This window comes from Streptomyces monticola, from assembly GCF_042665355.1.
Classification (GTDB): domain Bacteria; phylum Actinomycetota; class Actinomycetes; order Streptomycetales; family Streptomycetaceae; genus Streptomyces; species Streptomyces monticola.
Map to the genome: position 1 here is coordinate 227,725 of NZ_JBHTCF010000012.1, position 47,916 is coordinate 275,640.

The 47,916-nt window shown below is 71.5% G+C and carries 48 protein-coding genes and 1 pseudogene (1 of these 49 only partly in view); 20 read left to right on the top strand and 29 right to left on the bottom strand.

The features are described 5' to 3' along the window. The 4 genes from ACFQVC_RS26490 to ACFQVC_RS26505 form a co-directional block, all read right to left on the bottom strand. Positions 1 to 1,294: the 5' portion of an MFS transporter gene (locus ACFQVC_RS26490; RefSeq protein ID WP_381835108.1), read on the bottom strand. It extends 248 nt beyond the left edge of the window; the window shows 1,294 of its 1,542 coding nt (coding positions 1-1,294); the start codon lies at positions 1,292 to 1,294; its stop codon lies off the left edge, out of view. Then, positions 1,291 to 1,842, bottom strand: coding sequence for a TetR/AcrR family transcriptional regulator (locus ACFQVC_RS26495; protein ID WP_381835110.1), 552 nt, complete (start codon positions 1,840 to 1,842; stop codon positions 1,291 to 1,293). Before ACFQVC_RS26495 ends, ACFQVC_RS26490 begins: the two co-directional genes overlap by 4 nt. 85 nt (positions 1,843 to 1,927) lie before the next feature. After that, a complete protein-coding gene (argH, locus tag ACFQVC_RS26500) occupies positions 1,928 to 3,361 on the bottom strand; it encodes an argininosuccinate lyase (RefSeq protein ID WP_381835112.1) in 1,434 nt (477 codons plus the stop codon). 33 nt (positions 3,362 to 3,394) lie between these two features. After that, a complete protein-coding gene (locus tag ACFQVC_RS26505) occupies positions 3,395 to 4,591 on the bottom strand; it encodes an argininosuccinate synthase (protein WP_381835114.1) in 1,197 nt (398 codons plus the stop codon). 164 nt (positions 4,592 to 4,755) lie between these two features. On the opposite strand from ACFQVC_RS26505, the gene ACFQVC_RS26510 reads away from it, so the two are divergent. The 3 genes from ACFQVC_RS26510 (at position 4,756) to ACFQVC_RS26520 (ending at position 7,189) form a co-directional block, all read left to right on the top strand. Next, a complete protein-coding gene (locus ACFQVC_RS26510; protein ID WP_381835116.1) occupies positions 4,756 to 5,343 on the top strand; it encodes a pyridoxamine 5'-phosphate oxidase family protein in 588 nt (195 codons plus the stop codon). A gap of 30 nt (positions 5,344 to 5,373) precedes the next feature. After that, positions 5,374 to 6,069 (top strand): L,D-transpeptidase family protein, encoded by a 696-nt coding sequence (locus tag ACFQVC_RS26515; RefSeq protein WP_381835118.1) that lies wholly within the window; start codon positions 5,374 to 5,376, stop codon positions 6,067 to 6,069. A 70-nt stretch (positions 6,070 to 6,139) separates the two neighbouring features. After that, complete coding sequence (locus ACFQVC_RS26520; RefSeq protein WP_381835120.1) at positions 6,140 to 7,189, top strand: bile acid:sodium symporter family protein; 1,050 nt, start codon at positions 6,140 to 6,142, stop codon at positions 7,187 to 7,189. On the opposite strand, the gene ACFQVC_RS26525 is transcribed toward ACFQVC_RS26520, so the two are convergent. Genes ACFQVC_RS26525 through argC form a run of 5 tightly spaced genes read right to left on the bottom strand, consistent with a single transcriptional unit; the run spans position 7,186 to position 12,060 of the window. Next, positions 7,186 to 7,731 (bottom strand): arginine repressor, encoded by a 546-nt coding sequence (locus ACFQVC_RS26525; RefSeq protein ID WP_381835122.1) that lies wholly within the window; start codon positions 7,729 to 7,731, stop codon positions 7,186 to 7,188. The genes ACFQVC_RS26520 and ACFQVC_RS26525 overlap by 4 nt on opposite strands. Before the next feature lie 7 nt (positions 7,732 to 7,738). Beyond that, positions 7,739 to 8,947, bottom strand: a complete 1,209-nt coding sequence (locus ACFQVC_RS26530; RefSeq protein ID WP_381835124.1) for an acetylornithine transaminase — start codon at positions 8,945 to 8,947, stop codon at positions 7,739 to 7,741. Continuing rightward, positions 8,944 to 9,852 carry an acetylglutamate kinase gene (gene argB, locus ACFQVC_RS26535; protein ID WP_381835212.1) on the bottom strand — a complete coding sequence of 303 codons (909 nt, stop codon included), beginning with the start codon at positions 9,850 to 9,852 and terminating at the stop codon, positions 8,944 to 8,946. The genes ACFQVC_RS26530 and argB overlap by 4 nt, the downstream gene beginning before the upstream one ends. A gap of 19 nt (positions 9,853 to 9,871) precedes the next feature. After that, positions 9,872 to 11,026: a bifunctional glutamate N-acetyltransferase/amino-acid acetyltransferase ArgJ gene (gene argJ, locus ACFQVC_RS26540; RefSeq protein WP_381835126.1), complete on the bottom strand. Its 1,155-nt coding sequence runs from the start codon at positions 11,024 to 11,026 to the stop codon at positions 9,872 to 9,874. Next, a complete protein-coding gene (argC, locus tag ACFQVC_RS26545; RefSeq protein ID WP_381835128.1) occupies positions 11,023 to 12,060 on the bottom strand; it encodes an N-acetyl-gamma-glutamyl-phosphate reductase in 1,038 nt (345 codons plus the stop codon). The genes argJ and argC overlap by 4 nt, the downstream gene beginning before the upstream one ends. Positions 12,061 to 12,312: 252 nt before the next feature. Here argC and ACFQVC_RS26550 point away from each other — a divergent pair, with 252 nt between their 5' ends. The 3 genes from ACFQVC_RS26550 to ACFQVC_RS26560 all read left to right on the top strand — a co-directional run bounded on the left by ACFQVC_RS26550 (position 12,313) and on the right by ACFQVC_RS26560 (position 15,048). Next, positions 12,313 to 13,035, top strand: coding sequence for a dienelactone hydrolase family protein (locus tag ACFQVC_RS26550; RefSeq protein WP_381835130.1), 723 nt, complete (start codon positions 12,313 to 12,315; stop codon positions 13,033 to 13,035). A gap of 327 nt (positions 13,036 to 13,362) precedes the next feature. Then, positions 13,363 to 14,040: a HEAT repeat domain-containing protein gene (locus tag ACFQVC_RS26555; RefSeq protein ID WP_381835214.1), complete on the top strand. Its 678-nt coding sequence runs from the start codon at positions 13,363 to 13,365 to the stop codon at positions 14,038 to 14,040. Positions 14,041 to 14,043: 3 nt separating this feature from the next. Further along, on the top strand, positions 14,044 to 15,048 hold the full coding sequence (locus ACFQVC_RS26560) for a MerR family transcriptional regulator (protein ID WP_381835132.1): 1,005 nt from the start codon (positions 14,044 to 14,046) through the stop codon (positions 15,046 to 15,048). A 24-nt stretch (positions 15,049 to 15,072) separates the two neighbouring features. Here ACFQVC_RS26560 and ACFQVC_RS26565 read toward each other — a convergent pair. Beyond that, positions 15,073 to 15,456, bottom strand: a pseudogene (locus ACFQVC_RS26565) (TetR/AcrR family transcriptional regulator C-terminal domain-containing protein); the annotation flags it as partial. On the opposite strand from ACFQVC_RS26565, the gene ACFQVC_RS26570 reads away from it, so the two are divergent. The 3 genes from ACFQVC_RS26570 (at position 15,448) to ACFQVC_RS26580 (ending at position 18,494) form a co-directional block, all read left to right on the top strand. Further along, on the top strand, positions 15,448 to 16,173 hold the full coding sequence (locus ACFQVC_RS26570) for an NAD(P)-dependent oxidoreductase (RefSeq protein WP_381835216.1): 726 nt from the start codon (positions 15,448 to 15,450) through the stop codon (positions 16,171 to 16,173). The pseudogene ACFQVC_RS26565 and the gene ACFQVC_RS26570 sit on opposite strands and share 9 nt — an antisense overlap. A 124-nt stretch (positions 16,174 to 16,297) precedes the next feature. Next, complete coding sequence (locus ACFQVC_RS26575) at positions 16,298 to 16,750, top strand: hypothetical protein (RefSeq protein ID WP_381835134.1); 453 nt, start codon at positions 16,298 to 16,300, stop codon at positions 16,748 to 16,750. A 136-nt stretch (positions 16,751 to 16,886) separates the two neighbouring features. Beyond that, positions 16,887 to 18,494, top strand: coding sequence for a TIGR03086 family metal-binding protein (locus tag ACFQVC_RS26580; protein WP_381835136.1), 1,608 nt, complete (start codon positions 16,887 to 16,889; stop codon positions 18,492 to 18,494). Here ACFQVC_RS26580 and ACFQVC_RS26585 read toward each other — a convergent pair. Next, on the bottom strand, positions 18,470 to 18,916 hold the full coding sequence (locus ACFQVC_RS26585) for a winged helix-turn-helix transcriptional regulator (protein WP_381835138.1): 447 nt from the start codon (positions 18,914 to 18,916) through the stop codon (positions 18,470 to 18,472). The two genes, ACFQVC_RS26580 and ACFQVC_RS26585, sit on opposite strands and share 25 nt — an antisense overlap. Positions 18,917 to 18,940: 24 nt before the next feature. Here ACFQVC_RS26585 and ACFQVC_RS26590 point away from each other — a divergent pair, with 24 nt between their 5' ends. Together ACFQVC_RS26590 and ACFQVC_RS26595 are read left to right on the top strand one after the other, a co-directional pair. After that, positions 18,941 to 19,384 (top strand): YybH family protein, encoded by a 444-nt coding sequence (locus ACFQVC_RS26590; protein WP_381835140.1) that lies wholly within the window; start codon positions 18,941 to 18,943, stop codon positions 19,382 to 19,384. Positions 19,385 to 19,447: 63 nt separating this feature from the next. Next, positions 19,448 to 20,224: a class I SAM-dependent methyltransferase gene (locus ACFQVC_RS26595; RefSeq protein WP_381835142.1), complete on the top strand. Its 777-nt coding sequence runs from the start codon at positions 19,448 to 19,450 to the stop codon at positions 20,222 to 20,224. A gap of 85 nt (positions 20,225 to 20,309) precedes the next feature. Here ACFQVC_RS26595 and ACFQVC_RS26600 read toward each other — a convergent pair whose 3' ends face one another. Continuing rightward, positions 20,310 to 22,529, bottom strand: a complete 2,220-nt coding sequence (locus tag ACFQVC_RS26600; RefSeq protein WP_381835144.1) for an NADP-dependent isocitrate dehydrogenase — start codon at positions 22,527 to 22,529, stop codon at positions 20,310 to 20,312. Between the two features lie 234 nt (positions 22,530 to 22,763). Here ACFQVC_RS26600 and ACFQVC_RS26605 point away from each other — a divergent pair, with 234 nt between their 5' ends. Beyond that, the gene (locus ACFQVC_RS26605; protein WP_381835146.1) at positions 22,764 to 23,117 is read left to right on the top strand and encodes a YciI family protein; all 354 of its coding nucleotides are present in this window, start codon (positions 22,764 to 22,766) and stop codon (positions 23,115 to 23,117) included. After that, a complete protein-coding gene (locus tag ACFQVC_RS26610; protein WP_381835148.1) occupies positions 23,114 to 24,367 on the top strand; it encodes an RNA polymerase sigma factor in 1,254 nt (417 codons plus the stop codon). Before ACFQVC_RS26605 ends, ACFQVC_RS26610 begins: the two co-directional genes overlap by 4 nt. 87 nt (positions 24,368 to 24,454) lie before the next feature. Here ACFQVC_RS26610 and ACFQVC_RS26615 read toward each other — a convergent pair whose 3' ends face one another. Beyond that, positions 24,455 to 25,033: a histidine phosphatase family protein gene (locus ACFQVC_RS26615; RefSeq protein WP_381835150.1), complete on the bottom strand. Its 579-nt coding sequence runs from the start codon at positions 25,031 to 25,033 to the stop codon at positions 24,455 to 24,457. Positions 25,034 to 25,114: 81 nt separating this feature from the next. Further along, positions 25,115 to 25,531: a GNAT family N-acetyltransferase gene (locus tag ACFQVC_RS26620; protein ID WP_381835152.1), complete on the bottom strand. Its 417-nt coding sequence runs from the start codon at positions 25,529 to 25,531 to the stop codon at positions 25,115 to 25,117. Positions 25,532 to 25,621: 90 nt separating this feature from the next. On the opposite strand from ACFQVC_RS26620, the gene ACFQVC_RS26625 reads away from it, so the two are divergent. Continuing rightward, a complete protein-coding gene (locus ACFQVC_RS26625) occupies positions 25,622 to 26,263 on the top strand; it encodes a DUF6461 domain-containing protein (RefSeq protein ID WP_381835154.1) in 642 nt (213 codons plus the stop codon). 36 nt (positions 26,264 to 26,299) lie between these two features. On the opposite strand, the gene ACFQVC_RS26630 is transcribed toward ACFQVC_RS26625, so the two are convergent. Next, on the bottom strand, positions 26,300 to 27,736 hold the full coding sequence (locus tag ACFQVC_RS26630; RefSeq protein WP_381835156.1) for an aminotransferase-like domain-containing protein: 1,437 nt from the start codon (positions 27,734 to 27,736) through the stop codon (positions 26,300 to 26,302). Here ACFQVC_RS26630 and ACFQVC_RS26635 point away from each other — a divergent pair. Both ACFQVC_RS26635 and ACFQVC_RS26640 read left to right on the top strand, forming a co-directional pair. Next, positions 27,735 to 28,745, top strand: coding sequence for a DMT family transporter (locus ACFQVC_RS26635; RefSeq protein WP_381835158.1), 1,011 nt, complete (start codon positions 27,735 to 27,737; stop codon positions 28,743 to 28,745). The two genes, ACFQVC_RS26630 and ACFQVC_RS26635, sit on opposite strands and share 2 nt — an antisense overlap. Before the next feature lie 94 nt (positions 28,746 to 28,839). Next, positions 28,840 to 29,037 (top strand): DUF1918 domain-containing protein, encoded by a 198-nt coding sequence (locus ACFQVC_RS26640; protein WP_381835160.1) that lies wholly within the window; start codon positions 28,840 to 28,842, stop codon positions 29,035 to 29,037. 30 nt (positions 29,038 to 29,067) lie between these two features. On the opposite strand, the gene ACFQVC_RS26645 is transcribed toward ACFQVC_RS26640, so the two are convergent. Then, positions 29,068 to 30,306 carry a glycoside hydrolase family 10-like protein gene (locus tag ACFQVC_RS26645; RefSeq protein WP_381835162.1) on the bottom strand — a complete coding sequence of 413 codons (1,239 nt, stop codon included), beginning with the start codon at positions 30,304 to 30,306 and terminating at the stop codon, positions 29,068 to 29,070. A 167-nt stretch (positions 30,307 to 30,473) separates the two neighbouring features. Here ACFQVC_RS26645 and ACFQVC_RS26650 point away from each other — a divergent pair, with 167 nt between their 5' ends. Next, positions 30,474 to 31,331: a 3-hydroxybutyryl-CoA dehydrogenase gene (locus tag ACFQVC_RS26650; protein WP_381835164.1), complete on the top strand. Its 858-nt coding sequence runs from the start codon at positions 30,474 to 30,476 to the stop codon at positions 31,329 to 31,331. Positions 31,332 to 31,693: 362 nt separating this feature from the next. Further along, the gene (locus ACFQVC_RS26655; protein ID WP_381835166.1) at positions 31,694 to 31,951 is read left to right on the top strand and encodes a hypothetical protein; all 258 of its coding nucleotides are present in this window, start codon (positions 31,694 to 31,696) and stop codon (positions 31,949 to 31,951) included. 28 nt (positions 31,952 to 31,979) lie between these two features. Here ACFQVC_RS26655 and ACFQVC_RS26660 read toward each other — a convergent pair whose 3' ends face one another. The 10 genes from ACFQVC_RS26660 to infC form a co-directional block, all read right to left on the bottom strand. Further along, positions 31,980 to 32,510, bottom strand: a complete 531-nt coding sequence (locus ACFQVC_RS26660; RefSeq protein ID WP_381835168.1) for an NUDIX hydrolase — start codon at positions 32,508 to 32,510, stop codon at positions 31,980 to 31,982. Between the two features lie 54 nt (positions 32,511 to 32,564). Then, the gene (locus ACFQVC_RS26665; protein WP_381835170.1) at positions 32,565 to 33,920 is read right to left on the bottom strand and encodes a transcriptional regulator; all 1,356 of its coding nucleotides are present in this window, start codon (positions 33,918 to 33,920) and stop codon (positions 32,565 to 32,567) included. Between the two features lie 504 nt (positions 33,921 to 34,424). Then, entirely contained in the window at positions 34,425 to 35,525 is a 1,101-nt protein-coding gene (locus ACFQVC_RS26670) for a PP2C family protein-serine/threonine phosphatase (RefSeq protein WP_381835172.1), read from the bottom strand. A 193-nt stretch (positions 35,526 to 35,718) separates the two neighbouring features. After that, positions 35,719 to 38,244: a phenylalanine--tRNA ligase subunit beta gene (gene pheT / locus ACFQVC_RS26675; RefSeq protein ID WP_381835174.1), complete on the bottom strand. Its 2,526-nt coding sequence runs from the start codon at positions 38,242 to 38,244 to the stop codon at positions 35,719 to 35,721. After that, positions 38,244 to 39,371 carry a phenylalanine--tRNA ligase subunit alpha gene (gene pheS, locus ACFQVC_RS26680; RefSeq protein WP_381835175.1) on the bottom strand — a complete coding sequence of 376 codons (1,128 nt, stop codon included), beginning with the start codon at positions 39,369 to 39,371 and terminating at the stop codon, positions 38,244 to 38,246. Before pheS ends, pheT begins: the two co-directional genes overlap by 1 nt. Before the next feature lie 149 nt (positions 39,372 to 39,520). Further along, positions 39,521 to 40,693 (bottom strand): sensor histidine kinase, encoded by a 1,173-nt coding sequence (locus ACFQVC_RS26685; RefSeq protein WP_381835177.1) that lies wholly within the window; start codon positions 40,691 to 40,693, stop codon positions 39,521 to 39,523. Positions 40,694 to 40,753: 60 nt separating this feature from the next. Next, positions 40,754 to 41,593 carry a TrmH family RNA methyltransferase gene (locus tag ACFQVC_RS26690; RefSeq protein WP_381835179.1) on the bottom strand — a complete coding sequence of 280 codons (840 nt, stop codon included), beginning with the start codon at positions 41,591 to 41,593 and terminating at the stop codon, positions 40,754 to 40,756. Between the two features lie 173 nt (positions 41,594 to 41,766). Beyond that, on the bottom strand, positions 41,767 to 42,150 hold the full coding sequence (gene rplT, locus ACFQVC_RS26695; protein ID WP_030879305.1) for a 50S ribosomal protein L20: 384 nt from the start codon (positions 42,148 to 42,150) through the stop codon (positions 41,767 to 41,769). Between the two features lie 102 nt (positions 42,151 to 42,252). Next, positions 42,253 to 42,447 (bottom strand): 50S ribosomal protein L35, encoded by a 195-nt coding sequence (rpmI, locus tag ACFQVC_RS26700; RefSeq protein ID WP_381835181.1) that lies wholly within the window; start codon positions 42,445 to 42,447, stop codon positions 42,253 to 42,255. 114 nt (positions 42,448 to 42,561) lie between these two features. Further along, positions 42,562 to 43,236 (bottom strand): translation initiation factor IF-3, encoded by a 675-nt coding sequence (infC, locus tag ACFQVC_RS26705; protein WP_381835218.1) that lies wholly within the window; start codon positions 43,234 to 43,236, stop codon positions 42,562 to 42,564. Positions 43,237 to 43,658: 422 nt separating this feature from the next. Here infC and ACFQVC_RS26710 point away from each other — a divergent pair, with 422 nt between their 5' ends. Then, positions 43,659 to 44,030 carry a DUF1844 domain-containing protein gene (locus ACFQVC_RS26710; RefSeq protein ID WP_381835183.1) on the top strand — a complete coding sequence of 124 codons (372 nt, stop codon included), beginning with the start codon at positions 43,659 to 43,661 and terminating at the stop codon, positions 44,028 to 44,030. A gap of 40 nt (positions 44,031 to 44,070) precedes the next feature. Here ACFQVC_RS26710 and ACFQVC_RS26715 read toward each other — a convergent pair whose 3' ends face one another. Beyond that, the gene (locus ACFQVC_RS26715; RefSeq protein WP_381835185.1) at positions 44,071 to 44,808 is read right to left on the bottom strand and encodes an SseB family protein; all 738 of its coding nucleotides are present in this window, start codon (positions 44,806 to 44,808) and stop codon (positions 44,071 to 44,073) included. 51 nt (positions 44,809 to 44,859) lie between these two features. On the opposite strand from ACFQVC_RS26715, the gene ACFQVC_RS26720 reads away from it, so the two are divergent. Further along, the gene (locus ACFQVC_RS26720) at positions 44,860 to 45,528 is read left to right on the top strand and encodes a serine hydrolase (protein ID WP_381835187.1); all 669 of its coding nucleotides are present in this window, start codon (positions 44,860 to 44,862) and stop codon (positions 45,526 to 45,528) included. Positions 45,529 to 45,577: 49 nt separating this feature from the next. Here ACFQVC_RS26720 and mycP read toward each other — a convergent pair whose 3' ends face one another. Next, on the bottom strand, positions 45,578 to 46,801 hold the full coding sequence (gene mycP / locus ACFQVC_RS26725; protein WP_381835189.1) for a type VII secretion-associated serine protease mycosin: 1,224 nt from the start codon (positions 46,799 to 46,801) through the stop codon (positions 45,578 to 45,580). Beyond that, a partial coding sequence (locus ACFQVC_RS26730) for a hypothetical protein (protein WP_381835191.1) occupies positions 46,798 to 47,916 on the bottom strand: 1,119 nt, incomplete at its 5' end. The genes mycP and ACFQVC_RS26730, both read right to left, overlap by 4 nt.

Sequence of the window (47,916 nt, forward strand, 5' to 3'; positions counted from 1 at the left end):
AGCCGCGGTAGATGCCGGTGACGACCGAGCCGAGCAGCGCGATGCCGAGGGCCGAGCCCAGTTCGTAGGCGGTCTCCGAGACCGCGGAGGCCGCGCCCGCCTGCTCCTTGGGGACGCTGGAGAGAATCACGTCCGCGGTCACCGTGAAGGCCAGGCCCGCGCCCGCGCCGCCGACGAACAGCGCCAGGCACAGGGGCAGCGCCGGAGTGCTCGCGTCCAGGGCCGTGCACGCGGCGAGGGCGACCGCGACCGCCGCGAGGCCGCCGGACACCGCGATCCGCACCGAGGCCTTGCGGGCGATGACGCCGGCCACGAGTCCGGTGCCCACGGCGCCCACGGCGGCGGGCAGTTCGATGAGTCCGGCGCCCAGCGGCGTACGCATCTGCACCAGTTGCAGGAACTGGGAGAGGAAGAAGACCAGGCCTGCCAGGCCGAGGATGGTCAGCAGGTCGGCGAGGACCGCGCCCGAGAAGCCCCGGTGGTGGAAGAGCCGCATGTCGAGCAGCGGCGACTCCAGGGTCAACTGGCGTCTGGCGAACCAGAAGAGGGCCGCGACACCGACGACCGCGGCCGCGGCGATGTCCCAGCGGAAGCCGTGCACCGCGGCCTCCTTGACCGCGTAGACCACCGCGACCATGCCCACCAGGGACAGGGCGACGCTGAGCAGGTCCCACGGTCCCGGGTTGGGGTCGCGGGACTCCGGCAGCAGTTTGATGCCGACGAGCACCAGGACCGCCATCACCGGCAGGTTGATCAGGAAGACCGTGCCCCACCAGAAGTGGTTCAGGAGGATGCCGCCGACCAGGGGGCCGACCGCAGCGCCCGCCGAGGCCGCGGCGCCCCAGATGCCGACGGCGACACTGCGCTCCTTGGGGTCGTGGAAGATGTTCCGGATCAGGGCCAGCGTGGAGGGCATCAGGGTCGCGCCCGCGACACCGAGCAGGGCCCGGGCCAGGATCATCATCTCGGGACTCGTCGCGTACGCGTTGAGCACCGAGACCGCGCCGAACGCGACCGCGCCCGACAGGAGCAGCTTCTTGCGGCCGATCCGGTCGCCGAGGCTGCCCATGGAGACGAGCAGGCCCGCGATCACGAACGAGTAGACGTCGCCGATCCACAGGAGTTGGGTGCCGGACGGCTTGAGGTCCTCGCTGAGGAAGGGCGTCGCGAGGCCGAGTACGGTCGCGTCGACCGCCACGAGCAGCACCGCGAGCACGAGGACGCCCAAGGCCAGCCAGCGTCCCGGACTGCGTTCCCCGTGCTCCATCGCCGCCTGCCGTGCAGTGCTCGTCATTTCTCCACGCTCCGCCGGGCGCCGCCGAGCAGCAACTCGACGATCATGTACTGGAAGTCCTTGGCGGCCACCCGGCCGTCCTGCACGGACCAGGCACCGGCCCCGATCAGGCCGTACAGGGCCTCGGTGAGCCAGGCAGGGGTCAGGTCGATACGGAATTCACCGGACTCCTGGCCGCGCTTGAAGAGGTCCGAGATCCGCTCGTCGATCCGGGTCCAGCCCTCGTGCACCCGGTCGGCCTCGAAGAGCTGGTTCTCGGTGACCAGGAAGGCCAGGAACCCGGAGACGGGCTCGGCCTCGGCGATCAGCCGCCGGATGGCGTCGGCCGCCGGCCCCTCGTCAAGGCGGGCGGCGTCGAGTGCCGCCTCCAGCTGCTCGATGCCCAGCTCTTCGAGGGCCTTGACGAGGGCGTCGCGCCCGGCGAACTGCCGGTGCAGGGTGGCCCTGCTGATACCGGCCGCCTTGGCCACCTCGTCCATGGTGGCGGTGGCCCTGCGGGTGAGCAGGGCGGCTGCGGAGCGCAGTACGTGTTCTCTGTCGACGGCCATGAGACAAGCCTAGCCCCCGTGAGACGAGAATGTCTCACGGGGGCCAGGCCTTGAGCCGTACGGGCGCCGCCTTGAGCCGTAGCGGTTACTTCTTGGCGTCGGCCCAGGCCCGCTGGACCGTCAAGTCCGCCTTGACCTCGGCCAGTTGGGCGGCGACGGCCGAGGGAGCCGTACCGCCGCGGCCGCTGCGGGAGGCGAGGGCGCCCGGCACGTTGAGAACGGTGCGCACCTCGGGCGTCAGATGCTCGGAGATCTTGGCGAACTGCTCGTCGGTGAGCTGGTCGAGCTCGATGCCGTGCTGCTCGCACTCCTTCACGCACTCGCCGGCGACCTCGTGCGCGACCCGGAACGGCACGCCCTGCTTGACGAGCCACTCGGCGATGTCGGTGGCGAGCGAGAACCCGGCCGGGGCCAGCTCCTCCATGCGCTCACGGTTGACCGTGAGGGTGGCCATCATGCCGGTGAACGCCGGGAGCAGGATCTCCAGTTGATCGCAGGAGTCGAAGACCGGCTCCTTGTCCTCCTGCAGATCACGGTTGTACGCGAGCGGCAGCGCCTTGAGCGTCGCCATCAGACCGGTCAGATTGCCGATGAGGCGGCCCGACTTGCCGCGCGCCAGCTCGGCGATGTCCGGGTTCTTCTTCTGCGGCATGATCGACGAGCCGGTGGAGAAGGCGTCGTGGAGCGTGACGAAGGAGAACTCCTTCGTGTTCCAGATGATGATCTCCTCGGCGATCCGGGAGAGGTTCACCCCGATCATCGCGGTGATGAAGGCGAACTCGGCGACGAAGTCACGCGAGGCGGTGCCGTCGATGGAGTTGCCCGCGCTGCCGTGCTCGAAGCCGAGGTCCCGCGCCACCGCCTCCGGGTCTAGGCCGAGCGAGGAGCCCGCGAGTGCGCCGGATCCGTAGGGCGACACGGCGGTGCGCTCGTCCCACTGCCGAAGCCGCTCGGCGTCCCGCGAAAGGGCCTGGACGTGGGCGAGGACGTGGTGGGCGAAGAGCACGGGCTGGGCGTGCTGCAGATGCGTACGGCCCGGCATCGCGACGTCCGGGTGCGCCTCGGCGAGCCCGACCAGGGCCTCCTGCAGATCGGCGACGAGCCCGCCGATGATCCGCGCGTGGTCCCGCAGATACATCCGGAAGAGCGTCGCCACCTGGTCGTTCCTGGACCGTCCGGCGCGCAGCTTGCCGCCCAGGTCCGGGCCGAGCCGCTCCAGGAGGCCCCGCTCCAGGGCGGTGTGCACATCCTCGTCGGCGATGGTGCCGATGAACTCACCCGCGGCGACGTCCTGTTCGAGCTGGTCGAGTCCGGCCAGCATGCGCTGCAGCTCGTCGGCCGTGAGCAGGCCCGCCTTGTGCAGCACGCGCGCGTGGGCGCGGGAGCCGGCGATGTCGTAGGGGGCGAGGCGCCAGTCGAAGTGGACGGACGCCGACAGCTTGGCCAGGGCCTCGGCGGGGCCGTCGGCGAAACGGCCGCCCCAGAGGCGGACGTCGCCTGCGCCGGTGTTGCTGCTCACGGTTGCTCCTTGTCGTGCGTGCGGGAAGGGGGCTTAATTTGCCAGATCCCGCTTCGCGGCGATCTTCTGCGACAGGCCGAAGATGTCGATGAAACCCTGCGCCTTGGACTGGTCGAAGGTGTCGCCCGAGTCGTAGGTGGCGAGGTTGAAGTCGTAGAGAGAGGTGTCCGACTTGCGGCCGGTGACGACGGCGCGGCCGCCGTGCAGGGTCATCCGGATGTCGCCGGTGACATGCTGGTTGGCCTCGTTGATGAAGCCGTCCAGGGCCCGCTTGAGCGGCGAGAACCACAGACCGTCGTAGACGAGCTCGCCCCAGCGCTGCTCCACCTGCCGCTTGTACCGGGCGAGTTCACGCTCGACCGTGACGTTCTCCAGCTCCTGGTGGGCGGTGATCAGGGCGATGGCGCCGGGAGCCTCGTACACCTCACGGGACTTGATGCCCACGAGCCGGTCCTCGACCATGTCGATCCGGCCGATGCCCTGCGCGCCGGCCCGCTCGTTCAGCTGCTGAACGGCCTGCAGGACGGTGACGGGCGTGCCGTCGATCGCGACCGGGACGCCCTCCTTGAAGGAGATGACGACCTCGTCGGGCTCGCGCTGCGCGGCCGGGTTCTGGGTGTACTCGTAGATGTCCTCGACCGGCGCGTTCCAGATGTCCTCGAGGAAGCCGGTCTCGACGGCCCGTCCGAAGACGTTCTGGTCGATGGAGTACGGGGACTTCTTGCTGGTCGCGATCGGGAGGTTCTTCTCCTCGCAGAACGCGATGGCCTTGTCCCGGGTCATGGCGTAGTCACGGACCGGCGCGATGCACTTCAAGCCGGGGGCGAGGGCGACGATGCCCGCCTCGAACCGCACCTGGTCGTTGCCCTTGCCCGTGCAGCCGTGGGCGACCGTGGTGGCGCCGTGCTTCTGGGCCGCGGCCACCAGGTGCTTGACGATGGCCGGCCGGGAAAGGGCGGAGACCAGCGGATAGCGGTCCATGTACAGGGCGTTGGACTTGATCGCCGGGAGGCAGTACTCCTCGGCGAACTCGTCCTTGGCGTCGGCCACTTCGGCCTCCACCGCACCGCAGGCGAGCGCACGCTTGCGGATGACGTCCAGGTCCTCGCCGCCCTGGCCGACATCCACGGCGACGGCGATGACCTCGGCACCCGTCTCCTCGGCGATCCAGCCGATGGCGACGGAGGTGTCAAGACCGCCGGAGTAGGCGAGTACGACGCGCTCGGTCACGGGTTTCTCCTTACGGTCCTCACGGTGCATGCGCTGTTATGCATGAGTATGCATTGCTCCGTATGAATCGTCAATGCAGGCCCCTCGACAGGGTCGTCGGCACAAGGAATCAGGTGTGGGGATTCATTAGACAAGCGAAAGGTCGCCGACCATAATCGTTAGGCATGGGAAAGACTCACGAATGCATAGACGGCCGCCTGCGTACCTTCATCGAGCAACAGCCCGTGTTCTTCACCGCCACCGCACCGCTGTCGGGTGACGGTACGGTCAACCTCTCCCCCAAGGGCCTGACGGGTTCCTTCGCCGTCCTCGACGAGCACCGCGTGGCCTATCTGGACTTCGCCGGAAGCAATGCGGAGACCATCGCCCACCTGCGGGAGAACGGCCGGATCACCCTGATGTGGTGTGCCTTCCAGGGGCCGCCCAACATCGTCCGGGTGCACGGCAGGGGCGAGCCCGTCTTCCGCGACGACCCGCGCTTCGACGAACTCCTCGGCCACTTCCCCGACATCGACCCGAATCTGCACGGACTGCGCGCGATCATCGTCGTGACGGCCGAACTCGTCCGTGACACCTGCGGGTACGGAGTGCCCTTCATGTCGTACGACGAGGACCGCGATCTGCACAGCAGGCGCTTCGCGCGCGAGGACGACGACTCGCTGAGCGCGTACTTCGCCAAGAAGGAGTACATCGCCGAGAGCATCGACGGCCTTCCCGGGCTGCCGCTTCCGCTGCCGCCCCGTACCTTCTGAGCAACCGTCCCTCTCCGCTCGGGGGTTGCCATGGCCGTCCTGCGTGCCGGTGTCGCGCTCTGCTCCGTCCTGCTGATCGCCGGCGCCGGCCAGGGCGCGCCCCCGCTGCCCGCCCGGATGGCCGACACCGGCGGCGGCAGCCAGCTGATCACGGCGGTCGCGCCCCGGTCCGGGGCCACGTCCGGGACCGTGACGTGGTGGGAGCGGCGCGAGGGGCGCTGGCACGAGGCCGGTTCCGCTCCGGCGCGGTTCGGCGCCAAGGGGCTCGTGGAGGGGACACGGCGCGAGCAGGGCACGGACACCACTCCGGCCGGCCTCTACGACCTGCCGTACGCCTTCGGCACCAAGGCGGCGCCGGCCGGCACCTCCACGCCGTACCGCCCGGTGCGGCGCGACTCCTGGTGGTGCCAGGACAACCGGTCGCGCTCCTACAACCGCTGGACCGAGCCCCTGGCCGCCGACTGCCGGGCCCGTGAGTCCGAGCACCTCGTGGACCACGCCCGGCAGTACGCACACGCCCTCGTCGTCGGCTTCAACTACGAGCGGCCGGTGCGCGGCCGCGGCGCCGGGATCTTCCTGCATGTCAACGGGCGGGGCGCGACGGCCGGTTGTGTGTCGGTGCCGGCCGCCGCGATGCGCCGGATCCTGGCCTGGGCGGAGCCGGGGCGCGCCCCGCACATCGCCATCGGGACCCGTTCGGGGCGCACCGCGATCACCCGTTACTGACAGGTCGCTGTAGCGACCACATACCGAGACGGGCTTGCGGGCCGCACCGGGCGCGGCGTTGCATCCTGGCGTGGAAGCCGAACAGACGAACCCCAGCACCTCGGCGTCGGGCGACCGTACGGCGCGCCGTGCCGTCACCGTCTTCCCCGTACTCGTGCTCGCCGCCGGCGCTCTCGGCCTGCTGTCGCCCGGGACCTTCGCGGACTGGAAGACCTCCGTGCCGTATCTGCTCGGCATCGTCATGTTCTGCATGGGTCTCACGATGACCCCGCTCGACTTCAAGGGCGTGGCGAAGCGGCCCTGGGTGGTGCTGCTCGGTCTGGCGGCGCAGTACATCGTGATGCCGGGGCTCGGCTGGCTGATCGCCCACGCGCTGTCGCTCTCGCCCCAACTGGCCGCGGGACTCATCCTCGTGGGCTGTGCGCCGGGCGGCACCGCGTCCAACGTGGTGACCTATCTGGCGCGCGGCGACGTCGCCCTCTCGGTCTCCGTCACCAGTGTGTCGACCCTGCTCGCACCGCTGCTGACCCCGGCCCTGGCGCTGTTTCTCGCCGGTGAGTTCCTGCCCATCGACGCGGGCACGATGACCGTCGACATCCTCAAGACCGTGCTGCTCCCGGTGCTCGCGGGGCTCGGGGTACGCCTCCTCGCGGGCCGTTTCGTGGACCGGGTGCTCGGCGTCCTGCCCTGGCTCTCCGCGCTCACGATCGCGGTGATCGTCGCCGTGGTGGTGGCGGGCAGCGCGGCCGCCATCAAGTCGGCGGCCGCCGTGGTGTTCCTCGCCGTGGTGCTCCACAACGGCCTCGGCCTGGCCCTCGGTTACACGGTCGGCAAGGCCGCCCGGCTCGGGCAGCCCGCGAGCCGGGCCCTCGCCTTCGAGGTGGGTCTGCAGAACTCCGGCCTCGCCGCGTCCCTCGCCACGGCCCACTTCAGCCCGCTCGCGGCGCTGCCCGCGGCCGTGTTCTCCGTGTGGCACAACGTGTCGGGGGCGCTGGTGGCGGCATGGATGTCACACCGCTCCGACCGGACCGCCGCCCCCGCGGGCGCCGCCGGTGCCGCCGGTGCCGCGGGCGCCGCCGGTCCCGGCGCCGGGCAGGGCGCCCCCGAGCGGGAGGGCTAACGCGCCGCCTGCGCCAGCTGGAGCAGATGGTCCGCCAGGGCCTGGCCGCCCGCGGGCTCGCGGCTGATCAGGAGCAGCGTGTCGTCGCCCGCGATCGTGCCGAGGATGTCGTGCAGTTCGGCCTGGTCGATGGCGGAAGCCAGGAACTGCGCGGCGCCCGGCGGGGTGCGCAGGACGACGAGATTGGCCGAGGCCTCGGCGGAGATGAGCAGTTCGCCGGAGAGACGGCGCATGCGCTGCTCCTTGGCGGACTCCCCGAGCGGGGCGCGCGGGGTGCGGAAGCCGCCCTCGCTCGGCACCGCGTAGATCAGATCCCCGTCGTTGTTGCGGATCTTGACCGCGTTCAGCTCGTCCAGGTCACGCGAGAGCGTCGCCTGCGTGACGGACAGGCCGTCGTCCGCGAGCAGCTTCGCCAACTGGCTCTGGGAGCGCACCGGTTGCCGGTTGAGGATGTCCACGATCCGGCGGTGCCGGGCGGTGCGGGTCTGCGGCACGGCAGGCCCGCCATGCTCTGCGCCGTGCTCGTTGTCCTGCAGACTCATCGTCGCCTCATTCTCCGGATCGTCCTTCCCCGTGGGCCTGAAGGGCCTGGTCCAGGATGCCGGGCAGGGCCTGGAGGAACGCATCCACTTCCGCGTCGGAGATGGTCAGCGCGGGCATGAGGCGGACCACGTCGGGGGCGGGCGCGTTCACCAGGAGGCCGGCGTCCTGAGCCGCCTGCTGCACCTGCGGTGCCAGCGGCTCGGTGAGCACGATACCCAGGAGCAGCCCCGCACCACGGACATGGCCGACCAGGGAGTGGCCGGATCCCTCGATTCCGTCGATGAGCCGCTCGCTCTGGCGCTTGACGTTGTCCAGGAGCCCGTCGGCCGCGATGGTCTCCATGACCGCGACACCCGCGGCGCAGGCCACCGGGTTGCCGCCGAAGGTGGTGCCGTGCTGACCCGGCTGCAGCAGGTCGGCGGCCGCGCCGAAGGCCACGGTCGCGCCGATCGGAAGGCCGCCACCCAGGCCCTTGGCGAGCGTCACGACATCCGGCTCGACACCGTCGTGCGCCTGGTGCTCGAACCAGTGCCCGGTCCGCCCGATGCCGGTCTGCACCTCGTCGAGGACGAGCAGCGTGCCGGTGGCGGAGGTGATCTCCCGCGCGGCCCTGAGGTAGCCGGCCGGCGGTACGACCACACCGTTCTCACCCTGGATCGGCTCGATCAGGACGAGTGCGGTGTCGGTGGTGACGGCGGCGCGCAGGGCCTCCACATCGCCGTACGGAACATGGGTGACGTCGCCGGGCAGAGGCGCGAACGGCTCCTGCTTCTTGGGCTGGCCGGTGAGCGCGAGGGCGCCCATGGTGCGGCCGTGGAAGCCGCCCTGGGTCGCCACCATGTGCCGGCGTCCCGTCAGCCGCCCGATCTTGAAGGCCGCCTCGACCGCCTCCGCGCCGGAGTTGCAGAAGAGCACCCGGCCCTCACGGCCGAACCGCTGGAGCAGCTGCTCGGCGAGGGTGACCGTCGGCTCGGCGATGAAGAAGTTGGAGATCTGGCCGAGGGTGGCGACCTGGTCGCTGACGGCGCGGACCACCGCCGGGTGCGCGTGGCCGAGGGCGTTGACCGCGATACCGCCGACGAAGTCGAGGTACTCGGTGCCGTCCGCGTCCCAGACCTTGAGGCCCTCGCCGCGCACCAGCGGCATCCGCGGGGCGCCGTAGTTGTTCATCAGCGCGCCCTGCCACCGCTGTGCGTACTCCTGGTTGGCGGTCACTGCGCTCCCCCTTCGAGGTCGTCGGGCACGACCATCGTGCCGATTCCTTCATCCGTGAAAATCTCCAGCAGGATCGAGTGCTGGACCCTGCCGTCGATGACGCGGGCGGTGTGCACGCCGTTGCGCACGGCGTGCAGGCAGCCCTCCATCTTCGGCACCATGCCGCTGGCCAGGTCGGGCAGGAGCTTCTCGAGCTGGGTGGCCGTCAGGCGGCTGATCACCTCGTCACTGCTCGGCCAGTCCTCGTAGAGGCCCTCGACATCCGTGAGGACCATCAGGGTCTCGGCGTCGAGCGCCGCAGCGAGCGCCGCGGCCGCCGTATCGGCATTGACGTTGTAGACATGTCCGTCGTCCTGGGAGCGGGCGATGGAGGAGACGACCGGAATCCGGCCGTCGGCGAGCAGCGCCTCGATCGCGCCGGTGTCGATCTCGGTGATCTCGCCGACCCGGCCGATGTCGACCAACTCGCCCTCGATACGGGGCTGGTGCTTGGTGGCGGTGATGGTGTGTGCGTCCTCGCCGGTGAGGCCGACGGCCAGCGGCCCGTGCTCGTTGAGCAGGCCGACCAGCTCGCGCTGCACCTGACCCGCGAGCACCATGCGTACGACGTCCATGGCGTCCTCGGTGGTGACGCGCAGCCCCGCCTTGAACTCGCTGACGATGCCGTGCCGGTCGAGGGCCTTGCTGATCTGCGGGCCGCCGCCGTGCACGACGACGGGCTTGAGTCCCGCGTGGTGCAGGAAGACGACGTCCTGCGCGAAGGCGGCCTTCAGCTCCTCGTCGACCATGGCGTTGCCGCCGAACTTGATGACGACGGTCTTGCCCTGGTGCCGGGTCAGCCAGGGCAGCGCCTCGACGAGGATCTGCGCCTTGGGCAGTGCGGTGTGCTTACGAGTGCTCATCAGGCTTCGAAGTCCCTGGAGATCAGGAGGAGTACGCGCTGTTCTCGTGCACGTAGTCGGCGGTCAGGTCGTTGGCCCAGATCACCACGGGTTCGGTGGTGCCCGCGGCCAGATCGGCGGTGATCCGCACCTCGCGGTACCGCATGTCGACCAGGTCGCGGTCCTCGCTGACCGAGCCGTTCTTGCAGACCCAGACGCCGTTGATGGCGACGTTGAGCTGATTCGGGTCGAACGCCGCCGCGGTGGTGCCGATGGCGGAGAGCACCCGGCCCCAGTTGGGGTCCTCGCCGTGGATGGCGCACTTGAGGAGGTTGTTGCGGGCGATGGAGCGGCCCACCTCGACGGCGTCGTCCTCGCTCGCCGCGTTGATCACCTCGATCCGGATGTCCTTGCTCGCCCCCTCCGCGTCACCGATCAGCTGCCGTGCGAGGTCGTCGCAGACCGCGCGCACCGCTTCGGCGAACTCGTCGTGGGCGGGCGCGACTTGGGACGCTCCAGAGGCGAGCAGGAGCACGGTGTCGTTCGTCGACATACAGCCGTCGGAGTCGACCCGGTCGAAGGTGGTGCGGGTGGCGGCGCGCAGCGCGCCGTCCAGGGCGGCCGAGTCGAGGTCGGCGTCCGTGGTGAGCACGACCAGCATGGTGGCGAGGCCGGGGGCGAGCATGCCCGCGCCCTTGGCCATGCCGCCGACCGCCCAGCCGTCCTTCTGGACGACCGCGGTCTTGTGCACGGAGTCGGTGGTCTTGATGGCGATGGCGGCCTTCTCGCCGCCGTGCTCGGACAGCGCGGCCGCGGCCTGGTCCACGCCGGGCAGCAGCTTGTCCATGGGCAGGGTCACGCCGATGAGCCCGGTCGAGGCGACGGCGATCTCCCCCGCGTTCAGGCCCAGGGTGGCGGCCACCTTCTCGGCGGTGGCGTGGGTGTCCTGGAAGCCCTGGGGGCCCGTACAGGCGTTGGCGCCACCGGAGTTGAGGACCACGGCGGAGACCAGGCCGCCCTTGAGCACCTGCTCGGACCACAGGACGGGGGCGGCCTTGACGCGGTTGGAGGTGAAGACGCCCGCGGCGGCCAGTCGGGGCCCGTTGTTCACCACGAGGGCGAGGTCGGGGTTCCCGTTCTCCTTGATCCCGGCGGCGATACCGGCCGCCGTGAATCCCTTTGCTGCCGTCACGCTCACGGTGCGACTCCGATCGTGGAAAGGCCGGTGGCCTCGTCGAGGCCGAGGGCGATGTTCATGCTCTGCACCGCGCCGCCGGCGGTGCCCTTGGTGAGGTTGTCGATGGCGCTGATCACGATGACGCGGGCCGCGTTCTCGTCGTACGCGAGCTGCAGCTGCACGGCGTTGGAGCCGTACACGGAGGCGGTGGCGGGCCACTGCCCCTGGGGGAGCAGCCGCACGAACGGCTCGTCCGCGTACGCCTTCTCGTACGCCGCGCGCACCGACTCGGCCGTGACTCCCGGCGCGGCCTTGGCGCTGCAGGTGGCGAGGATGCCGCGGGCCATCGGGGCGAGGGTCGGCGTGAAGGACACGGAGACCGGCTCACCGGCGGCCGCGCTGAGGTTCTGGATCATCTCGGGGGTGTGCCGGTGGCCGCCGCCGACGCCGTACGGCGACATCGAGCCCATGACCTCCGAGCCGAGCAGATGCGGCTTGAGCGCCTTGCCCGCGCCGGAGGTACCGGTCGCCGCGACGATCACCGCGTCGGCCTGACTCCGGTCGACGAGCCCTGCGGCGTACGCGGGGGCCAGGGCGAGCGAGACGGCGGTCGGGTAGCAGCCGGGCACCGCGATCCGCTTGCTGCCGGCGAGCGCGGTACGGGCGCCCGGGAGCTCCGGCAGGCCGTAGGGCCAGGTGCCGGCGTGCGGGGTGCCGTAGAACTTCTCCCAGTCCCCCGCGTCCTTGAGCCGGAAGTCGGCGCCCATGTCGACGACCAGGACGTCGGGGCCGAGCTGCTCGGCGACGGCGGCGGACTGTCCGTGCGGCAGGGCGAGGAAGACGACCTCGTGCCCGGCGAGCACCTCGGCGGTGGTCGGCTCGAGAATCCGGTCGGCGAGCGGCAGCAGATGAGGCTGCAGGGCACCGAGGCGCTGCCCCGCGTTGGAGTTCCCGGTCAGCGCACCGATCTCCACCCCCGGGTGCCCGAGCAGCAGACGCAGCAGCTCCCCACCCGCGTATCCACTCGCCCCTGCGACTGCCGCACGTACCGCCATCGGATCCTCCTAGTTGATGGCATGACTATACGTAGCTTCGAAGTTTTATGCAAAAGGATACGGGGCCTCGGGGAGGACCGAAAACCCGTTGGCGGCGCACAACGGCCGCTGCTACCTTCCCGGAGGCCGTGCGAGAGAACGAGGAGGTGGTACCCGTGAACGTATCGACGTGGGTGCTCTCCTCCGGGGTCACGGTCGGGCGACAGGTCGTCCGGGAGCGCCGTTTGCAGCGCACTCCCGAAGGGCACGACCATGCAATTCACCTCTGAACAGCGTCTCGACGACGGCGTCGTCGCACGCGAATTCACCCTCGGCGAGATCCCCGGCACCCTGTGGACGCCCGGATCCGCCGCACCGGTCCCGCTGATCCTGATGGCTCACAACAACGGCCTGCCCAAGAGCCAGCCCCGTCTCGTGGCCCGGGCCCGGCAGACCGCGGCGTCCGGCTACGCGGTGGCCACCATCGATGCCGCCGGGTGCGGTGACCGGCCCCGTTCCGCCGCAGAGGAGCAGGCCCGCGCCGACCTCCGCCGGGCGTTCCAGACCGGCGAACCGGTCGACGAGATCTTCGAGTCCCTCGTCGGCCCGCTGGTCGAAAAGGCGGTCCCGGAGTGGCGGACCACCCTGGACGCCCTCCTTGCCCTGCCCGGGATCGGCGGCCCGGTCGGATACTCGGGCTGGACCGCCCTAGGCATCCGCCTCGCGGTGACCGATCCGCGTATCGCGGCCGCCGGTTTCTTCGCCGGGGGTTTCGTGCCGCGCGCCCAGCGCGACGAGGCCCGGAAGGTCACCGTTCCGCTGCTGTTCCTGCTGCAGTGGGACGACGAAGGCAACCCCCGGCAGCGGGCCCTGGACCTGTTCGACGCCTTCGGCAGCAAGGAGAAGACGCTGCACGCCAACCTGGGCGGACACACCGGCACCCCGTGGTTCGAGGCGGAGGACGCGGGCCGGTTCTACGACCGGCACCTGAAGTGAGGCCGGGCCGGCGGGCCCACGGCTGCCGGCGGGCAGCAGGCGATAGGCGGTAGGCAGCAGGTGATGCACAGCCGCCCCGATCGCGGCGGTACCGGCCATCGGCGGTACCGGCCGGTCGGGGCGGCGCGAACCGGATCTCGGCCCTGAGGCAGCGGTTGTCGTTCTTGGTGTCGTCCACGGTTCCGGACACCCGGCGCAGGTTGCCCTTCTTGCACGCCTTGTACCGCACGACCCGCAAGGCCCTCGCCGACCGGTGATCGTGCACTGGCTCCGCTTGACCTTGACACGGTGACAAGGCCTTCACTGCTCGCCGAGGAGGTGGTCTCGATGACGGTCACGGGACAGGACACGGATACAGATGGGGTACGAGCGCTTCAGGGGCTGGAGGACGGCCGTGCGTCGGTGCGGCTGCGGGCCGCCCTCGCGGTCGGCACGACACCTGACCCGCGCTTCGTCGACAAGCTCATCGAGCGCTGCGCGACCGAGCCCGAGTTCTTCGTCCGCGACATGCTGACCTGGGCGCTCACCCGCCACCCGGTGTCCATGACGCTCCCCCGGCTGTTCCGTGAACTCGGCTCCGGGCGTACGCAGGCACGGAGCCAGGCGCTGCACACGTTGTCCAAGATCGGGGACCGGCAGGCATGGCCGGTGATCACGCGCGCGCTGCTGACCGACACCGACGACGAGGTGGCGCGGAGCGCCTGGCGGGCCGCGGTCGTGCTCGTACCGGAAGGCGAGGAGCCCGCCCTGGCCGCCGTCCTTGCCACGCAGCTCGGGCGCGGTGAGCGGGAGACACAGCTCAGTCTCAGCCGGGCACTGGTCGCCCTGGGTGCGGTGACGGTGCCGGCTCTGCAGGCCGCGACGACGGCCCCTGACCCGCAGGTGCGCGCCCACGCGCTCGCCACAGAACGGCTGTTGCGCGACCCTGACACCGGGTTCGAGTTCGCGATCGAGGAGGCGAAGCGCGTCGTGGCCCTCGGCGGGTCGGGACAGGAGGGACGATAGGGCGTGCTGATCGGTGAGGTGGCGAGACGGTCCGGGGTCAGTGCCCGCATGCTCCGGCATTACGAGTCGCTCGGCCTGGTGCGCCCTTCGGGCCGTACCGGCTCCGGGTACCGGGAGTACTCCGACGACGACATCCGGCGGATCTTCCATATCGAGAGCCTGCGATCCCTGGGCCTTTCGCTGCGTGAGATCGGGCGCGCGCTGGACGATCCCGGATTCACGCCCTCGGCGCTCGTCGGCGATCTCATCCGGCAGACGCGCGAACGCATCGCGGCGGAGACCGAGTTGCTCACGCGGCTGCGCCGGATCGATGCCGCGGACCCCGTCGGCTGGCAGGACGTCCTCCAGGTCGTCGCGCTCCTCCAGGCACTGGGTTCGAAAAGCGCCGACGCGCGCCAGCGCGCAGCCCTCTCCGAGGCCGACGGGGTTCCGGTGCCGGTGGAGGCCCTGGTCGAGGCGGCGCTGAGCGAGTCGGAGCCGAATGTCGCCGGGGCACTGCGGTGGGCCCTCGCGCGATCGGGCGACGGCGGCGCGGCCCTGCTGGCGGACGGCCTCGGCTCACCCGTGGCCGCAGTACGGGAACGTGCCGTTCAGTCCCTCGCCGAGCTGCCCGGCGCCGAGGCCACCGCGCAGCTGCGGCACGCTCTCGCGCACCCCGACGACGTGGTCCGCGGGTATGCGGCTCTGGCGCTCGGGACACGGGGTGAGGCCGATGCGGTCCCGACGCTCGTCGACATGATCGTGAGGGGCAGGAACGACACGGACGCGGCCGATGCCCTGAGCGTCCTTGCGAGCGACCCCGCGGCGGCGGACCGGATCGCGACCCGGCTCGTCGGCCGCGTCGCCCACGACACCACGGAAGCTCCCGCACGCGGACGGCTGACCCAGGCCCTTGCGGGCATCCCGGGGACGACGGCGTCACGTGCGCTCGTGGACCTTTCACATGACGACGACCGTGCCGTCGCGCTGACCGCGACGTATCTCCTGCGGCTGCGGGACGCACGGTGACGCACGCTCCTGGATACGGAAACCTCAGGACCCGGGCGTCTCGTCCGGGTGCAAGGCGTCGAGGATGAGCGTGAGGCCGAAGGTGAACTCGTCGGCGTAGTCGTAGCCGGGCTTCAGGGCGTGCTCGGTGGCGAGTTCGGTGAGGTGGGGGTAGGCGCCGGCGGGCAGCTCACGCAGCAGGGCGCCCGCGACTTCGTCCAGCTCGGCCGGGCCGCTGAACGGCAGGCTCAACTCCTGGATCACGAAGCCGTACAGATAGCTGTCGATCAGCGAGAAGGCGTGCGCGGCCATCGGGACGGAGAACCCTCCGGCGCGCAACGCGCCGATGACGGCGTCGTGGTGGCCCAGGGTCGCAGGCCCCGGCCTGGCGCGGGAGTCCATCAGGGCGACGGCCCACGGATGGCTCCGGTGAACACGGAACGTGTAAGAAAGGTCTGCGTCGTCGGGGCTTCGGGGAAGCTCGGGCGGTACATGGTCCGGCAGGCACTGGAGCGCGGCTACGAGGTGGTCGGCGTGTGCCGGGAGCGCAGCGTGCCGAAACTGGCCGAGTTCGAGGGCCGGATGACCGTGGTCCCCGGACCCACGAACGACCCCGAGGTGATACGGCGGGCGGTCGCCGGGTGCGACGGGGTGCTGACCGTCCTCGTGCCCTGGGGCGTACGGCAGTACGCGTCGGGCACGGCGCAGTCGGTGCTCGACCACGCGCGGCCGGGCGCACGCCTGGTCTTCTCCTGCGGCTGGCACATCACGCGCGACGGCAAGGACTCGTACTCACGGATGTTCCTGGCGCTCGTCTGGCTCGCCGCACGTCTGGCCAAGCTGGTCCGCGCCGTCGAGATCGACGACCAAGTGGAGGCCTGCCGCCGGGTGTTCGCCAGCGACACCCGGTGGACCGTGGTGCGCGGCAGCAACCTGGAGGAGGGCGAGAGCCAGGGCCTGCCGGTGTGGAGCCGGCATGTGGGCGACCCCGTGCTGGCCAGCAACCTGACGCGCCGCGTGGACTTCGCGCTGTTCATGGTGGAGGCGCTCACCGATGACACGCTCGTCCGGGAGGCACCGGCGATCGTCGGCCGCCTCACGCCGAGCGCCCTCGCCCACAGCGGCGGCCTGCACGACCACGCGTAGCGCCGGCCGGACACGGTTACGGGCCCGGTCACGCCACAGCCGTGCCGCAGCTGTTGCCGGTTCTGCTGCCGGAACTATGGGTTCCGTCACGGCCGTTGCGCTCTCTTCCTGATGAACTCGGCGGATGGCACCGCTTCTCGTGTTGTTCCTTCCCGCCGGGCTGATCTCCTCGCTCGGTCTCCTCGGCTACGGCCTCGGCACCCTCGGCCGGACCGGGCTCCGTCGCGCCGACCGCCGCAGGCGGCTCCGGAGCGGCGCCGCCCTCCTGGGGGCCACCGCAGCAGCCGTATACACGTGGGGCCTGCTGCATGTGGCCGGAGCGGTCCTGGAGGCGGAGGACGGCGGCGCCGGCTCGTCGCCGCTGCTGCCCTGCCGGACCCCGGGGCAGTGGGAGCGGGCCCTGACCGTCGTCGACTACACCGTGGACTACCTGCCCCTGCGGTTCGTCTGCGAGACGACGGACGGCGGGGCCTACGCGGCCGAGTCCGTTCCGGACTACGTCAATCCGGCCGCCCTGGGCCTCACGCTGGCCGCCGCCGTATGCCTCACGGTCGCCGCGACCCGCGAATCACCCTGACCCGGTGACGAACGCCCTCACCGCCACACCACGGCACGGCACGGCACGGCACGGCACCGCACGGCTCGGCTCGGCTCGGCTCGGCTCGGCTCGGCGGAGTTGACTCTCCCACTGTGGGAGACCGGAGAGTGAGCTCATGCAAGTCGATGACACGGAGCTGTGGGGTATCGGTGAGGTCGCACGGAAGACGGGTACGCCGGTGAAGCTCATCCGGCACTGGTCGGATGTCGGGATCGTCCCGCCGGCCGGGCGCACCGGCGCCGGCTACCGCCTCTACGACGCGGGGGCCCTGGCCCGCCTGGAGCTGGCCAGGACCCTGCGGGAGCTCGGGCTCGGCCTCCCTGAGATCCGTGACGTCCTCGACCGCGAGCACACCCTGGCCGAGGTGGCCGGGGCCCACGTCGACGCGCTGGAGTCACAGATCCGGGCCCTGCGGACGCAGCAGGCGGTGCTGCGCTCCGTCACCCGCCGCGCCACCACCGCACAAGGACTGGCCCATATGAACCGCACCGCCCGTATGACCGCCGCCGAGCGGCGCACGCTCATCCACACCTTCGTGACCGGGACCCTCGGCGACCTGGACGTGCCGACGTACCGCCGCGGTCTGCTGGCCGCGACCCCGGAGCTGCCCGACGACCCCACCGACCAGCAGGTCGACGCGTGGATCGAACTGAGCGAACTGGTGGCGGACCCCGCCCTGCGCGCCGGTATGCGGCGCATGGCGCGGTACGCCGCCGAACACGCGCCGGGCGAGCACGACGAGGCCGCACTCCAGGCCATGCACCGGCTCACCGACTTCTGGACGGAACGCGTCAACTCCGCGATGCGGGACGGGATCGCGCCCGACTCCCCGGCCGCCGAGCCCGTGGTCGCGGCCGTCGTCGCCGCCTGGCTCCCCACGCAGACCCTGCTCAGCGACGACGGGCGCACCGACGGCCCGGCGGCCCGCAAGCTGCTCGTCGAACAGCTCGAAGTCGGCTCCGACGAGCGGGTCGAGCGGTACTGGCAGCTCCTGTGCACCATCAACGGCCTGCCCGTGCGCCCGAGCATGGCGGCCGCGGGGGCCTGGCTCGTGACCGCGCTGCGCACCAGCCCCGCGCCCGGGGCACGCGCCGCCGAGCTCGACGGGATCTACGACGACGGGGCCGACGCCTGGCAGACGGCGGGCCCGGCGGGGGTGCTCGACGCCTGTGCGCGCGTCCTGGACCTTGTGCAGGGCCTTGTCTCCGCCGTGGATCCGGTGGCGGATCCGGAGGCCTTCAACCGGCCGACTCCGTGCGCCGACTGGGACGTACGCACCCTTCTCGACCACCTGGTCTGGGAGAACCTGCTCTGGGCCGGCCTGGCCGACGGCGCCCCGCGCTCCGACTTCGCGGCCGATCACCTCGGTGACGACCACGTGGCGGCGTTCCGCGACGCCGCGCGCGGCTCACTCGCCGCCTTCCGCCGCCCCGGGATGCTCGACCAGCGGTACGGGCCCGCTCCGGGGCGGCGTATCGTCGAGCAGCTCGTCATCGAGATGCTGGTGCACGGCTGGGACCTGGCCACAGCTCTGGGCCCCGCCGCCGGGCACCCGGGCGACCTCGTACCGGACCTCGCCGAGGCCGCGCTGCCCGTCGTCCACGAGATCTACGGTCCGCTCCCGCGCACGGAGGGCGGCTCCTTCGGCCCGCCCCGGCCGGTCCCCGACGACGCCCCCGCCCTGGACCGCCTGGCCGCCTATCTGGGCCGCACGGTCTCCTGATCCGCCGCGGGCACATGGGTCCGCAGTGCAGTGCCCGTGCGGTACAGCTCGATGAGGAGCGGGCGCAGGGACCGGCCCGCCGGGGTGAGGTGATAGCGGGTGCGGACGGGGAAGCCCGGCAGCCGGTCGCGGCTGAGCAGTCCGCGCTCTTCGAGCGTACGGAGGCGGTCGGAGAGCACCTTGGGGCTGATCTCGGGAAGGCGGTCGCGCAGGCCCGTGTAGGAGTGCGGCCCCGACATCAGCTCACGCAGGACCAGCGTGGTCCAGCGCCCCGCGACGGCGGCGAGGGCCACCTCGACCGGGCAGTCCGCTTCCGGGCGGCGGCTGCGGCCGTGCTCGTCGGGCACCAACTCGGCTTCCCAGGCGGGGAGTTCACCGCTCTCGTCCGGCGTCCCGGGGTGGGTTTCCGTTTGGTGAGCCACGGCGGGCGCGGGTTGGCTGAGCGTATGAGCATCGAATCGAGCGTCGGACCTGACCATGCCCCCAGTGTCACCCTGACTGCCCATGGCCCCGATGTCGCCCTGACCACGGTCGCCGGGGACCATCCCACGGTGTTCGCCAGGGCCTTCAACAGCGGCAGCGCGGACGCCGTGAGCCAGGTGTACGAGGACGGCGGCGTCTTCGTGCCCGAGCCGGGCCGGCAGGTCACCGGCCCCGCCCTCACCGCGGCGAACGCCGACTTCCTCGCCCTGGGGCTGCCCATCTCCGTTCACCCCCGGCACACGTATGTCGCCGACGACATCGCCCTGTTGATCGTCGACTGGGTCATCGACGGCACCGGGCCCGACGGCGCGCATCTCCATATCGAGGGCACCGCCACGGATGTCGCCCGCCGAGGCTCGGACGGCCGATGGCGCTACGTGATCGACAACCCCTTCGGCACAGCCTGAGCCACCCCCTCCCCCACCGGGCCCCGCGCCCCAGGCCCCACGCCTCCCGGCTACGATCCCCCGATGCTGCACGGCGAGTTCCTCGACCCCCGGCTCGTGGCCGTCTACGACGCCGCGTACCGCTGGGGCCTCGACGACGACTTCTTCCGGTCCGTGGCCGCCGAGACGCCCGGCGCCCGCGTCCTCGACCTGGGCTGCGGCACCGGCCGGCTCACCCTCGGCCTGGCGGCGGCCGGGCACACCGTGACCGGGATCGACCCCGCGCCGGCCTCGCTCGCGGCGGCACGCGCCAAGTCCGGTGCGGAGCAGGTCACTTGGGTGGACGGTACGGCGGCGAACGCGCCGGACGGGGCCTTCGACCTGGTGGTCATGTCCAGCCATGTCGCGCAGTTCTTCGTGACGGACGACGCCTGGGCCCGGACGCTCGCCGACCTGCACCGGTCGCTCGTCCCGGGTGGCCGTCTCGTCTTCGACACCCGGGACCCGCGGGCCCGCGCCTGGGAGCGCTGGAACCCGGCCGACTCACGCCGGACAGTGCTGCTGCCGGACGGCCGCACCGTCACCACGTGGACCGAGGTCACCGCCGTCACGGGAGCCGAGCCGGCAGCGAAGAGCGCGGCGGACCCCGCTCCCCCGGTCTCGGTCGGCTTCACTCTCCATCACCTGTTCCCCGACGGCACCGAACTCCTCAGCGAGGCAACGCTCCGCTTCCGCACCGAGCACGAACTGCGGACCTCCCTGCGCGCGGCCGGGTTCGCCGTCGAGCGGATCCACGGGGGCTGGGCGCGCGAGCCCGTCGGGGCAGGGGACGGGGAGTTCCTGGTGCTCGCCCGCCGCTGACCGACACCGCCCCGGCCGGAAGCAGATGCTCCGGCCGGGGCGGTCGTGGCAGTCGGCGGTGGCTCGGCCACCGCTCACGCACGCGTCAGGCGAGCGTGCCCAGGGCCTGGTTGAAGGTGGCCGACGGGCGCATGACCGCCGAGGCCTTCTTCGCGTCGGGCTGGTAGTAGCCGCCGATGTCGGCCGGGGAGCCCTGCACCGCGAGCAGTTCGTCGACGATCGTCTGCTCCTGCTCGGTGAGCGCCTTGGCCAGCTCCGCGAACGCCTCGGCGAGCGCCGCGTCCTCGGTCTGCTTCGCCAGCTCCTGGGCCCAGTACAGGGACAGGTAGAAGTGGCTGCCGCGGTTGTCGATGCTGCCGAGCTTGCGGGCCGGGGACTTGTTCTCGTTCAGGAACGTGGCCGTCGCGCGGTCCAGGGTGTCGGCCAGGATCTGCGCGCGGGCGTTGCCCGTGGTCTGCGCGAGGTGCTCGAAGGAGACCGCGAGGGCGAGGAACTCGCCCAGGCTGTCCCAGCGCAGGTAGTTCTCCTTGACCAGCTGCTGCACGTGCTTCGGGGCGGAGCCGCCCGCGCCGGTCTCGAAGAGGCCGCCGCCGTTCATCAGCGGGACCACGGAGAGCATCTTGGCGCTGGTGCCCAGCTCCAGGATCGGGAACAGGTCCGTCAGGTAGTCACGCAGGACGTTGCCGGTGACGGAGATGGTGTTCTCGCCGCGGCGGATGCGCTCCAGGGAGAACGCGATGGCGTCGACCGGCGCCATGATCTCGATCTGCAGACCGCTGGTGTCGTGCTCCGGCAGGTACTGCTTGACCTTCTCGATCAGCTGCGCGTCGTGGGCGCGGGTCTCGTCCAGCCAGAAGACCGCCGGGTCGCCGGTGGCACGGGCACGGGTCACGGCGAGCTTGACCCAGTCCTTGATCGGGGCGTCCTTGGTCTGGCAGGCACGGAAGATGTCGCCCTCGGCGACCTTCTGCTCCAGGACCACATTGCCGGCGGTGTCGACGAGACGGACGGTGCCCGCGGCCTGGACCTCGAAGGTCTTGTCGTGGGAGCCGTACTCCTCGGCCTTCTGCGCCATCAGGCCGACGTTCGGCACCGAGCCCATGGTGGACGGGTCGTAGGCGCCGTTGGCACGGCAGTCGTCGATGACGACCTGGTAGATGCCCGCGTAGCTGGAGTCCGGCAGGACGGCCAGGGTGTCGGCCTCGCCGCCGTCCGGGCCCCACATGTGGCCGGAGGTGCGGATCATCGCCGGCATGGAGGCGTCCACGATGACGTCGCTGGGGACGTGCAGGTTGGTGATGCCCTTGTCGGAGTCGACCATGGCGAGCTCGGGGCCCTCGGCGATCTCGGCCTCGAAGGACGCCTTGATCTCGGCGCCGTTCGGCAGCGCCTCGACGCCCTTGAGGATCGAGCCGAGGCCGTCGTTCGGGGAGAGACCGGCGGCGGCGAGGGTCTCGCCGTACTGCTCGAAGGTCTTCGGGAAGAAGGCGCGCAGCACATGGCCGAAGACGATCGGGTCGGAGACCTTCATCATCGTGGCCTTGAGGTGCACGGAGAACAGCACGCCCTCGGCCTTGGCGCGGGCGATCTGCGCGGTGAGGAACTCACGCAGCTCGGCGACGTGCATCACGGAGGCGTCGACGACCTCACCGGCGAGCACCGGTACCGACTCGCGCAGGACGGTGGTGGTGCCGTCCTCGGCGACCAGCTCGATACGCAGCGAGCCGTCCTCGGCGATGACGGTGGACTTCTCGGTGGAGCGGAAGTCGTTCGCGCCCATGGTCGCGACGTTCGTCTTCGACTCGGGGGTCCAGGCGCCCATGCGGTGCGGGTGGGCCTTGGCGTAGTTCTTGACCGACGCGGGGGCGCGGCGGTCGGAGTTGCCCTCACGCAGGACCGGGTTGACGGCGGAGCCCTTGACCTTGTCGTAGCGGGCGCCGATCTCGCGCTCCTCGTCGGTCTTCGGGTCGTCCGGGTAGGCGGGCAGCGCGTAGCCCTGGGCCTGCAGCTCCGCGATGGCGGCCTTCAGCTGCGGGATGGACGCCGAGATGTTCGGCAGCTTGATGATGTTCGCGCCGGGGGTCTTGGCCAGCTCGCCGAGCTCCGCGAGGGCGTCTTCGATGCGCTGGCCCTCCTCGAGGTACTCGGGGAAACCGGCGATGATCCGCCCCGCCAGGGAGATGTCACGGGTCTCCACAGCGACACCGGCCGTCGAGGCGTACGCCTGGACCACCGGCAGGAACGAATGCGTCGCCAGGGCCGGGGCCTCGTCAGTGTGGGTGTAGATGATGGTCGAGTCAGTCACCGGGGTGCTCCGCTCCACGTCTGCTGCATCGGTCGGAATTGCTCGACATCAAGATATCTCGTGGCGGCGGCCTTACGGACAGGGGCCCGTGTCCGCCGACAGCGGACGGCCGGTTCCCGTGGCGGAAAGTTTTCCCGGGCGGTCCGCGCGCGGATGTCGATCCGGGTCGGTCCCGTTCGTATAGAGGGTGAGAGGCCGGCAGCGGACCGGCCGCCACAGTAAGGAGCCATCCCCATGCAGCAGTACCTGCTCAGCATCTACCAGCCCGACGGTGAACCGCCCGCGCCCGAGGTCCTTGAGCCGATCATGCGGGATCTGGACGCCGTGAACACCGAGATGCGGGAGGCCGGTGCCTGGGTGTTCGCCGGCGGACTGCACCCGCCGGACACCGCGACCGTGCTGCGCCATGACGGGAACGAGGTGCTGACCACCGACGGCCCGTACATCGAGGGCAAGGAGCACATCGGCGGCTTCACCGTCATCCAGGCCGCCGACCTCGACGAGGCCCTCGCCTGGGGACGCAAGGTCGCCACGGCCCTCACGCTGCCGATCGAGGTGCGGCCGCTGCACTTCGGAACCTGTACGTGACCGTCCTCCGCGAAGAGGTCGAACGCGTCTTCCGGGAGGAGTACGGACGCGCGGTGGCCGCCCTGGTGCGCGCCTTCGGCGATATCGACATGGCCGAAGAAGCGGTCCAGGACGCCTTCGCGGAGGCGGTACGGCGGTGGCCGGAGGCCGGGCTCCCGCCGAGCCCGGCGGGGTGGATCATCACCACCGCCCGCAACCGCGCGGTGGACCGGCTGCGCCGCGAGGCGACCCGCGCGGACAAGCACGCGCAGGCCGCCCTGCTGCACGGCCGCGCGTCAGGCGCGTCCCAGGAGGGCGTGCCCGAGGACCAGCTGCCCGAGGAGGGGCCCGTGCGGGACGACCGGCTGCGTCTGATCTTCACCTGCTGCCACCCGGCGCTCGCCCCCGCGGCCCGCGTCGCCCTGACCCTGCGCCTGCTCGGCGGCCTCACCACCGCGGAGATCGCCCGGTCGTTCCTGGTGTCGGAGCCGGCGATGGCGCAGCGCATCGTGCGGGCCAAGGGCAAGATCCGCGCCGCGCGCATCCCGTACCGGGTACCGGCGGACGCCGATCTCCCCGACCGGCTTCGCACCGTACTCGCCGTGGTCTATCTGGTCTTCAACGAGGGCCACACGGCCAGCTCGGGCGGGACTCTGGCCCGCGCCGACCTGTGTGCGGAGGCGGTCCGCCTCGGCCGGCTGCTCGCCGAGCTGATGCCGGACGAGCCCGAGGTACTCGGGCTGCTCGCCCTGATGCTGCTCACCGAGTCACGGCGGGCCGCCCGCACCGGGCCCGACGGCACACTCGTCCTTCTCGCCGACCAGGACCGCGACCGCTGGGACGGTGAACTCATCGCCGAAGGACAGGAGTTGGTGCGCCGCTGCCTGCGGCGCGACCAGCCGGGCCCTTACCAGATCCAGGCCGCGATCAACGCCGTGCACAGCGACGCGCCCTCGGCCGCCGCCACGGACTGGCGGCAGATCCTGCGTCTCTACGACCAGCTGCTCGCCGTCGCACCGGGCCCGGTGGCGGCGCTGAACCGCGCGGTGGCGGTGGCCGAGGTCGAGGGTCCGCAGCCGGCCCTCGACCTCGTCGACGGTCTCGCGCTCGACGGCTACCACGTCTTCCACGCCGTCCGCGCGGACCTGCTGCGCCGCCTCGGCCGCCGCGCGGAAGCGATGACAGCCTACGAGGCGGCCATCGCCCGCACGGAGAACGAGGCGGAGCGCGCGTTCCTGGAACGGCGGCGCCGGGACGTCGGCGGCGATTGAGAGCGTCCCGGCGGGATCACACCGGCGGCAGTGGGGAGCACCCGGCGGCGCCGTCACACCGGCCGCAGTCGAGAGCGTCCCGGCGGTTCACACGGAGCTTCCCTCCAGGCGCAGGCTCCAGCGGCCCGACCGACCGGTGACTGTGACCGTCGACAGGGGGCGGACGTCGATGTTCCAGTACGTCGCAGGCGGCGCCTTCAGGGCGTACACCAGGGCCGCCCGCACCACCCCGGGCTCGGCCACGGCGACGATCCGGGCGCCGTCGTCGGCGGGCCGGGTGTCGAGCCACTGGCCGACCCGCGAGATGAACCCCAGCAGGGACTCACCGCCGTGCGGCGCGGACCGCGGGTCGCCCAGCCAGGCATCGACGGCGGCGGGCTCGCGCGCGGTCACGTCCGCGAGGGTCATGCCACGCCAGCGGCCCATGTCACAGTCGCGCAGGGCGGGCTGCGCGAGCGGCGCGAAGCCGAGCGCGTCACCGGTCGCGCGGCTGCGCTGACTCGGCGAGCAGTAGCGCAGTTCAGCGGCGCCCAGCGGCACCAGGGCGTGTGCGGCCAGTTGCACCTCGTGCCAGCCCGCCTGGTCGAGCGGCCGGTCGTCGTCGAACCGCTCCGCGAGCATCGAAGAGCTGCGAGCGGCGGCTAGGAGCGTGACCCGAACGTGCATGCGGTGATCGTGGAGGGAGGGGCTGCGCAGGTCAAGTGGTGACTTTGTGACGGCCGGGGCACGAGGTGTGCGTGCGAGCCGTCACTGCCGGCCGTACGCCATCCACTTCCCGGGGTCCTCCAGGCCCTTGAAGCCGAGCTTTTCGTAGACCCCGTGCGCGTCCCCCGTGGCGAGCAGGATCCGCCGCAGCCCGCAGGGTTCGAGCTCGTCACGGACGGCGGCGACGAGCGCGACGCCGAGCCCCCGGCCGCGTACCGCCGGATCCACGTACACATCACAGAGCCAGGCGAAGGTGGAGTGATCAGTGACAACTCGTGCATACGCCACCTGCTCCCCCGAATCCGGGTCGTACGCCCCGAAGTTGATCGATCCGGCCATGGCAGCATCCTGCTTCTCGCGACTGCGGCCGAGCGCCCAGTAGGCGTCGGTGGACAGCCAGGTGTGCACCCGCGCGGCGTCGATCCGGCCGGGGTCCGTGGAGATCTCGTACTCGGTCATGGCGGAAAGGCTCGCAGGTGGGACGGCGTGCGTCGAATCGGTTTGCGAACCGTCGCAGGCGTTGTCAGTGGCCGGTGCGATGCTGCGGGCATGAGTGACGCGACGACGAGTGAGACGAGTGCAGCGACGGCGGCGGATTACCGCTGGCTCAAAGAACGATTCAGCGGCCTCGCGGAGGCGTACTGCCTCTCACTGGTCCGCGACCGCACACCCGATGAACTGCTCAGCCACATCGGCGCCACACCGTACATACACGTCAAGGGCGTCGAAGAGCTCCTGGAACCCGCGTACGACGCGTGGGACGAGCACGACGGCGAGCAGCTGTTCGTCGCGGTGGCCCGGCTCGGCGACTGGACGCTGATGGTCGAGCCCAATGGCTATCTGGGCGCTTTCGGCGAGGTGCTCGGCCCGCTGTCACGCGGCACGACCGCCGTCTCCCACTTCCGGAACGTCAACGCGCTCGACCACTTCCACTGGTACGAGGACGGCGAACTGCGGCTGCACTTCGAGCCGTTGTTCGCGTTCGAGCGCGACGGCAGCACACCGGACGCCCTCACGGACGTCATGCGCGACGTGGGCTTCGACCTCTCCGACGGCGACGAGCGCGACTACTCCCTGCATACGGAGGCCGTCTTCGCCCTCGCCGAGCGCCTCACCGGAGTGCGGCTCACCGCCGAGCTCCTGGCGACCGTCGAGTTCACCGGCGCCCTGGCCCCGGACCCGGACGCCTGACTCCGGCACGCTTCACGGCCTGCGGCCCGCCGCACCTCACCCGAAGACCGCGTCACAGGCCCGCCGCAGCCGCCGTACCCCCTCACCGATCTCCGCGGCGCCCGCGAGTCCCGCGAAGCTCAACCGGACGTGTCCTGCGGGGGGTTCGGCGCAGAAGTAGGGGCGCCCAGGCGTGATCGCCACACCGGCCCGCAGCGCCGCGGTGACAAGCCCTGTCTCGTCGGCGCCGTCCGGGAGGCGCAGCCACAAGTGGTAGCCGCCGGTGGGGATGTGCGGCAGGGACAGCTCGGGCACCTCGCGCAGGAGCCCGGACGTCATGGCGTCACGGCGTTCCTTCAACTGCCCTGCCACGGACCGCAGATGACGGTTCCAGGCCGGCGAGCCGACCAGTTCGAGTGCCGCTTCCTGCAGCGGCCGCGGCACGAAGAAGTTGTCGACGATCTGGATCGCCCGCAGCCGCTCCAGGACCGGCCCACGGGCCACCAGGGCGCAGACACGGAAGCTCGGCGAGGTCGCCTTGGTCAGCGAGCAGACATGCACGACGACCCCGTCGGGGTCGTCGGCGATCAGCGGCGCGGGCAGCGGCCCCGCGTCCTCGTGCACGAGCCGGCGCACGAAGTCGTCCTCGACGATGAACGCCCCCGCCTCGCGCGCGATACGCAGCACATCGCGGCGCCGGTCGGCGGCGAGCACCGCCCCCGTGGGGTTCTGGAACAGCGGCTGGCAGACGAAGACCCGCGCGCCGGTCGCCTTGAAGGCGGAGGCGAGCAGCTCGGGACGGACGCCACCGGTGTCGACCGGCACGGGCACAGGCCGCAGCCCGGCGGCCCGCGCGATGGCCAGCATGCCGGGGTACGTGGGCGATTCGACCAGGACCGGCGCACCGGGCGGGGCGAGGGCCCGCAGCGCGGTCGTCAGGGCGGACTGGCCGCCCGACGTGATCAGCACTTCGGAGGCGGTGATCGCGCCGCCGCAGCCGCGGGCGAACCACTCGCGCAGCTCGGGCAGCCCGTCCATCGGCGGCCGCCCCCAGGCGCCGGGGCGTCGCCCGGCCCTGGCGAGGGCCGCGGCCATGGCGCGCTCGGGCTGCAGCGAGGCATGCAGATAGCCGCCGTTGAACTCCACGACCCCGGCGGGCGGCGCGGCCAGACTGGCCAGGACGCCGGACGCGTCGACGGCGCGCGGCACCAGTTCGGCGGCGGCGTCGGCGCTCAGGGAGAGCTGCTGCCAGGAGGTGTCACCGGCCGGTTCGGCGGCGGCGTGCGGCTCGGCCCGGAAAGCACCGGCGCCCGGCCGGGTGACGACCAGACCCTCCGCGGCCAGCTGCGCGAGGGCGCGGGACACGGTCACGGGGCTCACGCGGTACTTCTCGATCAGTGCCCGACTCGATGGCAGCTTCCCACCTGGCGAGTAGCGCTTCACTTCGCCCCGAAGGAGTTCTGCCAAGTCACCTACGCTGCTACGCTCTTGCATGACAGCACAGGATAGCGCTACTCGCACGAGCCGGATAGCAGTTGACGGGTCCGGGGCCACGCCGGCCGCGGCACCCTCGCCGACCGCACCGCCCACGACTCAGGGCGCCACCGCCACCGCCGGCACGGTCACCGGCAGCACCGCGTCCGGCAGCACCGCATCCGGCACCCTGCAGGCAGCCCTCGGCGTCACCGCCTTCTCGCTCACCTTCCCGGCCACCGCATGGGGCCTGGAGGGCTTCGGGCCCTGGTCCCTGGTGGCGGTGCGCAGTCTGCTCGCGGGACTGCTCGCCTGCGCCTGTCTGCTCGCCCTGCGCGTGCCGCTGCCCGAGCGCAGGCACTGGGCCGGACTCGCGGTCGTGGCCGCCGGTGTGGTGGTCGGCTTCCCGCTGCTCACCACGCTCGCCCTGCAGACCTCCACGACCGCGCACGCGGCGGTGGTGGTGGGCCTGCTGCCGCTGACGACGGCCCTGTTCTCGGCCCTTCGTACCGGAGCACGCCCGTCAAGGACCTTCTGGACGGCGGCACTCGCGGGCGCCGCGGCCGTCATCGCGTTCACCGTGCAGCAGAGCGGCGGCGCCCTGTCGACCGCCGATCTGTATCTCTTCGCCGCACTCCTCATCTGCGCCGCGGGCTACACCGAAGGCGGCCGGCTCGCGCGCGTGATGCCCGGCTGGCATGTCATCGGCTGGGCCCTGGTCCTGTGCCTGCCGCTCGCCGCGGTGGCCACGTGGTTCACCCTCGCCGTCGAGCCGGTCCGGCTGACCGCGCACAGCGTGACGGGCATGATCTGGCTGGCGGTCGGCTCGCAGTGGTTCGGTCTGATCGCCTGGTACCGGGGCATGGGCACGATCGGCGTCCCCAAGGCCAGCCAGCTCCAGCTCGCCCAGCCACTGCTCACCCTCGTCTGGTCGGTCCTGCTGCTCGGCGAGGTCCTGCCGGTCGCGGCGCCGCTGACCGCGCTCGCCGTGCTCGTCTGCATCGCGATCACCCAGCGCGCACGTGGCTGAGCGGCCCTCGGGGGTCCCAACGGCTAGCCCCGGCCGTAGACTTACGGCCACGGATCGCTACCCACCCCTCCAAGGGACAGGGAGGTCACCACCGATGCAGGCAAGCGTGGGCGACAAGCTCCTGGTGCACGGCAGGATCGTCGGGCAGCACGACCGCACGGCGGAGGTCATCGAAGTCCTCGGCGAGGACGGCACCCCTCCGTACCGCGTCCGCTTCGAGGACGGTCACGAGACCCTGATGTCGCCGGGACCCGACACCGTCGTACGTCCCTTCAGCACCACCGGCGAATAGGCGCTTCAAGCCCTGACGGCGAGCAGGCGTTCACCGGGGCGGCCTGGCCGGCCGCCGGTAGTGGTCGGCCACCACCCGGGCCATCGCCCCGTTGCGGTCGGCCGCCACTTCCTTCGCGGAGAAGTAGGCGTGCCCGCGCACCTGCGGGTAGTCCTCGGCGAGCGTCAGATGCCGGGACAGCTCGGCCGGGTCCTGCCAGGGCGCGGGCTGCGCCGGATCGCCGGCCTTGTACAGGGCCTCACCGGCGTAGAGGCGCACGCCCGTGCCCCGGGCCACCTCCGCCCACCAGGGCAGCAGCTTCGCGTAGTCGGCGGCCTGGAAGCCGATGTTCCAGTACAGCTGCGGCACCACATAGCCGAGCCAGCCGCGCTTGACCCACATACGGGTGTCGGCGTGCAGGTCGTCGTAGGTCTGCACACCCGCGGTGGTGTCGGAGCCCAGTGGGTCGGTGGCGCGATTGCGCCAGACCCCGAAGGGGCTTATGCCGAAGCGCACCCCCTTGCGCACCTTCGGGATCCGGACGGCCATCTCGCGCACCAGCTGGTTGGTGTTGTCCCGGCGCCAGGCCGCTCGGTCCGGGAAGCCGCCGCCGTAGCGCGCGAAGGCCGCGTCGTCGTCGAAGACCTGGCCCGCGACCGGATACGGGTAGAAGTAGTCGTCCCAGTGCACCGCGTCGACCGGATAGCGCCGCACCGCGTCGAGCATCGCGTCCTGGACGAAGCGTCTGACCTCGGGCAGGCCGGGGTTGTAGTAGAGCTTCCCGGCGTACGGCACGACCCAGTCGGGGTGCACGCGCGCGGGGTGGGTGGCGACCAGCTTCGAGGGGTCGGCGTGACCGGCGACCCGGTAGGGGTTGAACCAGGCGTGCAGTTCGAGACCGCGCTTGTGGGCCTCCGCGACCGCGGTGCCGAGCGGGTCCCAGCCCGGGTCCTTGCCCTGCACCCCGGTGAGATACACCGACCACGGCTCGTACGGCGACGGCCACAGGGCATCGGCGGTGGGCCGCACCTGCAGGATCACCGTGTTCAGACGGCGGGCGACCGCCACGTCCAGATACGCCAGGAGCTCGGCCCGCTGCTCGGCCGCCGTGAGGCCGGGCCGCGAGGGCCAGTCCCGGTTGGCCACCGTCGCCAGCCACATCCCGCGGAACTCACGGGCACCCCCGGCCCGCCGCTCACGGTCCTCGCGCGCCACCGCGTCCGAGGCCGTGGCGAGCCCCGTCAGCACCGCCGCCGCTGCCAGTCCGAGCCCTCGCCGAGTGATTCGCACCGTATGCCACCCCCTGCGACTGATGTCCGTGTGTGACGCACAGCATGCCCGCCCCGGCCGGTCGGACACCAGTCGGCGCGGAGTAACGTCTTCGCCGAGGCAGACGCTGTTGTCGTACGCGCGCTGCCGGGCCGAAGATCAGCGAAAGGCACAAGGTGACCGACCTTATGGGCGATATCGCACGCGTCGGAGTAGTGGGCTGTGGCCAGATGGGGGCGGGCATTGCGGAGGTCTGCGCCCGCGCCGGCCTCGATGTCAAGGTCGCTGAGACCACCGGCGAAGCCCTCGAGATCGGCCGCACGCGGCTGTACAACTCCCTGGGGAAGGCCGCGGAGCGCGGCAAGATCACGGAGGAGGAGCGGGACGCGACCCTCGCGCGCCTCACCTTCACCACCGACCTCGGCGAGTTCGCCGACCGTGACCTCGTGATCGAGGCCGTGGTCGAGAGCGAGCAGATCAAGACCGAGATCTTCCAGGTCCTCGACCAGGTGGTGACCCGGCAGGACGCGATCCTCGCCTCCAACACCTCCTCCATCCCGCTGGTCAAGCTGGCCGTCGCGACCTCGCGCCCGGACCAGGTCATCGGCATCCACTTCTTCAATCCGGCGCCGGTGCAGCAGCTGGTCGAGCTGATCCCGGCGCTGACCACCTCCGAGGGCACCATCAGCCGGGCCGAGGCCGTGGTCGAGAAGGTGCTCGGCAAGCACGCGATCCGCGCCCAGGACCGCTCGGGCTTTGTGGTCAACGCCCTGCTCATCCCGTATCTGCTCTCCGCGATCCGGATGTTCGAGTCCGGCATCGCCTCGCGCGAGGACATCGACAACGGCATGGAGCTGGGCTGCGCCCACCCCATGGGCCCGCTGAAGCTGGCCGACCTGATCGGCCTCGACACCGTCGCCTCGGTCGCCGACTCGATGTACGCCGAGTACAAGGAGCCGCTCTACGCCGCTCCCCCGCTGCTGCAGCGCATGGTGGACGCGGGGCGCCTCGGCCGGAAGTCGAGCTCGGGCTTCTACACGTACTGAGCAGACGTACTGCGCGCCCGTACTGAGCACGCGTACAGCGCACACGTACCGAGCGAACCGGAATTTCCCCGCGTACGCGCTGCGCAGCGAAGTTCTCCGTAATCCGCAGTAGTTCCTGATTCACCCAACGGCCCGCCCGTACCGATCGATTCAGCCACGCTGCGTATCGATCCAGCCAGAAAGGGCCGGTTATCCGGGGCCCGGCACCGCTTGAGGGGTGCCGGGCCCATTCGTTTCGCACAGGGTGTGCGCCCCAGACCCGCATATGCCCTGCGCACACGCTCCCGCCTCGTCGACCAGGAGGATTGACTGTGTGTGCGCGTAAAGGGGGATGTGAATCACTGCTGGAAAGGAGCGCAAGCGTGACCACCGACCCCGAGCAAACCGTGGTCCCCGAGGAATACGCAGAGTTGCGGCGCTGCATCGAGGTGGGCCTCGTCCAGGTCGACGGCAGACTGGCCCTGCTCACTCAGTGCGACGAACAGAACAGGAAGGACCTGGACGATCTGAGCACCCGCGTCGCGGCTCTGGAACACAATCGCTGGCCCCTGCCCGCCCTTGCCGTCCTGGCGGCCCTCGGGGCGCTTGTGGTGGCGATCTGGCAGGCCGTCGGCCGGTAGCCGGAGACCAGGACGTGCTCAACACGGCCTAGCCGAGCCGCAGATGGTGGAGAAGTAACAGGGCAGCCACCATGTTGGCGGCCGGGACCTCGCCCCTGGCGACCATGTCGGGGACGAGTTTCAGCGGGACCCACTCGCGCCGGTCCGACTCGAAATCATCCTCGGGATGCCCGATGTAGGTGCCCTCGTCGGACCAGTAGATGTGGTGCTTGGCGTCCGTGAGCCCGTTGGAGGGCTCGACGCTCATCAAGTGCCGCATCGTTCCCGGCCGCCAGCCGGTCTCCTCCTCCAGCTCGCGCGCCGCCGCCACGGCGATGTCCTCACCGTCCTCGACCACCCCTGCGGGCAGTTCCCAGCCCCAGCTGTCGGTGATGAAGCGGTGCCGCCAGAGCAACAGGACCTCATTGGCCTGGTTGACGACCGTGGCCACGGCCACCGGCCGCAACCGGATCAGAAAGTGATCGAGATGCCGCCCGTCCGGCAGCTCGACATCCGCGAGGTTGACCTGAAACCAGCGGTTTTCATACACAGTTTGTTCTTTCAGTTTCGTCCACTGCACGGTTCTGCCACCTTCCGCCGAGATAGATGGCAATATCGCAGCAGGAGGGTGTGCCTACAGCGGTACGCGCAGCGCTCCGTCGATCAGAGCCGCCGCCTCGGCCGTGCCCGAGCAGCCGTTGCGCACCAGGTGCTCGCGTACCGCCCGCAGGCGGTCGCGCAGTCGCTGGGACTCCATCCCCCGTGCCTGTTCGGCCATTTCGACGGCAGTGGCCACCGCCTTGTCGGCCTCCCCCTGACGCAGTTCGATCTGGCTGAGCACCGCGAGCCGGTGCACTCTGCCCCGGTCATGGGCAGGGGTGTCCACGGCCGTGTCCGAGTGCTCGCGGGCCGCGCTCAGATCGCCGAGGCTCAACAGCGCTTCCGCCACTTGTACGTTGACAAGGCCGGGCTGTACGTAGCCGGTCTCGTCCGGCTCGTGACGGCGGTGGATACGTTCGGCCGCCGACTCCGCCCTGCGGATGCAGGACAGGGCGCTGCTGCCGTCGCCGAGGTGTGCGTACGCCTTGGCCTGCATGGCGTACAGATCGGCGGCGAGGGCCGGGGTGATATGCCGGCCGGCCGCCCGCAGAGCGGCCTCGGCGAAGGCCACGGACTGCCGGAACTCCCGCATGAACAGGGACTGGTTGACGAGCAGGGCTATCACATAGGCGCCAAGTCCCCGGTCTCCGCTGGCCTTCGCCAGGCGCAGCGCCTGGTGGAAGTAGCGCTGGGCCAGACCGTGCGAGTCCGAGTCATAGGCACAGATACCGGCCACGGCGACCAACCCGCCGGTGGCGCGATGCAGTTGGCGGCCGGTGGCGTCCGTATAGCTGCCGCGGAGCAGCGGAGCCGCTTCGGCGTTGAGGAAGCCGACGATCCGGGCGCGGGTCGCGATGCCACCGGTCTTGCGGTACATCTGCTCGTAGTGCGCACGCGCCGAGCGCAGCATCTCGATATCGGTCATGCTGACCCGCATCCGCCCGCCGCGGGAGACGTCCACGTCCTCCGGCGGGTTCTCCCACTCCCATACCGGCATGACGGCCGGGGTGCCGGTGACCGCCGGTGCGCCGAGGATGTGCGGGCGCTGCTGCATATCGGACCGCCACAGGGCGGTGGCCCGCTCCACGAACCCGGACAGCGTGGAACCCATGCCGATGGCGCCCTGTCCCCCGGCCGGGCGGCCGGGCACACCGAGGCCGATGTCGTCGAGTGTGACGGGGCGCTGGAGCCGGGCGGCGAGCACTTCACAGATCAGGTCCGGCACTTGACCGCGGGGCCGCTGGCCTTTCAGCCAGCGGGCGACCGCGGTGTGTTCGTACCGCAGTGCCAGGCCTCTGGCCTTGCCCACCTGGTTCACATGGGCGGCGAGACCCGCGTGGGAGATGCCGGCTTCGTCGAGGATCGCGTCGAGCAGGGTGTTGGGCTGCATTTCACCCTCCGGTGATTCAGTGCGGCAACCGCACGGCACCTCACGCACCCATGCGTCGCAGTCGGTCCGGACCTCACCGGAGCGCGCCCCCACGCGCGGGAATAGGGGGGCGATCTGCCGTGGCGCGAGAGACAGGTCCACGGGCAGGCCAACAGGGCCTGGCACCACCGGTGGAGAGGTGTCGTCGATGTGCCTCAGTTCCGCCAGCGTAATCGAGTGGCCTTCACACGGGGTGTGAACGGAGTGCCCGCATCCACGCGGTACACGCTCTGCACGCCACCGGCCGGGCTCAGTTGAATGAAGCTCGTTCGGCTCCCCTGGGCCGGATCTTCTGGCTCCGCCAGAGGCGGCCGGGCCGCCGGCTCCCCCTCGAATAGCGGCGGCCGTTCTTCGCACCGTTCGCCCGGCTGCCTGCCGAATTCCGCGGCCCGGCGGGCGGTGCCGGCCGGGACCTGCCGCACTCACCCGGCACGGGCACCGGCTCATTTCTCCGGCGGAGAGCGCTCAACTCACCGTGCGGGCCCGCGGAATGACAGATTCTGTGGGCTGCTGCGGCACCCGCCGCCGGTCGTTGCGCAGCACCAGCAGGGCCACGTCGTCCGAGAGCCGTCCCCCGGTGTAGCGCAGCAATGCGCCGTGCACCGCGTGGATCACGGACTCGGGGGCGACCGGCGCCGATCGCACGGCGTCGGCGAGTGCGCTCGTCAGCGGGAAGAACCGGCCCTCCGTGTCCCGGGCGTCCTCGACGCCGTCCGTGTGCAGGAACAGCGCGTCACCGGGGCGCAGCCGTCCGCAGCTGCGCACCGGCAGGTCGTCGGGGAGCGGGAAGGGCCCGAGCGGCGGCAGCGGGTCACCGCCGGCCACCCGCTCCACCCGGCGGCCGAGCCGGTACGGCCACGGGTGACCGCAGTTGAGCGCGAGCACCTCGCCGTCGGGGCGGATCTCAAGGAGCAGCACCGTCACGAACTCCTCGGCCAGCGGGCTGTCCGGCTCGGCCCCGCAGGCCGCGGGGTGCTCGGCCCGCGAGCGTTCCCGCAGATGCCGGTGCATGGCGCGCTCCAGGCGGCGCAGTACACCGGCGAGTTCGGCCTCGTCGTGCGCGGCCTCGCGGAAGGAGCCGAGGACCGCGGCGACCGTGCCGATCGCGGTGAGGCCATGGCCGCGGACATCGCCCATGACCACCCGCACGCCATGGTCGGTGGCCACGGCTTCGTAGAGATCGCCGCCGACGGCCGCGCCGCGGTGCGCGGACAGCTGCCCGGCCGCGATGGCCAGACCGTCGAGACGGGGCGGCAGCGGGCGCAGCAGTACGCGCTGGGCCGCGCCGGCGACCTCTCTGATCTGCGCCAACTCCTGCAGCAGAGCGCGTCGTACACCCAGTATCAGTCCGGTGCCGACGGCGAAGAACACGGCACTGGTGGCGATCCGGGCGCCGAGTCCGTCCTGCTGCGCGAGCGGGCAGGTGAGTTTGTATGTGATCGCCACGGCGCCCCACACGGTGGGCAGGGCAAGTGTGAAAGCGCGCCGGACGCGCGACTGCTCCGTGCGCGCTCCGGCCTCGCCGAGCCCGGCCCTGAAGGGAGCCCTGGCCCTGATGCGGATCATGCCGTTGGCCTCCCTATGGCCCTGAACAGCTCGCAGGCCGGCCCCTACGGCCGGATCGATTCTGTCGACCACATGGACCGATCGGGCCAGATCGCCCGCACTTCTCACCCGAACGAGTGAGGGGCGCACTTGGTTCTCCAAGTGCGCCCCTCACCAGGGACTTTGCGCGTCGGACGTACGCGCCGTGTGCGCCCTAGGCCCCGCGGAGCACCGCTCCCGTGCGCTCACCGGCGAGTGCGGTGGCGGCATCGCGGGCCGCGGTCGCCTCCTCGACGGTCAGGGTGCGGTCACCGGCGCGGAACCGCAGCGCGTAGGCGAGGGACTTCTTGCCCTCGCCGAGCTGCTCACCGGTGAACACATCGAACAGCCGGATGGACTCGAGGAGTTCACCCGCGCCCTCACGCAGCGCCTGCTCGACATCGGCCGCGGGCACGGACTCGTCGACGACCAGGGCGACATCCTGCGTGGCCACCGGGAAGGTGGAGATCCGCGGCGCCGCGAGCACCTCGTCGGCCACCAGGGCGTCGAGCTCCAGCTCCATCGCGCAGGTGCGGTCGGGCAGCCCGAGCGCCTTGACCACGCGCGGGTGCAGCTCGCCCGCGTACCCGACGACCTTGTCCGCGCCGTCCGCCGTGACGACGAACTCGGCGCACCGGCCGGGGTGCCACGGGCCGTACTGGCCCTTGCGGACGGTGAGTTCGACACCGGTCTCACGGGCGACGGTGCGGGCCGCCTCGATGGCGTCCGCCCAGTCGGCCGGGCGGCCCTTGCCCCACCAGCCGGCCTGTTCGCGGGCGCCCGCGAGGACGACGGCGACATTGCGCCACTGGTACGGCAGGGCCTCGTCGAGGCCCTGCGTCAGCTCCTCGTCGGTCGGACGGCGGTCCACCGGGAGCCGCACCGCGGTGCGCTGCTCCTCGCGCGGGTGGAAGACCGTGCCGGTCTCGAAGAGCGCCAGATCGTGGCTGCCGCGGCTGTCGTTGCGGCGCAGGGCCTGGAGCAGGCCGGGCAGCAGCGTCGTACGGAGCGCGGGCTCCTCGTCGGAGAGCGGGTTGACCAGCTTCACGACGCGGCGGTTGGTGTCGTCCGCGGCCAGCTGCAGCTGGTCGAAGACCTGCTCACCGATGAACGGGTAGTTCAGCGCCTCGACATAGCCGGCCCCGGCCAGGGCGCGGCCGACGCGGCGGTGGGTGCGCTGCCGTTCGGTCAGGCCCATGCCGTCGGGCGGCGAGGGCAGCGTGGAGGGCAGGTTCTCGTAGCCCTCCAGGCGGATGACCTCTTCGGCCAGGTCGTTCGGGTCGGTCAGATCGGGCCGCCAGGACGGCACGGTGACGGTCAGATCGTCCTGGCCGTAGACGTCGCAGCCGACTTCCTGCAGCCGGCGTACGACGGTCTCGCGGCCGTAGTCGACGCCCGCGACCTTGTCCGGGTGGTTCGCCGGAATGGTGATCGTGCGCGGCGCGGTGGGCGCGATGACCTCGGTGACACCGGCCTCCGCGGTGCCGCCCGCGAGCAGCACGAGCAGGTCGACGGTGCGCTGGGCCGCGGCGGGCGCGGCCTGCGGGTCGACACCGCGCTCGAAGCGCTTGGACGCCTCGGACGCCAGCTTGTGGCGGCGGGCGGTGCGCGCGATGGAGAGCTGCTCGAAGTGGGCGGCCTCGATGACCACGTCGGTGGTGCCGTTGGCCTCGCCCGTCTCCGGGTCGATCTCGGCGTCGGCGATCTCGGTGTTGGCGCCGCCCATGACACCGGCCAGGCCGATCGGCCCGCGGTTGTCGGTGATCACCAGGTCCTCGGCGTCCAGGACGCGCTGGACGCCGTCGAGGGTGGTGAGCTTCTCGCCGGGCTCGGCACGGCGCACGCCGATCGGGCCGTCCAGACTCGAGCGGTCGTAGGTGTGCAGCGGCTGGCCGAGCTCCAGCATCACGTAGTTGGCGACGTCCACGGCCAGCGAGATCGGGCGCATCCCGGCCTTCTGCAGGCGGCGCCGCAGCCAGATCGGGGAGCGCGCCTCGGGGTGCAGGCCGGTGACGGTGCGCGCGGTGAAGCGGTCGCAGCCGATCGGGTCGGAGACCTTCACGACGTAGCCGTACGAGTTGGGCGGGGGCACGTCGAGCAGCGCCGGGTCGCGCAGCGGCAGGCCGTAGGCGGTGGCGGTCTCACGGGCGACGCCGCGCATCGACAGGCAGTAGCCGCGGTCGGGCGTGACGGCGATGTCCAGGACCTCGTCGACGAGTTCGAGCAGCTCGATGGCGTCGGTGCCGACCTCGTGCTCGGGCGGGAGCACGATGATGCCCCCGCTGCCGTCGTCGCCCATGCCCAGCTCGTCGCCGGAGCAGATCATGCCGTGCGACTTCTTGCCGTACGTCTTGCGCGCGGAGATCTCGAAGCCGCCGGGCAGGGTGGCGCCGGGCAGTACCACGACGACCTTGTCGCCGACGGCGAAGTTCCGCGCGCCGCACACGATTTCCTGCGGCTCACCGGTGCCGTTGGCCTGGCCGACGTCGACGGTGCAGAAGCGGATCGGCTTCTTGAAGCCCTCCAGCTCCTCGATGGTGAGCACCTGGCCTACGACCAGGGGACCCTTGAGGTCGGCGCCGAGCTGCTCGACGGTCTCCACCTCGAGCCCGACACCGACGAGCTTCTCCTGTACGTCGCGACCGGTCGTACCGGCCGGCAGGTCGACGTACTCCCGCAGCCAAGAAAGCGGGACCCGCATCAGATCTCCATCCCGAACGGCCGGGTGAACCGGACGTCACCCTCGACCATGTCTCGCATGTCTTCGACGTTGTGGCGGAACATCAGCATCCGCTCGATGCCGAACCCGAAGGCGAATCCGCTGTACTTCTGGGGGTCGACGCCGCAGGCGGTCAGCACACGCGGGTTGACCATGCCGCAGCCGCCGAGCTCGATCCAGCCCTCGCTGCCACAGGTGCGGCAGGGCTTGTCGGGGTTGCCGACGGACTCGCCCCGGCACACGTAGCACACCATGTCCATCTCGGCGGACGGCTCGGTGAACGGGAAGTAGTTGGGGCGGAGCCGGGTCTTCATGCCGGGGCCGAACAGGGCGGTGACCATGTGGTCGAGGGTGCCCTTGAGATCGGCCATGGTCAGGCCCTCGTCGACGGCGAGGAGCTCGATCTGGTGGAAGACCGGGGTGTGTGTGGCGTCCAGCTCGTCGGTGCGGTAGACCCGCCCGGGGCAGACGATGTAGACGGGCGGCTCCCGGTCGAGCAGTGCGCGCGCCTGCACCGGCGAGGTGTGGGTGCGCAGGACGACACCGGACTCGTCTCCGGACGTGCCCTCCGGGCCCTCGACGAAGAAGGTGTCCTGCATCTGCCGCGCCGGGTGGTCGGGCACGAAGTTCAGGGCGTCGAAGTTGTACCACTCCGCCTCGGCCTCGGGGCCCTCGGCGATCTCGTAGCCCATGGCGACGAAGACATCCGCGACGCGCTCCATGAACGTGGTCAGCGGGTGCCGGGCGCCGGCCGGGACGCGGTCGTAGGGCAGCGTGACGTCGACCGCCTCCTCGACCAGGACGCGGGCGTCACGCTCGGCCTCGAGCTCGGCCTGGCGGGCGGCGAGTGCCTTGTTCACGGCGCCGCGGGCCATGCCCACGCGCTTGCCCGCGTCCGCCTTGGCGTGCGGGGGCAGGGCGCCGATCTCACGGTTGGCGAGCGAGAGCGGGGAGCTGGGCCCGGTGTGCGCGACCTTGGCCCCCTGCAGCTGCTCGAGATCCGCGGCGGCGGCGAAGGCGTCGAGCGCCTCGGCCTGCATCCGCTCGATCTCTTCCGGTTTCAAGGCCTCGACCTCAACAGGGTCGTACGACTTATTGGGTGCCGACATCTCTTCCCGTACTTCCGATTGGCTGGCTGGGGGGTCCCCGCCACCGCGACAGCGACGACGGCGGACACGAACGCGCCAAAGGTCGAGTCTAACGGGGTGCGGGGAAGCGAATGCGCCCGTGGGCTGCTCTCCGGCTCGTACTGGTCTCTCTACTGGAGATACGCCGGGGTGCCCACGGGCAGGGTAAATCGGAACTCGGCGCCGCCCGCGGGACCGCGCCCGACGGTGATCGTCCCGCCATGGGCCTCGACGATGCCCTTCACGATGTACAGACCGAGGCCGGTCCCGCCGCGCTTGCTGCCCCGCCAGAAGCGGGTGAAGACACGGTTCATGGACTCCTCCGGGATGCCTGTGCCCTCGTCGCTGACGGTCACCGATGTGCCGGTGCAGGCCCGCTCGCGCGGGGAGTACGAGGGCGCTACGTCGATCGTGACAGTTCCCTCGCCGTGCCGCACCGCGTTTTCCAGGAGGTTGCTGAGCACCTGGTCGATCTTGTCGGGGTCGGCCCAGAGGTCGGGCAGCGGCTGTGCGAGACGCACGAGAAAGCGGTCGGCCGCCTGCCCGGCGGCGACATGGGCCTGGACGTGCCGGCCGACCGCGGCCCCGATGTCGACGGGCTGACGGCGCACTTCGAGCCGCCCGGAGTCGATCCGGGAGATGTCGAGCAGTTCGGCGATGAGCCGGGTGACGCGGTTGGCGTCGGCGTCGACGGTCTCCAGCATCAGCTTCTTCTGGTCGTCCGTGAACCGCTCCCACTTGGCGAGCAGCGTCGCCGTGAAGCCCTTGACGGAGGTGAGCGGCGAGCGCAGCTCATGCGCGACCGTGGCGATCAGCTCGGCATGGCTGCGCTCGGTACGGCGGCGGGCCTCGGTGTCCCGCAGCGAGACGACGAGACGGCGCAGCGGTCCGGTGGGGCGGCTGCGGACGTATCGCGCCGTGACCAGGACTTCGCGGCCGCCGGGCAGGAGCAGATTGCGCTCGGGCTGGCCGACCCGGGTGGCGAGGCCGCCGTAGGGATCGGTGAGCTGCCACCAGCGCCGCCCCTCCAGGTCCTCCAGCGGCAGGGCGCGCTCTATGGGGCGGCCGATGGCGTCGGTGGGGCGGACCGCGGTGATCCGGGCGGCGGCGGCGTTGAAACAGATGACCTGGCCCGACTCGTCGGCCACGACCAGACCGTCCGGCAGATCGTCCGGGTCGAGTCCCAGATCGTCGAGATCGCTGTGGTCACGGTCGTCGCTGTGATCGCCGCGATCAGCGCGGGGCGCGGGGGTACGCGTGGCGGAGCCCCGCACTCCCCTTGGCCTGCTGGTGCCGACGCTCATCCCCGTATCCCACCTCCGAGCCCGTCACACTACTAGCTGAGGGTTACGGAACGGACCCCCTCAGGCAGGACGACCGGCGCGCTGTGCACGGGCCGAGGCATAGAGGCACACGGCGGCGGCCGTAGCGAGGTTGAGGCTCTCGGCCCTGCCGTGGATCGGTACGCGCACCACCGCGTCGGTGAGTGCGCGGGTCTCCTCCGGCAGCCCCCAGGCCTCGTTGCCGAAGACCCAGGCGGTCGGGGTGCCCATGGCGCCCTTGTCGAGCTCCGCGTCGAGGTCGTCCTCGCCCGCGCCGTCGGCGGCGAGCACCCGGACTCCCGCGCCCCGCAGGCCGCTCACGGCCTCCGCGACCGGTACGCCGACGGCCACCGGCAGATGGAAGTGCGAACCGACCGAGGCACGCACCGCCTTGGGGTTGTACAGGTCCACCGAGGCGTCGGTGAAGACCACGGCGTCGGCGCCCGCGGCGTCGGCGCAGCGAAGGACGGTGCCGGCGTTTCCGGGGTCGCGGACATGGGCGAGGACGGCGACCAGCTTGGGCCGGGCGGCGAGGATCTGCGCGAACGGCGAGTCCAGGAACCGGCAGACGCCCACGAGTCCCTGCGGGGTGACGGTCGTCGAGATGTCGGCGATCACGGACTCGTCGGCGAGGTGCACGCGGGCGCCGCTGTCCCGCGCGGCCCCGACGATGTCGGCGTAGCGTTCGGCGGCCTCGACGGTGGCGAACAGCTCGACGAGGGTGGGCCCGGCGTCGGTGCGGTGTCCGGCCGCCTCCCGCACGGCCTGCGGCCCCTCGGCGAGGAACAGCCGCTCCTTGCCGCGGAAGTTCCGCTTCGCCAGTCGTCGGGCGGCGCTGACGCGCGGCGACCTCGGGGAGATCAACTCGGGTACGGCACCCATGAATCCAACCTTGGGGGAAGGCCCCGACAGGGGCGCGGGGAACGGCGCGACCGGCCCGCCACCACCCGCGGACGGCAGGCGGCGGACGACGGCACACGCGGGGCCGGACGCAGTCGGACCCGCAGACCACAAGGGCCTGCGGGTCCGGACAGCACGTCTGGCTAGCGCAGCGTTCAGGCAGCCTTGGGCGCGTTGACGTCGCTCGGCAGCGCCTTCTGGGCGACCTCGACGAGCGCGGCGAACGCGTTGGCGTCGTTGACCGCGAGCTCGGCCAGCATCTTGCGGTCCACCTCGATGTTGGCGGCCTTCAGACCCTGGATGAGGCGGTTGTACGTCATGCCGTTCTGGCGGGCAGCGGCGTTGATGCGCTGGATCCACAGCTGACGGAAGTCGCCCTTGCGCTTCTTGCGGTCGTTGTAGTTGTAGACGAGGGAGTGGGTGACCTGCTCCTTCGCCTTGCGGTAAAGGCGCGAACGCTGACCGCGGTAGCCGCTGGCCTGCTCGAGGATCGCCCGACGCTTCTTGTGCGCGTTGACTGCGCGCTTGACGCGTGCCACTTGTTTAACTCCTTGTAGCGGGGCCGTGGTTGGACTCACACGACCCGGTGTCGAATAGGTCCCGGTCCAGGCGTCCGGCCCCCGTTACCGGGGGCCGTGACGTCACTTGCCGAGAAGCTTCTTGATCTTCTTGGCGTCGCCCGGGGCCATCTCGGCGTTGCCGGTGAGGCGACGCGTCAGTCGGGACGACTTGTGCTCGAGCAGGTGGCGCTTGCCGGCGCGCTCGCGGAGCACCTTGCCGGAGCCGGTGATCTTGAAGCGCTTGCTGGAACCGCTGTGCGTCTTGTTCTTCGGCATAGCGCCGTTCTCTCCTCGTCAGTGGCGCCCCCTGCCGCCGAAGCAGCGTGCGGGAGCGTCAGTTGTATCGGTTGCATCCGGTGACGTCCGGGGCATGCGCCCCGGGGCCGCGGATCAGGCCTCGGCGTGTTCCCCTGCGGGAGCCTCGGCGGTTTCGTCCACAGGCTGCTCGTCCGCGGACTCGTCGTCCGCGACGCGGTCCCGGCGGGTCGTGGTCCCCGGCGCGTCCGCCTTGCGGGCGGCCTGGGCCTCACGTGCCTCGGCCATCGCCTCGGTCTTCTTCTTGTGCGGACCGAGAACCATGATCATGTTTCGGCCGTCCTGCTTCGGGTTCGACTCGATGAACCCGAGGTCCTGAACGTCCTCCGCGAGACGCTGCAGCAGTCGGTAGCCGAGCTCCGGCCGGGACTGCTCGCGACCACGGAACATGATCGTGATCTTGACCTTGTCGCCCTGCTTGAGGAACCGGACGACGTGACCCTTTTTGGTGTCGTAGTCGTGCGGGTCGATCTTCGGCCGGAGCTTCATCTCCTTGATGACCGTGTGCGCCTGGTTCTTGCGCGCCTCACGGGCCTTCATGGCCGACTCGTACTTGAACTTCCCGTAGTCCATGAGCTTGCAGACGGGCGGACGGGCGTTCGCCGCCACCTCGACCAGGTCGAGGTCGTACTCCTGAGCAAGCTCAAGGGCCTTGGCAAGCGGAACAATCCCGACCTGCTCGCCGCTGGGACCGACAAGTCGCACTTCGGGAACGCGAATCCGGTCGTTGATGCGGGGCTCGGCGCTGATGGATCCTCCTCGGTAGCACCACGCGACGGCCTGGCGGACTGCCGCGTAACGTCTCTTTGCGTAAGACCTAACCGCGCCGGCGCACAAAAAATGCCCCGGAGACGATCACATGCGGGGCTCCATCACATACCGGAGCACCGCCGCGTCGTACGCGGGGCGCCGAGGACGACCACTCGGGGTGACCGTCTGACCGGTGACCCGCCGCCCTGAGGGCGGCCAGGTGGGAGATCGGAGCCTCCACTTGTGGGCCGGGTGCCTGACTCCTCGTTTCCGAGGGTGTCGCGGCTGTCCGGCCGGTCGATTCACCAGCATACCAGTGTTCGGGGGTGCGGCCGCCACGCCGGTGCCCGGGGCCTAGGCTGGACCGGCCCGGGGGCGCCCCCGCCCCCACCAGAGCAGATGTCAGGAAGTAGAAGCAAGCCATGAGCGACGCGACCCCCGCAGCCGGCGACGGCACCTCCACCGACTTCGACGCCATGACCCGCGACATCGCGGAGGTCCCCGCGGTCGAGGTGATCGTGACGGTCGCGGTCAACCTGATGAGCGCCGCCGCGGTCAAGCTCGGCCTCACCGAGGAGGGCGACCAGCACAAGGACCTGGACGAGGCCCGCAAGCTGGTGCACGCCCTCGCCGGTCTCCTTGACGCCAGCACGACCGAGATCAGCTCGTTCCACGCGGCTCCGCTGCGTGACGGCCTGAAGTCGCTGCAGCTGGCGTTCCGCGAGGCGTCGGTCGTGGCGGACGAGCCGGGCCAGGGGCCGGGCGAGAAGTACACCGGGCCGGTCTTCGGCTGAGGCGCGGCAGGGCCTGCGGGCCCTGCGGACGTACGCGGCCTTACGCGCGTACGTAGAGGGGCTCGCCCGGCGGGGCGGCGTCGGCGGGCAGCAGTGCCAGGTCGAGACCGCGCACCAGGCGGGCCCTGAGCGTTTCGTCGGCGGCGAGGGCGGCGGCGACGCGCTGGGCGGCCTCAGCGTGCACCGTTTCCGGGCCGAGGACCAGGGCCAGGGTGCCGTCGGCACGGCCGGGGCCGAGGTGGGCGCGGAGCACCGCGGGCTCGGCGGCGACGGCGGCGCGCACCGCCTCGGTGACGGCCGGGTCGGCGAGCGGGTCCGTGGAGGTGCGGCCCTCGGCGAGGGCGAGCAGCGCCGGGCGCGGCAGTTCGAAGGGGACGGGCCCGGACACGTCGAGGACGATCGTGTCGGCCTTCTCGTGGGCGGCGGCGCGCAGGGCCTGCTGCACCGGTACGGCGACGGGGCGGGCCTCGGGGTCCCACAGGGCCAGGGCCTCGGTGGAGGTGAAGGCGGGCAGGGCGGTGCGGTCGCCGGCCTTCAGGGTGGGTACGGCCATATCGCTGGTCTTCTCGCGCTTCAGGCCGTTCTCGTCCGTCTCGACCTCTCCGAGCACGGCGACGACCGGGACGAGCAGTCGGGCGCCGGCCAGTGCTTCGAGCACCCGGCCGCCGGTCTCCCGTGAGCGGTTCTCCGCCCAGTCCGCGAGGGCCGCGGTCAGGCGCGGGTCGGCGGAGCCGTCGTCGTCGGAGAAGCCGGAGTCGGGAATGTTCTTGTTCGCCACGGTCACCGACCCTACCCGTGGCCCGAAGGGGGCCTGGTGCGGAGGTGAGTCATGGGGCAGCGGCTGTCGGTGGCGGTCGGTCCTGCGGACGGCGGCGGACGGGACGAGGCGTATGGCGACGAGGCCACGTATGCCGGCGCGAGCGTGGTGAAGGCGGGGATCCTGGCGGCGCTGCTCCTCGGCGCGCAGGACGCGGGGCGGGAGCTGGGCGGTGCGGAGCGGGAGCTCGCCGAGCCCATGATCGTGCGCAGCGACAACGACGCGGCCTCGGTCCTGTGGGCGCGGATCGGCGGCGCGCGGGGCTTCGACGCGGCGTGCGCCCGTCTCGGCCTCCGGGCGACGGCCGGCGGCGCGGACGGGTTCTGGGGACTCACGCGGACCACCGCGGGGGATCAACTGGCGCTGCTGCGGGCGGTGTTCGGCCCCGGCGGCACGGTCCTTGAGGCGCGTTCGCGAGCGTATGCCCAGGAGCTGATGGGGCGGGTGGTGGCCGGCCAGGACTGGGGAGTCTCGGCGGCGGGATTCCCGTACGCCCTCAAGAACGGCTGGATGCCACGGAGCGGCACCGGCCTCTGGGTCGTCCACAGCGTCGGCCGGGTGCGCACGCCCGGCGGCCGTGAACTGCTGCTCGCGATCCTGTCGGACGGCCATCCGACGCTCGCGGACGGGATCGCGGCGGTGGAGGCGGCGGCCAGGCGCTCCGCGGGAGGTTCGGTATGACCTCCGCGGGTGCGTCGTGGCCGGCCGCTCACCCGGGAAGGAGAACCCGTCAGAGGGGGTCGCGGCGGGCTCGCCAGAGGACCACCGCGGCCACCAGGAGGACCGCGCCGAGGCTGCCCGCCAGGGGCCCGACCCAGCCGGCGGCGGAGTCGCCGCCGTGGTCGGCGTCGGGGCCACGGCCGAAGTACTTGTCCTTGTAGGAGGCCGCGCGCAGCCCCTCGGGCTTCAGCTTGCCGCCCTCGTCGATCGCCGCGGCGGGATCGACCATGCCGTAGCCACGGGAGTCGTCGCGGCCGCCGTCGGGGGCCTCGCCCGCGGTGTCCTCCAGGAGCTGCTTGATCTGCGCGGGCTCCAGACCGGGATGAGCGGAGCGGACCAGCGCGGCGGCGCCCGCGACGAAGGCGGAGGCGGCGCTGGTGCCCCAGCCGTTGTAGTACTCGCGGTCCGGGTCGGCGATGAGGATGTCCTTGCCGGGCGCGCTGACCGTGGCGTACCAGCTGCGGGTGGAGAACGAGGCCCTGGAGCCGTACCGGTCGACGGCGGTGACGGCGATGACGCCCGGGTACGCCGCCGGGTAGGAGATGTGGTCGCCCTTCTCGCCGCCGTTGCCCGCCGACGCGACCACGACGACGCCCTTCTTCAGGGCGTACTGCACGGCGGCATCCTCGGACGGCTCGGCGTGGGCGGACTCGCTGTCGTCACCGAGGGACATGTTGATCACGTCGGCGCCGTTGTCCGCGGCCCAGCGGATGCCGTCGGCGAGGGCGCCGCCCCGGGACGAGCGGGCTTTCTTACGGGACTTGTCGCCGTCTTCGAGGATGACGCGCACCGGCAGGATCCTGGCCTCGGGCGCGATGCCGAGTACGCCGTCGTCGTTGTCCGCGCCATGGCCGTGGCCCGCGATGATGCCCGCCATGGCGGTGCCGTGCCGGGCCCAGGGGCGGTCGCCCCGGCCGGCGCCGAAGCCGACCATGTCCTTGCCTGGCAGCACATTGCCCTTGAGGTCCGGGTGCTGGTCGTCGACGCCGGTGTCCAGGACCGCGACGGTGACGCCCTCGCCGCGGGTGGTCCGCCAGGCCTCCGCGGTGTGCATGGCGTTGAGTCCCCACTGCTGCGCACGGACCTCGTCGGCGCGCGCCGTGGCGGCGGGCAGCAGGACGAGGGCGGCCGCGGCGAGCAGCGCACCGGCCTTGCGCGGACGGCGTGTTCGGGGGCGGGCGGCGACGCCGGTGCGGGAGCGCCGTGTGCTCGTACGCGGGCGCTTGGTGCTCATGAGGACTTCTCCGTCGACGTGACCGTCTTGCGCAGCTTGCGCTCCACCCGGTCCGCGAGGCCCTTCGCCTCGTGGCCGAGACCGGACTGTGCGGGGGCGCTGGTGGCACCGGCCGACATGGCCTCGGCGGCCGGCTCCGGCTCGGAGACCACGCGCCCGTCGGCGAAGCCGGAGACGGCGTAGACGACCACGGGAGCGTCGGTGAGCACCGAAACGGTCCAGCTGGCGCGCTGCTTGTCGCCGAAGCCCGCGGCGGGGGTGCCCTTGGCGGCGTACGGCCGTGGCATCAAGTCGTCCCGCTTGTCGAGGCCTTCCTCGGCGAAGCGGGTGCGCAAGGCGCCCATCGACTCGGCGTCGGCCTTGGTGAACAGCATGCCGACGGTGGTGACATGGCTGCGGGTCGCGTCGGTGTAGGTGGCGCGCAACAGGCGGTCGCAGCCCACGGGTTGGAGCGCCTTGCGCAGCAGGGGGTCGAGCGCGTTCTTGCAGGTGCTGTCCGGTGCGACGGCGATCCGGGTCCACTCGCGGTCGGCGCCGCCCGGGCCCGCGCCGTCGCCCTTGACGCGGGGCGGGAAGAGCGCGTCGACGGGTTCGTTGTGCCAGGCGTCGCCGGCGGCGCTGAAGAGCGCCTCGGCGCTGGGGGTCTCGTCGGAGTCGCCGGTGATCCAACTGCCGGTCACCGCACCGCCGATGAGGCCGAGCCCGAGGACGAGGCAGGCGGCGACGGCAGCGAGCCTGGGCTTGCTGCGGGGCCCGACGGGACGCAGTTGGGTGGTCCGGTCGTCGAAGGCGAGCGGGCGCCCGAAGATGATCGGCCTGCCCGCCCCGGGGCGGGGCGTCATGTCGACGGCGCCGACCGCACGGCGCCTGGCGGTGGCGGCAGTCGGCGGAGCGGTCGGCCGCGGGGGCGCCTGCGGGGGCAGGGGCATCTCGGACACCGGCGGCATCTCGGGCGGCAGCGGTCCCGCCGCACCGGTGTCGCGGGTCCCGGCGCGCGGGGCGGTGCCCGGCGCGGGCGGTACGGGGCGAAGCCGGGCGTCGTTCTCGGCGGGGCGCTGGCCGGCGGCGCCGGGCCGGGGGGCGCCGGCCGGGGCGGGAGCCTCGCCGGGTCCGCC

Excerpts from the sequence above, each read along its gene's own strand:
- ACFQVC_RS26495 (WP_381835110.1), bottom strand. The coding sequence starts at position 1,842 with ATGGCCGTCGACAGAGAACACGTACTGCGCTCCGCAGCCGCCCTGCTC.
- ACFQVC_RS26510 (WP_381835116.1), top strand. The coding sequence starts at position 4,756 with ATGGGAAAGACTCACGAATGCATAGACGGCCGCCTGCGTACCTTCATC.
- ACFQVC_RS26515 (WP_381835118.1), top strand. The coding sequence starts at position 5,374 with ATGGCCGTCCTGCGTGCCGGTGTCGCGCTCTGCTCCGTCCTGCTGATC.
- ACFQVC_RS26525 (WP_381835122.1), bottom strand. The coding sequence starts at position 7,731 with ATGAGTCTGCAGGACAACGAGCACGGCGCAGAGCATGGCGGGCCTGCC.
- argC (WP_381835128.1), bottom strand. The coding sequence starts at position 12,060 with ATGGCGGTACGTGCGGCAGTCGCAGGGGCGAGTGGATACGCGGGTGGG.
- ACFQVC_RS26550 (WP_381835130.1), top strand. The coding sequence starts at position 12,313 with ATGCAATTCACCTCTGAACAGCGTCTCGACGACGGCGTCGTCGCACGC.
- ACFQVC_RS26555 (WP_381835214.1), top strand. The coding sequence starts at position 13,363 with ATGACGGTCACGGGACAGGACACGGATACAGATGGGGTACGAGCGCTT.
- ACFQVC_RS26570 (WP_381835216.1), top strand. The coding sequence starts at position 15,448 with ATGGCTCCGGTGAACACGGAACGTGTAAGAAAGGTCTGCGTCGTCGGG.
- ACFQVC_RS26575 (WP_381835134.1), top strand. The coding sequence starts at position 16,298 with ATGGCACCGCTTCTCGTGTTGTTCCTTCCCGCCGGGCTGATCTCCTCG.
- ACFQVC_RS26580 (WP_381835136.1), top strand. The coding sequence starts at position 16,887 with ATGCAAGTCGATGACACGGAGCTGTGGGGTATCGGTGAGGTCGCACGG.
- ACFQVC_RS26590 (WP_381835140.1), top strand. The coding sequence starts at position 18,941 with ATGAGCATCGAATCGAGCGTCGGACCTGACCATGCCCCCAGTGTCACC.
- ACFQVC_RS26595 (WP_381835142.1), top strand. The coding sequence starts at position 19,448 with ATGCTGCACGGCGAGTTCCTCGACCCCCGGCTCGTGGCCGTCTACGAC.
- ACFQVC_RS26605 (WP_381835146.1), top strand. The coding sequence starts at position 22,764 with ATGCAGCAGTACCTGCTCAGCATCTACCAGCCCGACGGTGAACCGCCC.
- ACFQVC_RS26615 (WP_381835150.1), bottom strand. The coding sequence starts at position 25,033 with ATGCACGTTCGGGTCACGCTCCTAGCCGCCGCTCGCAGCTCTTCGATG.
- ACFQVC_RS26620 (WP_381835152.1), bottom strand. The coding sequence starts at position 25,531 with ATGACCGAGTACGAGATCTCCACGGACCCCGGCCGGATCGACGCCGCG.
- ACFQVC_RS26625 (WP_381835154.1), top strand. The coding sequence starts at position 25,622 with ATGAGTGACGCGACGACGAGTGAGACGAGTGCAGCGACGGCGGCGGAT.
- ACFQVC_RS26635 (WP_381835158.1), top strand. The coding sequence starts at position 27,735 with ATGACAGCACAGGATAGCGCTACTCGCACGAGCCGGATAGCAGTTGAC.
- ACFQVC_RS26630 (WP_381835156.1), bottom strand. The coding sequence starts at position 27,736 with ATGCAAGAGCGTAGCAGCGTAGGTGACTTGGCAGAACTCCTTCGGGGC.
- ACFQVC_RS26640 (WP_381835160.1), top strand. The coding sequence starts at position 28,840 with ATGCAGGCAAGCGTGGGCGACAAGCTCCTGGTGCACGGCAGGATCGTC.
- ACFQVC_RS26650 (WP_381835164.1), top strand. The coding sequence starts at position 30,474 with ATGGGCGATATCGCACGCGTCGGAGTAGTGGGCTGTGGCCAGATGGGG.
- ACFQVC_RS26665 (WP_381835170.1), bottom strand. The coding sequence starts at position 33,920 with ATGCAGCCCAACACCCTGCTCGACGCGATCCTCGACGAAGCCGGCATC.
- ACFQVC_RS26670 (WP_381835172.1), bottom strand. The coding sequence starts at position 35,525 with ATGATCCGCATCAGGGCCAGGGCTCCCTTCAGGGCCGGGCTCGGCGAG.
- pheT (WP_381835174.1), bottom strand. The coding sequence starts at position 38,244 with ATGCGGGTCCCGCTTTCTTGGCTGCGGGAGTACGTCGACCTGCCGGCC.
- pheS (WP_381835175.1), bottom strand. The coding sequence starts at position 39,371 with ATGTCGGCACCCAATAAGTCGTACGACCCTGTTGAGGTCGAGGCCTTG.
- ACFQVC_RS26685 (WP_381835177.1), bottom strand. The coding sequence starts at position 40,693 with ATGAGCGTCGGCACCAGCAGGCCAAGGGGAGTGCGGGGCTCCGCCACG.
- ACFQVC_RS26690 (WP_381835179.1), bottom strand. The coding sequence starts at position 41,593 with ATGGGTGCCGTACCCGAGTTGATCTCCCCGAGGTCGCCGCGCGTCAGC.
- rpmI (WP_381835181.1), bottom strand. The coding sequence starts at position 42,447 with ATGCCGAAGAACAAGACGCACAGCGGTTCCAGCAAGCGCTTCAAGATC.
- ACFQVC_RS26710 (WP_381835183.1), top strand. The coding sequence starts at position 43,659 with ATGAGCGACGCGACCCCCGCAGCCGGCGACGGCACCTCCACCGACTTC.
- ACFQVC_RS26720 (WP_381835187.1), top strand. The coding sequence starts at position 44,860 with ATGGGGCAGCGGCTGTCGGTGGCGGTCGGTCCTGCGGACGGCGGCGGA.
- mycP (WP_381835189.1), bottom strand. The coding sequence starts at position 46,801 with ATGAGCACCAAGCGCCCGCGTACGAGCACACGGCGCTCCCGCACCGGC.